This is a genomic window from Marinobacter gudaonensis (genome assembly GCF_900115175.1).
GTDB lineage: Bacteria > Pseudomonadota > Gammaproteobacteria > Pseudomonadales > Oleiphilaceae > Marinobacter > Marinobacter gudaonensis.
Genome location: NZ_FOYV01000001.1, coordinates 2,174,498 through 2,232,168, shown reverse-complemented (window position 1 = coordinate 2,232,168; position 57,671 = coordinate 2,174,498). Strand labels below are relative to the sequence as shown.

Genomic DNA, 57,671 nt, shown 5'->3' with positions numbered 1-57,671 from the left:
ATCAGATTCCGAAACGGTGGCGGCGGCCCCGATCCTGCGGGTGGCGTACCTTGAGTTTCCCCCGATTACCTATCAGGACAGCAACGGCCAGCCGGCAGGCAGCTTTATCGAGCTGACCCGCAAAGTAGCTGTTGAGGCAGGCTATCAGCCCGAGTTCATCTATCTGCCGGTGAGCCGGGTGTACCTGTACCTGATCAACGGCCTGATTGACGTGTGGCCCGGGGTCACGGAAGTCCCGGTGTTGCAGGGCAATGTTCTGGAGAGCTGGATCAGTCCGGCACCCGTGCACTTGAGCGCCTGGTACCTGGAGAGCTCGCCCCCGCTCATTCATCTGGAAGAGTTGCGGGGCAAGCGGGTTATCGTCATTGGCGGCTATACCTATGCGGGACTGCTGGACTGGCTGGCCGCCCATCCAGACATTCGCATCACTGAAGCCCCCAACCACCGCTCGGCCGTGGATATGCTCAAGCGCAGGCGGGGGGATTACCTTCTGGATTATCGCCAGCCCGTGCGACAGGTGCTGGTTCCGGGATCCGATGACATGCTCCGGGAATCGGAAGTCCGCACCCGGGATCTCGCCTGGATTTTCTCGCTGGCCCATCCCCGAGCGGCACTGATGCGGGATGAGTTCGATGATGCCTATCTGCGCCTGGTGGAAAGGGGTGAAGTGCCCCCGGTTCGAGACCTCACCGGCGCCTACGTGATTCCTGGCTACCCCGGCGAACTCCAGTGACTGTGATCAGGGTTCCAGCTGTAAATCGCCATACCAGGCGGTGGCCTGCTCACTCGTGTTGTCTGAGTCCGACATGATGGCCACGCCAACAATGGGCGGCGGCGCTTCGCCAAACGCCTGCCGATAGTCAGCCACAATGTCCCTTTGAACCGTTACCCAGTCACCAATCTGCTCCCTGCCGGAATTGACCGCCACCATCATGGTCTTGTCGGTGTAGGCGTTGGCGATGACGGTGCCCTCCGGCAGGCTGTTAGCCCAGATGTAGTTCAGGGCATTGCCGGGCAGGGACTCGCCGAACAGCACTTCCACGGTCTTGCGCTTTGCCCGCTCGAAAAAGCCGGCCTTCTCCGGCTGGAACTTGAATGCCACGTAAATCCTGGCCGGGTAATCGTCCCCGGATTTGCTGCGGGCGTTGCCCTTGTCGAACACGTTCGAAACCTTCCAGCGCCATTTCAGAATCAGCGAATCGCCGGGCTTAACGCTTACCCGCGCAATCAGGCCGGAAGCGCCGCCGTCGGTGGTGGCCTTGACCACTTGCTGGCCGTCTTCGGTGACCAGCTCATAACGGGTGTGCTGCTCGATATTGGGGAAATTCAGGGGCTCCCAGCCGTCGGTAATCGAGCTCATGGCCGAGAAGGGCTTCAAAGTAGTGCTCTGAGCATGGGCGAGGCTGGAGCTGAAGAGGCCGACGAGCAGCAGCGCCGCCCATACCGGGTAGAGGTTTCGGGCCATGGTGTTCTCTCGAGTCTGAAGGTTACCGGTGCAGACAGGGGTTTTACAGAAAAGTGCCTTGTTGTTGAAGAGTGACCTGTATATAGTGTTCTTATCCTTGGTCAAATACCAGATGTAGTGATTACTTCGTAATCAACGCATCCGGTATCGGGAATCCGGTGAGACTCCGGAACTGACGCGCAGCGGTATTGGGGAACAAGCACGGCATTACGACACTGGTTGAAACCGGGAAGTCGCCGAGCGAGGCCGAATCCAACGATTCACGCCCCTGAGTCCGAAGACCTGCCAGGGAGATGACTGCACCTTCGCGTTTCAAGGTGAGCAGACCGGTGTTGCCCAGCCATGCCCATGGCGAGGTGCGCCCCTGCGTACGCGAAGGTGAAAGGAACTCAACGCGTATTCAGGAGAACAACCATGTCCGCCTCCGCTCTGGCCGAATCCCAGTCCGAACCCCAGTCCAAACCGAACACCGATTCCGAGGCCTCCACCCAGGCCCTGCAGGTGATAAAACGCAACGGCACCCTGGTGGGCTTTGATGCCTCCAAAATCAGCGTGGCCGTCACCAAGGCCTTCCTGGCCGTGGAAGGCGACCAGGCCGCCGGTTCCGCCCGCATCAACCACGCCGTCAAACTGGTCACCGACCAGGTGGTGCAGGCCATCAGCCGGCGCCTGAAGGCCGGCGGCAAGGTCCACATCGAAGACATCCAGGATCAGGTGGAACTGGCCCTGATGCGGGCCGAGGAACAAAAAGTCGCTCGCGCCTACGTGCTGTACCGGGAAGAACACGCGCGCCAGCGGGCCATCGATGAGCCGGTGGAAGCCCACCCGCACCTGACCGTGAGAAAGGCCGACGGCACCATCGCGCCCCTGGACCTGGGTCTGATGAAACTGCAGGTGGAGCAGGCCGCCGCCGGGCTGGACGGCATCGACGGTGGATCTCTGGTGGACGACGCACTGCGCAATCTCTACGACGGCATTGAAGAAACCGAAGTGCTCTCGGCCCTGATCATGACCGCCCGGGGCCGCATCGAGCGGGAGCCGGACTACAGCGCCGTGACCGCCCGCCTGCTGCTGGAGCAGCTGCGCCTGGAAACCGGCGAAGCCCTGGAACTGCCGCGTAACCAGTCCCTGGCGGAGGTGTATCCCCAGGCGCTGATCGCCTTTATACACGCCGGCATTCGCCACGAACTGCTGGACGAAGCCCTGGTCGGCTTTGATCTCGAGCGCCTCGGTGAGGCGCTCAAGCCCGAGCGCGACCTGCAATTCGGCTTCCTCGGCCTGCAGACCCTGTACGACCGCTACTTCCTGCACTGGAACAAGGCCCGTCTGGAACTGCCCCAGGTGTTTTTCATGCGCGTGGCCATGGGCCTGGCCCTGCGCGAGGACGACCCGAACGAGCGGGCCATCGAGTTCTACAACCTGCTGTCCTCTTTCGACTACATGGCCAGCACGCCCACCCTGTTCAACAGCGGCACCCGCCATTCCCAGCTTTCCTCCTGCTACCTGACCACCGTGCAGGACGACCTGGAAGGCATCTACGGCGCCATCAAGGACAACGCCCTGCTGAGCAAATGGGCCGGCGGCCTGGGCAACGACTGGACGCCGGTTCGGGCGCTCGGATCTCACATCAAGGGCACCAACGGCCAGAGCCAGGGCGTGGTGCCGTTTTTGAAAGTGGTCAACGACACCGCCGTGGCGGTGAACCAGGGTGGCAAGCGCAAGGGCGCCGTGTGTGCTTACCTGGAAAGCTGGCACCTCGACATCGAGGAATTCCTGGAGCTGCGCAAGAACACCGGCGACGAGCGCCGCCGAACCCACGACATGAACACCGCCAACTGGGTGCCGGACCTGCTGATCGAACGCATGCGCGAAGACCGGGACTGGACCCTGTTCTCCCCGAGCGACGTGCCCGACCTGCACGACCTCTACGGCAATGCGTTCCGCGAGCGCTACGAGCACTACGAAGCGCTGGCCAAACAGGGCCAGATCAGACTGTTCCGGAAAGTCTCAGCCAAACAGCTCTGGCGCAAGATGCTCACCGTGCTGTTTGAAACCGGCCACCCCTGGGTCACCTTCAAGGACCCCTGCAACCTGCGCTCGCCGCAGCAGCACCGGGGTGTGGTACACAGCTCCAACCTGTGCACCGAGATCACCCTCAACACCAGCGCCGACGAAATTGCCGTGTGCAACCTGGGTTCGGTAAACCTGGCCGCTCATATCAAGGACGGCGAGCTGGACGTACAGCGCCTGGAGCGCACCGTGAACACTGCCGTACGCATGCTCGATAACGTCATCGACATCAACTACTACGCCGTGCCCCAGGCCCGCAATTCTAACCATAAACACCGTCCGGTCGGCCTCGGCCTGATGGGCTTCCAGGACGCCCTCTACCAACTGGGCCTGCCGTACTCCAGCCCGGAAGCGGTGGAGTTCGCCGATGTGGCCATGGAGCAGCTCAGTTACTTCGCCCTGCGCGCCTCCGCCACCCTGGCCGGAGAGCGCGGCGCCTACGAAAGCTACGAAGGCTCGCTCTGGCAGCAGGGTATCCTGCCCATCGACTCCATCAGCCTGCTGAAAGAAGCGCGCCGCGACGGCGACCTCTCGGTGAACACCAATGCCCGCCTGGACTGGACTCCCGTACGCGAACTGATCGCCAAAAACGGCATGCGCAACAGCAACGTCATGGCCATCGCGCCCACGGCCACCATCTCCAACATCGTGGGCGTGTCCCAGTCTATTGAACCGGCGTACCAGAACCTGTTCGTCAAATCGAACCTCTCCGGCGAGTTCACCGTGGTCAACCCGTCCCTGGTCCGGGACCTCAAGGCCGAGGGCCTGTGGGACAACGTGATGGTCAACGACCTCAAATACTTCGACGGCAGCGTGCAGCAAATCGACCGCATCCCGGCCGAACTCAAGGCGAGATACGCCACCGCCTTCGAGATCGACGCCCGTTGGCTGGTAGAAGCCGCCGCCCGCCGTCAGAAATGGCTCGACCAGGCCCAGAGCCTCAACCTCTACATGGCCGAACCCAGCGGTAAAAAACTCGACGCCCTGTACCAGCTGGCCTGGGAACGTGGCCTGAAAACCACCTACTACCTGCGCTCCCTGGGCGCCACCGGCGCAGAGAAAACCACCCCGGTGGCGGCACCGCAGCCGCAGGTATGCAGCATCGACAACCCGGACTGCGAGGCCTGTCAGTAGGGCGTTAATCCGACCTACAACGGGCACATACGACTACAACTGCCAAGCCTGAGAACCTGGCTGGTACACCCTCCCGAAAATGTCTGTGGCCATGGATGGCCACAGCCAAGCCCTACAGGGACGTATTCACGGGCGTTTTTCGGGAGGGTGTACCAGACAGGTTCCGCCCCCAAGCCGAGTAGGCTGGGAGACAAAGAACTCGGAGGTTAAAAAAACATGCTCGATTGGGACGACGAACCAAAAACCGAAGCCAATACCGCCAGCCACCAGGGCCCGGCCCCGGTGAACGTCGACGACAAGCGCGTCATCAACGGCGAGACTGACATCAACCAGCTGGCACCGTTCAAGTACCCCTGGGCCTGGGAGTACTTCATGAACGCCAACAAGAACCACTGGACCCCCCTGGACGTGAACATGGCCCAGGACGTCTCGGACTACCACCACCGCCTGACCGCGCCGGAAAAACACGTCTACGAGAACGTGCTGGCCTACCTCACCACCTCCGACATCCTGGCCATGCGCAACATCGGCCTGGCGGTGATGGAGAAAATGAGTGCCCCGGAACTTCAGATCTACCAGGCCCGCCAGGTGTACGAGGAAGCCATGCACACCTGGGCCTACCAGCACTGCATCGAAACCCTCAACCTGGACCAGAGCGAAATCTACAACCGCTACCGCGTGGTGCCCGCCATCAACGGCAAGATCCAGATCGCCAACCGACGCCTGGATGCCGCCATGCGCCCGGACATGAACCTGCGCAACCGCGATGACCTGCAGGAATTCATCATGTCCTATCTGTTTTTTGCTGCCGTGTTCGAGGGCACCTGGTTCTACAACGGCTTCAGCCCCATCTTCGCCCTGCAGCGCCGGGGCCTGATGCGTGGCACCGGTGAACAGCTGCAGTACATCCTGCGGGACGAAGCCATGCACTTCTCTTTCGGCCTGAAAGTGGTGAACCAGATCGTCGAGGAAGAGAACATTACCTTCGACCCAAAAGCCGTGCGCCAGATGTGGGAAGAATCCGAAGCCGCCGAAACCGCCTACGCCAATTACATCCTGCGCGACCCCATCCTGGGTTACTCCGCGGAGTACCACAGCGAGCAGTTCCGCTTTGTGGCCAATCGCAGGGCGCGCACCGTGGGCCTGGAAGAGCCCTTTCCGGGGGCGAAGAACGTCTCGCCCTGGCTGGACGAGCAGGCCACCATGCGCAAGGAGAAGAATTTCTTTGAAACCCGGGTGATCGAGTACCAAACCGGTGCGCAGCTGGAATGGTAGATTATCGATAACGGCTGGCGTCCTGCGCCCTCTGCCGGCATGAACCATCAGGGGTCAGAGGGCGTATGGATTTGGTAGAAGTGGCTTTAGGATTGCTCGGCTTTTCGATATTGTGCGTTCAGCGGGCCATCATGCGCGCGACAGGCCGACAGCTCTCCAGAGGGAAACCAGGTGAACAAACGACTCTCAAGTGCACTTGCCGCAACCCTGCGTCTTGCGTTCCTGGTTGTGCTCGTTGCTTCGCCGGGCGTTTCGGCGGGCGACGACAGGCTCAAGTTTGCGTTTGCCGAAAATGCACCACCCTACAGTTACTCACTGGACGACCGGGCAGCGGGGCTTTTCCCCGAGCTGGTGCAGTTGGTGTTCAGTTTTACGCAAGGCTACACCGTGGACAGTGCGGTGATGCCCTGGTCCAGGGCCCAGCATAACGTCAGTCGGGGCCTTGCCGATGGTTTTCTCACCTATCCATCCATGGAAAGACAGGATTACGCCATCTTTGCGGAACAACCCCTCCACACACAGGACTTCGGCCATCTGGTGTACTCGGTCGACAATCCCAATTCCGAACGGATTGAATCGGCAACAAGTTTTGCCGACCTCGCCGACCTCAAGATAATTGTTGAAAAGGGGTCGAAATGGGAAGAAGAGAATCTTCCAGCCTATCTGGAGCGGGTGCCGGGCCGGGACGTTGAAACCATGATGCATCTTCTCATGTTGCGGAAAGCCGGTGATTTTTTTGTGCAGCCCGCCGAAGACGCACGATTCATCGCTCGGAAACTTGGCTACGCGGACCGCCTGAGAGTCCGCAAGGTGGATTTTATTCCCAATGCCCTGATCCCGTTTCATATCGGCGTGTCCCGGAACGTTCGCTCCGCTGCGCAGGTGGTCAATCAGGTGGATGAGGTGATGCAGGACCCGGAATTCATGTCGCAACGGAACCAGCTGATCGAACGTTATCGATAAAGTCCGTCGGGTTCGTCACCTCCGGTTCACCACGCTACACTTATGAATCTGCTGACCCGCTGTAGGAGGAGCCCGGCGGATGCCTGTATTTCGATGTACCGCGGCCCTGTTGATAACCATCATGACAATACCTGCGCTGGCCATTGCCAAATCCGGACGTGAACCACTCGATGTTGTGCTGATGGTGTCCGGTGGTGAGCAGCGGCAGGTGTACATGGAGCTGCTTCGGTCATTCGAGGCGCAACATCCTCACCTGGACGTGCGTCACCGTGAATACGAACAGGAGAACTACAAGGCCAACATCGAAAGCTGGCTCACCGGCGACAGTCAGGCCCCGGATGTGATGTTCTGGTTTGCCGGGCACCTGATGGACGATTTCTACCGCAAGGGGCTGATCCGGCCCGTCGATGACCTGTGGCAAGCACAGAACTGGGATACGGTGTTCCCGGAGAGTATTCGCAGGGTAGTCAGCTTTGCCGGACAACCCATGGGCGTACCTATTGCCTACTATCACTGGGGGCTTTACTACAACAAGGCCCTGTTCCAGCGCCTTGGCCTGAACCCCCCAGAGACCTGGGACGCGCTGCTGGAAGCGGGCGAGCGCCTGAAAGCCGAGGGTATTACGCCGGTGGCGGTCGGTACCAAAGCCGGCTGGACGGCCGCCGCCTGGTTTGACTACCTGAATCTGCGGCTCAATGGTCTGGCCTTCCATGAGCGCCTGATGCGCGGCGAAGTGCCCTTTGACGACGACCGGGTTCGGGCCGTGTTCGAACACTGGCAGCAGCTGGTGAAGGGCGATTTTTTTCTGCAGGGCCATGCCGGAATGTCATGGCGCAACGCCCTGCCGTTCCTGTACCGGGGCCACGCCGGCATGATGCTGATGGGTGGTTTTGTGAAACCCCAGTTTCCGGATTCGGTGCTCGACAATATCGGTGTGGTGCGATTTCCCCTGCTCCAGAGCACCCGCGGCGTTTATGAGAACGCGCCCACCGATATTTTCTTCATACCTGCGGGTGCCGATAACCCGGAGGGCGCGAAAACCTTACTGGCCTACATGGGCGAGCCGGAGACCCAGGCCTGGTTCAATCATCGCCTTGGTACGACGGCACCCAACATCAACGTCACCGGCTATGGGGATTCAATCGACGAGCAGGGCGGTGAGGTGCTGGCGGGCGCTGATGGCTATTCGCAGTTTTTTGATCGCAACACCCCGCGCGCACTGTCCAATCCGGCCATGGAGGTCTTCGTCGACTTCATGTCCGGAAAACTGAGCCTGGACAAGGCTCTGGCGCAACTTGAAGGCCTGCGTGTGGCGGTATTCGGCCCCATTTCGAATCAGGCCCGGCTTATCGAGTGACTGGCTCCAGTAGCGAGACCAAGCGGGTCGCCCGCAACGTATAGGTACTTCTGGCTGCTTGACGGCTTTACGTCTTGTTCGGAGACTGGGGTCTGCTCACCCGAGTGCGTCCAATGACACACAGTTTGCGCTTCCCCCCAGTCTCCAGACAAGGCCAGAAATTCAGGCTGCTGGTACTTTTTCTTCTGAGTGTTCTGCTTGCCGGCCCGGGTATCCAGGCTCAGGCCGATGGCGTGGAATCCTATACCGGCCCGACGGTTGAGCCGTGGCCGGTGGCATCGGATATCGTATGCCCCAATACCCGAAAACTCTCAGGAAGCCTCCTTACTGACGCTGATGACGTGGTACCGGGAGCCCCGCCCGATTCGTTCCTGTTTGCGGAACTGTCCGACGCCTGCCTACACCCCGAGCTGCTGGCGCTCACGCTTTGGTCCGCCGAGCGCTATCTACGACCGCCCTTCCGCGCTCCTCCTGTGCGTTAACCCTCTGTTTTGACGTTGTTCACAATTTCTTCATTGATGTTATCGAGGGTTCCCCATGAAACCGCTCCGCACGCGCGTTGTGGTCTACGGTCTGATTATCCTGCTGGGCCTGTTGAGCGCTCTGCCCAGTTTTCTACCTCAATCGACCGCCCAGAAACTGCCGAACTGGTACACCAATAATTCGCTCGCCCTGGGCCTGGACTTGCAGGGTGGCTCGCACTTGCTGTTTTCGCTGGACAGCGAGGTATTGATCGAGGACGAATACACCACCCTGGCCGACGAGCTGCGCCGGGAACTTCGACGTTCTGGCATTGCACCGCCGGAGGTTGTGATCAGTCCGCAGGGGCTGACGATTGAGCCGACCAACCCCGATCGCCTCGCCGAAATCCGCCAGGTTGTCCAGACTCTGGACCAACCGGTGCGGGATGGGCTCCCGAGCCTGGATACTGAAACCTCGGCAAAGAACCTCACGGTTCAGTTCACCGCCCCCCATCGTGATCAACTGATTGATGGCGCCATCGAGCAGAGCCTGGAGATCGTGCGCCTGCGGCTGAATGAGACCGGCCTGGTGGAGCCCAGCGTCACCCGTCAGGGCAGCGACGGCATTCTGGTGCAGATGCCGGGTCTGGCCGACCCGAGCGAGATCCGGTCGCTTTTGGGCACCACCGCCAAACTGACCTTCCACTGGATCGCTGACCACCGCACGCCGGAGGGCAGCCAGACCCTGCGTGTAGCCTCAGAGCAAGGCACGCAACCGTACCGGGTGGAAAAGCGCGAGCTGCTGGGCGGCAAGCACGTGGTTGATGCCGAAATGGCGTTCAGCCCGGATACCGGGCAGCCGGTGGTCCATTTCCGGCTCGACGGCGTCGGCGCCGATATTTTTGCAGCGGCGACCCGCGACAACATCGGTCGTGCGCTGGCGATTGTCCTCGATGAGAAAGTCATCACCGCGCCGGTCATCCGCGGGTTGATTGGCGGCGGCAGCGGCGAGATCAGCGGTGACTTTACCCCGAGTGAAGCGGCAAGACTGGCTCTTTTACTGCGCGCCGGTGCCCTTCCGGCACCTCTGGATGTGATCGAGGAGCGTTCGGTAGGCCCCGAGCTCGGCAGTGATTCCCTCGCCGCCGGACTGGTGACCGGGCTGCTGGGCGCGGCCCTGGTGGTTGCCTTCATGGTGGGCATCTACGGTCGCTGGGGCCTGATTGCCTGCGTGGGCCTGGGAGTCAACGTGGTGCTGGTGTTTGCAATTCTCAGCGTGCTCGGCGCCACCCTGACGCTGCCGGGTATCGCCGGCATAATCCTGAGCATCGGCATGGCCGTGGACGCCAACATCCTGATCAACGAGCGCATCCGGGAGGAGACCCGCAAAGGCCGGCCGGCCTTCCTGGCACTGACCGAAGGCTTCCGCCGGGCCTACGGCACCATCCTGGATTCGAACCTGACCACGCTCATTGCCGTGAGTCTGCTGTTCCTGTTTGGCAGTGGCCCGGTCCGCGGGTTTGCGGTCACCATCGGCATTGGCCTGGTCACCTCCCTGTTCACGGCGATCTCGGTCACGCGGTTGCTGATGGAGTGGCAGGTCCGCCGCCACCGGAACCAACCGCTGGTCATCGGCGGGCTCGGGTTCCTGGACCGGCTCAGTGATCGCGGCGTCAACGTGATGCGGGGGCGGGTGCTGGGCGTGGTGTTGTCAGCCGTTCTGTCACTGGCGTCGATTGGCCTGTTTATCCATCCGGGTCTGCGCTACGGAATCGACTTCACCGGCGGTGTCGCCGCGGAAGTCACCACCGAGACCAGAACCGTGTCGGATTTGCGCCAGGGCCTGGCCGAGCAGGGTCTGGGCCAGGCGTCCATTCAGAGTTTCGGCGAGGACGGGCGGGTGCTGGTGCGCCTGGCCCAGGGCGATGCCCTCCAGCTGTCGGTGGATCAACCGGTGGAGGCCCTGAAATCCGCCATCGCGGAAGTAGCGCCGGACGCTGAATTTTCACGGGTGGAGCTGGTGGGTCCCAAGGTCAGTGGCCACTTCAGTGATGCCACCATCCTGGCCATCCTGCTGGCAGGTGCCGGCATGCTCTGCTATCTATGGGTAAGATTCGAGTACCATTTTGCCCTGGCGGCAACGCTGACCATTGGTCTGGACCTGACCAAAACCCTGGGCTTCTTCGCGCTCACGGGCGTGGAGTTCAATCTGACAGCCGTTGCCGCCCTGCTGGCGCTCATTGGCTATTCGATCAACGACAAGGTGGTGGTGTTCGACCGGGTGCGGGAAACGCTTCGCCAGACGCCGGACAAACCCTTGCTGCAGGTGTTGAACGAAAGCATCTCATCCACGCTGACCCGAACCACGTTCACCTCGGTGACCACCTTCCTGGCCCTCTTGCCCATGGCCGTGGCTGGTGGTCATGCGGTGGCCAGCTTCGCGTTGCCCATGCTGTTCGGCATCGTGATTGGCACCAGTTCGTCCATCCTGATCGCCGCGCCAATTCTTTATGGCCTGGGCCAGCGTCGATTCCGGAACGGTTTGGCCCAGCTGCGGCCCACCCGGGAGGAACTTCAGAAGCAACTGGATTTGATTCCCTGAGGGCGCCGCAGGCGCCGCCCGCGGACATTCACTCATTGGACAAGGAATGATTTGATGATTGCCAACGTTGCGTTTATTGCGGTCGCACTGACGTTGCTGTTTTTCGGGGCCGAGGCGCTGGTTCGTGGCAGCTCCTCGCTGGCCATTCGGGCGGGGCTGAGCCCTCTCGTGGTGGGCCTGACCATTGTCGCCTTCGGTACCAGTGCTCCGGAGCTGGTGGTCAGTATCGAGGCGGCGCTGTCCGGGCAGGGTGATATTTCTGTGGGCAATGTGGTCGGTTCCAACTCCTTCAACATTGCGGTGATTCTGGGCTTAACGGCTCTCGTGTGTCCGATTCCGGTGCACCGCCAGATCATCCGGATGGATGCCCCTATTGCCCTCGGCGTGGCGCTGTTGCTGGTGCTGTTGCTGATGGATAATGCCCTGGGTCGCCTCGAAGGCACTCTCCTGTTCGCGGGCATTGTGGCCTACACCGCCATCAACGTGATCATGGCCCGTCGACAGCCCGCGGTCGCAGGCGCAGGCCCAGTGGAAGACATTCCGATACCTGCGGTTCGCCACTGGTCCCTGGATCTGGCGTTTATTGTTGGCGGTCTGGCCCTGCTGGTGCTGGGTTCCCGGCTGCTGGTCACCAACGCCGTGGATCTGGCCCAGCTGTTTGGCATCAGCGAAGCGGTGATCGGACTGACCATTGTTGCGGCGGGCACCAGCATGCCGGAACTTGCCACTTCCCTCGTGGCGGCTTTCCGACGTCAACCGGACATCGCCATAGGTAACGTGATCGGCTCAAACGTCTTCAACATCCTGGGCATCCTGGGTATCGCTTCCTTGGTGTCGCCCATCTCCGCGCCGGGCATCTCCGTAGTGGATTACATCACCATGCTCGTATTCACGGTGCTGATCATTCCACTACTGTACACGGGCCGCCGGTTGCACAGGCTGGAAGGTGGTTTTTTGCTTGGGCTTTACGGCGTCTACCTTTTCATCCTCTGGCCCAAATAGAGCTGGCGATACGCAGAATGAGCCGATACAGCGTCAGTGGCAGTGCGCATGCGCGGCCGCGTCTTCATCCCGCGGATCGCCCATGCCACCCTTGAGGCCGTATTTGATCAGCAGCAGGTTGGCGGGCCAGGCCGCGAACAGACCCAGTGAAAGGGATACATACAGCGAGGACCAGAACAGGGCGTCGCCCATAGTTGCTTCGCCGCCCAGGTAGAGGTCGGTGGTGATCGCCACAGACTCCATCACCACAATGCTGATGGTCTCGGCCACGAAAGCCCCCTTGAAGGCCTCCTTGAAGGGCATGCCATTCTGCATCATCGGCCCGATGTTGAGGGCAAAGCCAAAGATGTAGGCCAGACTGAAGGTGATAATCGCGGCCCAAAAGTTACCCATGGCAAACAGGCCGACGGAAATGATCACACCCAGAATCTCACCGATACCGCAGCCCGAATAACAGTGCGCAACGGAACGAAAACCCTTGCGCGCGAGACTGTCGGTGGGAATCTGCTTGCGCCCGGAAAACCGGTAGATGGCGAGACCGATGGGCCCGGAATAGAGTACAGTCAGGCCCCACACCCATTGCATCATGGAGGCAATGTGGCTATTGCGGGTTCGAAGATCGTAGAGAACCCAGGCAACGCTGGCGACCACCAGGGCCAGCCAGATGCCAAGACCGGTCCAGGTGTCGATCAGATTCTGGATGTACTCGAGGCTCACGATAGGGACCCTCCTGTCTCTGGAAAATGAGCTTATAACCATAGTCGTTAAGGAGGTAATTCGGTTTTTCAACCCCGCGCCGGTTGCCGACCCGGCGTGAGACTGCCTCCGACCTGTCTGTAAGTCCGAGCCTCTGCTACGTTTAAGGGAGTATTTTCCCGCTTTCGGAGGTCCCTATGTTTGTCGCTGAGAAAGCAACCGGACACCTGATCGAGGTGCTGGACACCCAGGCGTTGTTTGACCCCCACATGCCCGAAGTTCGCGGCAGCCTGCACTATGGTGAGGAGGCCCAGGACCCTGAGCCCTTTGCCAAATCGGAACTGGCCTTTCCCTCCGGCGAGTCTCTGCCCCGGTGCTGGACCGATCCTGACTATCGCCGTCACGGTTGACCGCTTCGGCGTCGGTTGAATCGCTGTGGCCCGTTCCCGACGGGCCCGTCCCTGTTCATTTTCCGAGCAGATTTGAATTTCCTATCCCGCTTCTGTAAGCTTTTTATTAATTGAACGTTCAATTAAAAACGTCCGACCGGAAGGTGAGCGGTAAATTGCGCCCTTTGAAGCGGTAATCAGGAAACGACAACGCCATGCCGAAAGTAGGAATGAAAGACACCCGCCGACAGCAACTGATTGACGCCACCATGGCCTCCATCGCCGAGCTGGGCATGCAGAACACCACCATCGTGAGCATCAGCAAGCGGGCGGGGCTGTCCTCCGGCATCATCAGCCATTACTTCGGAGGCAAGCAGGGGCTGATCGAGGCGGCGTTGCGGTACCTGCTGGACCAGCTGGGCAAGGAGCTTCGGGAGCGCATGGCGAAAACCGACGGCTCGCCCGAGCAGCGGCTGAACTGCATCATCGAGTCGAATTTCTCCGAGTTCCAGCGCTCGGCGCTGGCGGCGAAAACCTGGCTCAGTTTCTGGGCCCGTTCCATGCATGAGCCCGGGCTCAAGCGACTGCAGCAGATCAACAACGCCCGGCTGTACAGCAACCTGCGCTATTCCTTCGCCCAGGTACTGGCGCCTGAAGCCGCCACCGAGGCCGCCCGCCAGACCGCCGCCATGATTGACGGCTTCTGGCTGCGCAGCGCCCTGAGCCTGGACCCGGCGGAAAGCTTCGAAGCCGGCGAACGGCTGTGCAAACAGTTTGTCCACGAGACCATCGCCGGCACACACGCTCGGGTCACCGCCTGAGCACACACGAATTCAGCGGCCCACAAGGCCCGAAGACACCGAATCGAGGTAAGCACTGACTATGTCTGCATCCGTTCCCGTTGTTCAGAACTTTGTCCACGGCCGGTTCCTGGCCAACAGCACCGGTGAAACCTTCCCGGTAGTGAATCCGGCCACCGGCCAGGTGATCTACGAGGTGGAAGTGGCGGATGAGGCCGTGCAGCAGGCGGCCATTGAAAGCGCCCGGGCCGGTTTTGCCGAATGGTCCGGGATGGCCGCCATCGAGCGCAGCCGGATCCTGCTCAAGGCCGTGGCACTGTTGAGGGAGCGGAACGACGAACTGGCCGCCGTGGAAGTGCGCGACACCGGCAAGCCCTGGCAGGAGGCGGAAGCGGTGGACGTGGTTACCGGCGCCGACGCCATCGAATTCTTCGCCGGCCTGGCACCGTCCATTGAGGGCAACCAGCAGGACCTGGGCGGGGATTTCTACTACACCCGCCGGGAGCCGCTGGGCATCTGCGCCGGCATCGGCGCCTGGAACTACCCGATCCAGATCGCCTGCTGGAAATCCGCGCCAGCACTGGCCTGTGGCAACGCCATGATCTTCAAGCCGTCGGAAGAAACCCCCATGGGCGCGGTGAAAGTGGCGGAAATCTTTATCGAAGCGGGTGTGCCGGCTGGCGTGTTCAACGTGGTTCAGGGCGCGGCCGAGGTGGGCCAGTGGCTGACCCACCATCCGGACATTGCCAAAGTGTCGTTCACCGGTGAGGTGGCCACCGGCAAGAAGGTGATGGCGGCGGCAGCTTCGTCGCTGAAAGACGTGACCATGGAGCTGGGCGGCAAGTCCCCGCTGATCATCTTTGACGATGCCGATCTGGAGAATGCTATCTCTGCGGCCATGGTGGGCAACTTCTACACCCAGGGTGAGATCTGCACCAACGGCACCCGGGTGTTCGTCCATGAAGACATATACCCGCGCTTTATCGAGCGCCTGCTGGAGCGCACTCGCAACAACATCAAGCCGGGCGATCCGATGGCTCCCGCCACCAATTTCGGCGCCCTGATCTCGAAAAAGCATCAGGACCTGGTGCTCGATTACATCGCCAAAGGCCTGGCCGAAGGCGCCACCCTGAGCCACGGCGGCCGGGCGTTCGAGCCAGAAGGCTCGAAAGGTGGCTATTTTGTTGAGCCGACCATTTTCACCGACTGCACCGACGACATGACCATCGTGCGGGAAGAGATCTTCGGGCCGGTGATGTCCGTGCTCACCTTCGCCGATGAGGACGAGGTGATTGCCCGGGCCAACAACACCGACACCGGCCTGGCCGCCGGCGTATTCACCAACGACATCCGCCGGGCGCACCGGGTGATTCACCAGATCCAGGCCGGCATCTGCTGGATCAACAGCTACGGCGCCTCGCCGGCGGAAATGCCGGTGGGCGGCTACAAACTCTCCGGCATTGGCCGGGAAAACGGGCGCGAGACCCTGGCGCACTACACCCAGATCAAATCGGTGTACGTGGGCATGAACGATATTGACGCGCCGTTTTAACCCGTGGGCCACAAAGGAGATTGCGTATGACAGAAAACCGATACGACTACATCATTGTGGGCGCGGGCTCGGCCGGCTGTGTCCTGGCCAACCGCCTTACCGAGGATGGCGACAAGCGGGTATTGCTGCTGGAAACCGGCGGCAGCGACAAGAGCATCTTCATCCAGATGCCCACCGCTCTGTCCATTCCCATGAACACCAAAAAGTACGCCTGGCAGTTCGAGACCGAGCTGGAGCCGTACCTGGACAACCGCCGCATGCACTGCCCCCGGGGCAAGGTGCTGGGGGGCTCTTCGTCCATCAACGGCATGGTGTATGTGCGCGGTCACGCCCGGGATTTTGACGAATGGGAAAGCGAAGGCGCGTCCGGCTGGGATTACCAGAACGTGCTGCCCTATTTCAAAAAAGCCGAGCAATGGGCCTTTGGCGGAGACGACTACCGGGGCGATAGCGGGCCCCTGGGCGTCAACAACGGCAACAACATGCGCAACCCGCTCTACAAGGCGTTCATCAGGGCGGGCGTGGATGCCGGTTACCTGGAAACCGACGACTACAACGGCGCCCGGCAGGAAGGCTTCGGTGCCATGCACATGACGGTGAAAAATGGCCGGCGTTGGTCCACCGCCAACGCCTATCTGCGCCCGGCCATGGACCGTCCGAACCTGACCGTGGTCACCCACGCTCTGGTGCACAAGGTCGTGCTGGAGGGTAAAACCGCCACCGGCGTGCGTTACGAGCAGGGCGGCAGGCTCCATGAAGCGACCGCTGCCGAGGAAGTCATACTGTCGGCCGGCTCCATCGGCTCACCCCACCTGTTGCAGCTGTCCGGTATCGGCAAGCGCGAGGTACTGGAGCAGGCCGGTATTGAGGTGCAGCACGAGCTGCCCGGCGTCGGCGAGAACCTGCAGGACCACCTGGAGTTCTATTTCCAGTTCCGCTGCAAGCAACCAGTGTCGCTCAACGGCAAGCTGGACTGGTGGAACAAGCTCAAGATCGGCCTGCGCTGGATCCTGCGCAAGGATGGCCTGGGCGCCACCAACCACTTCGAGTCCTGCGGCTTCATCCGTTCCAAGGCGGGCGTGGAGTGGCCCGACTTGCAATACCATTTCCTGCCCGCGGCCATGCGCTACGACGGCAAGGAAGCCTTCAATGGCGACGGCTTCCAGCTGCACATCGGCCACAACAAGCCGAGAAGCCGTGGCTTTGTGCATGTGCAATCCGCCGATCCCAGGCAGGCACCGCGCATCCGCTTCAACTACCTGGAACACGAAGCCGATCGCGAGGGCTTCCGGGATTGCGTGCGGCTGACTCGGGAGATCATCAGCCAGCCGGCCATGGACGACTACCGGGGCGCGGAAATCCAGCCCGGGGCGAATGTGCAGACCGACGACGAAATCGACGCCTTTGTCCGCCAGGCGGTGGAGAGCGCCTATCACCCGTCCTGCTCCTGCAAGATGGGCACTGACGAGCGGGCGGTGGTAGACCCGGAAACGCGGGTTCGCGGCATCCAGAATCTGCGGGTGGTGGATTCGTCCATCTTCCCGACCATACCCAACGGCAACCTGAACGCGCCCACCATCATGGTGGCCGAGCGGGCAGCCGATCTGATACGGGGCAGGGAGCCCCTGCAATCTGCGGAGGTGCCTGTGGTAATGGACGACCAGTGGCAGGCACGCCAGCGACCGGGACAGGCAAAACGCGCGCTCGCCTAGCGCATGGCCATCCCGCCCGGGCGTGCAAGGCGCCCGGGGTTTTGCAAGCCCTCAGGATTTCCCTATCAGCGCGACGGCATCCCGCCGTTTTCGGGCGCCGGATAGGCAAGTCCTGGGTTTGTGTCCGATTCGAACCAAGTAGAGGAGGAACACCCATGCTGTGCACTACACTGACAAGGAATAACCGGAGGGCCATCCAATGACACTCTGGTTATCCTCAGGACTCATTTTTACCTTCGCCGCCATTGCCCTGATTCTGTACAAATGGTGGGACATGCAGTGCATCGGCGTAACGCCGGTGCGTACGCTGACGTTTATTGCCATCCTGTTCACTTCCGGGCTCGATGTGGGGCTGATCATGTTCCCGCTCACCGAGTTTGGTGGCTACGGCGACCTTTCAGCCAGCCCGGAATACGGCTTTGCCAACCCCCTGGCCATCGAATTCGGCTTCTGGGCCTTCCTGATCTGGGGGTTCTATTTCCTGACCTGTTTCTACTTCGCGATCATCGAACCGCGGGTGAAATTCTTCGAGATTCCACTGGTCAAGCTGGTGAACAACGTGGTGATCATTGGCACCTGCGCCTTTACGGCCTACCTGTTGCTGGTGAACCTGCCCTGGTACCTGCCTCAGCTGGGTGACGGTGAATCGGTGGTGCCGGCGTTCTACGTGATCGTATTCCTGTCCATCGCCCTGGCGGTGTACTCGAGCTCGAAGATCAAGTACGTGCGTATTCTGTCCATTGGCTCGAGCATTCTGTTCATTGCCCTGATTGTGGGCATGTGGTTCCGGGCGTTTGTCCTGGGCAAGGGCTCTCCGACAGATTTCTTCGGCACCGCGGGTATGCTGGGGGAGTACTTTGCCAACATTCATCATTTCGTGCTGCCGATCAATGACTACCACGCCTTCTACCTGTTCTGGTGGTTTGCCTGGAGCATCATGATTGGCCAGTTCACCGCCCGGTTTGTCAGTGGCATCCGCACCTGGCAGCTGCTGATTGCCATGCTGGTGGTTCCGTCCATCGCGATCGGGGTGTGGTTCAGCGTGCTCTACTATTACCACGCCGAGGGCCTGAAGATTGCCGCCTTTACCAACATCGCGATGATCTCGGTGGGCGTGTTGATGGTGGTCAATTCGCTGGATTCCCTGATCCGACTTTACACCGATAACCTGAACCTGACCGCGCAGCGGCTTGGCCGGGTGAACTACGTGATCTTCAACCTGGTGGCCATGATCGGGTTGACCATGCTGTTCCAGCTGGATTTTCTGCGCATCCAGTGGGTGGGCGCCCTGGTCATCGCCCTCTACTTTGCCTGCTTTGTGTATATCCTCGCTCGCAAACGGGAGGCCGTGGCTGCCATCAAAGCGTCACCGAAGGAAAATATTCTGGATTTCCGAAAGATTGAACTTGCCGGTTAAGGCCCCATGAATAAGGCGCGGGCAGGAATTTCCCGACCCCGGATCGGAGGAAGGGGTTGCCATAGGCTTTCCCTATCTGTGGTTTGGGAATTATCAATTTTATCCGCGCCATCATTATCCGTACTTTATGCGCCGTAAATTCATCGACTTAGAAATCCACTAAAAAGGAGATATCTTTAGATGGGCATTATCAACAGCGAGATCAAGCCGTTTAACGCCACTGCTTTCAAGAACGGCGAGTTCGTTGAAATCAGCGAAGCCGACGTAAAAGGTAAGTGGGCTGTCTTTTTCTTCTATCCGGCCGACTTCACCTTCGTCTGCCCCACCGAGCTGGGCGACGTGGCTGACAAGTACGAAGAGCTGCAGAAGCTGGGCGTGGAAGTGTTCTCTGTGTCCACCGACACTCACTTCACCCACAAAGCGTGGCACGATACTTCCGAGACCATCGGCAAGATCCAGTACTACATGGTGGGCGACCAGACCGGCACCATCACCAACAACTTCGGTGTGATGCGTGAAGGCCAGGGCCTGGCAGATCGCGCCACCTTCGTGATCGATCCGGACGGCATCATCCAGGCCGTTGAGATCACTGCCGAAGGCATCGGCCGCGACGCCGACGACCTGCTGCGCAAGATCAAGGCTGCCCAGTACGTGCGCAAGCACCCGGGTGAAGTGTGCCCGGCCAAGTGGAAGGAAGGCGAAGAGACCCTGGCTCCCTCCCTGGACCTGGTTGGCAAGATCTAAGCCTCTCCACGGAGAAGCTGACCCACAAAAAACCCCGGAATGTCCGGGGTTTTTTATGCCTGGAGGAACCTGCGCTTACTGGAGTGCCTCAAGGATGGTCTCGGCACTGGTCTTATCCAGGCCCTGGGCATCCACGTGTAGCAGCTCCACCTTGCCGTCGTTCACGATCATCGCGTAGCGCTGGCTGCGAATACCCATGCCGTTGGCCGTGCGATCCTGGGTCAGGTCCAGGGTTTTGGCAAACTCGCCCAGACCATCGGCCAGCATGATGATCTCCTCGGCGTTGTGGGCCTTGCCCCAGGCGTCCATCACGAAGGCATCGTTGACTGAGGTGCAGACGATGGCATCCACACCTTTGGCGCGCAGTTTGTCAGCATTCACCACGAACCCGGGCAGATGGGCCGCAGAGCAGGTGGGGGTGAAGGCGCCGGGGACGGCAAACAGTACGGCTTTTTTGCCGGCAAAAAGGTCTCGGGTGCGGACCTTTTCCGGGCCTTTGGCGCCCATCAACTGAAGTTCGATATCGGGCAGGGTATCACCTGGCTGAATCGGCATTGCGTTAGTCTCCGTTGTTGTCGTTGTTGAAATAGTCAGCGCCGCGGGCCTTGAGACGATAGAACTCCTCGATCACCTCGGCCATGGCATCCGGGCAGTAGGGCCTGAGGCCACTGAGTACCAGACGCTTGGTTACCTCACCCACCGATTGGCCATCGGCCTTCAGCCGGTATTCCAGGAGCACGTTGCCGCGCTTGCCGGCGGCCTCCAGACTGGCGTTATGCAGCTCGAGATCCGGAGACGGCAGGTCCAGGCTGTCCAGGGCCAGGCTCATGCTCTCGTACATCACCATGGGCCGGTCGGGATTGAACATCACCCCGTTCGACTCCATCAATGGTTTCAAGGTGTGCGGGAAGTTCTTGCCGGAAGCCGACACATAGGCCCGGGTGATGTCCTCGATCAGGCTCTCATCCCGGGTGGTGGCGCCGCTGCGGTCTACTTCGATATATACCTTGTCGGCGTCATCCCGGATTTCCAGGCCGCCCTCGGTTTCCACAAAGTGCAGGGGCACGTTCTCCCCGAGCAGACTGCGGAACCGGAAAGTCATGTGTTCCGACAGTCCGTAGCGGGCCAGCACCAGGGCGAACAGCAGGTCGCCCGGCACGCAGAAGCGGCGGGCGTCGGGATCGTGGATGGGGTTGAAATCCCCGGCGATCTCCTTGGCGAACTGGCTGGCCTGGCGCGCTGAAATAACGATGCGTCCGTCCTGGACGGAGTGGAAACGGTCTAGAAACATGCGTTGCCTATTCTGAGTGCCGAAGAATGATGTTGCGTCAGTCTGACACCATGATACTGCGGCAGCCGGCGGGGGCATATGCGCTATTGGTCAAGCGCCTGATACGCTGGATCAAGCTAGATAGAGATGCCCTATTAATCCATTTGTGGCAATTAATTTGAGCCTTTTTTTGACAGGCCGTATTGTTGCGCCAACTTATAGATAACCCCTATTCAATTCAAATACTTGGTATTAACACATAAAGGAGAAGCGCGAACATGTTGGATGCCAACATCAAGGAGCAACTGAAGGCGTACATGGACAAGCTGCAGCAGCCCATCGAGCTGGTGGCAGCCTACGACGACAGCAAGAAGTCTCAGGAATTGCGGGCCTTGCTGGAAGAGCTGGAGCCGATGTCCTCGAAGATCAGCCTGCGCACGGAAGAGGCCGAAGACGTGCGTCGTCCCTCCTTTGCCATCAACCGTGTTGGTAGCGACATTGGTGTGCGCTTCGCCGGCATCCCCATGGGCCACGAGTTTACATCGCTGGTGCTGGCTCTGCTGCAAGTGGGCGGCCACCCGTCCAAGGCATCCCAGGACGTGATTGAGCAGATCCAGTCCCTGGAAGGCAAGTTCGAGTTCGAGACCTACTTTTCGCTGTCCTGCCAGAACTGCCCTGACGTGGTCCAGGCCCTGAACCTGATGAGTGTGCTGAACCCCAACATCAAACACACCTCTATTGACGGCGCCCTGTTCCAGGAAGAAGTGGAGCAGCGGGAAGTCATGGCGGTACCCAGCGTGTACATGAACGGCGAACCCTGGGGCCAGGGCAGGATGACCCTGGAAGAAATCGTGGCCAAGCTGGACACCAGCTCCAGCGAGAAGGATGCCGAGAAGATCAACCAGAAAGACACCTTCGAGGTGCTGGTGATCGGTGGTGGTCCGGCGGGCGCCTCGGCCGCCATCTATGCGGCCCGGAAAGGCATTTCCACCGGTATCGCCGCCGAGCGTTTCGGTGGCCAGGTGGCAGACACCATGGGCATCGAGAACCTGATTTCCGTGCCTTACACCGAGGGCCCGAAACTGGTGGCGGCCATGGAGCAGCACGTCAAGGAATACGACGTGGATATCATGAACATGCAGCGCGCTGAGAAGCTGATTCCGGCAAACCGTAAGGGTCAGCCGCACCAGATTCGCCTGGAGAACGGCGCGACCCTCAAGGCCCGCACCCTGGTGCTGTCCACCGGTGCCCGCTGGCGTCAGCTGGGCGTGCCCGGCGAGGCGGAATACCGGAACAAGGGCGTGGCCTACTGCCCGCACTGTGACGGCCCGTTGTTCAAGGGCAAGCGTGTGGCGGTGATTGGCGGCGGCAACTCCGGCGTGGAAGCGGCCATCGACCTGGCCGGTATTGTCGGCCACGTGACCCTGATCGAGTTCGGTGCCGAGATGCGTGCCGACGAGGTGCTGCAGAAGAAGCTGCGCAGCCTGAAGAACGTGGAGATCATCACCTCTGGCCAGACCACCGAGATCACCGGTGAGAACGGCAAGGTGAGCGGCCTGAACTACACCGATCGCAACAGCGGTGAGTCCCATCACGTTGCCCTGGAAGGGGTCTTTGTCCAGATCGGCCTGGTGCCCAACACCGAATGGCTGAAGGGCGACATTGAGCTGAGCCAGCACGGCGAGATCATCGTCAACGACCGCAACGAGACCTCCATTCCCGGAGTGTTCGCGGCCGGTGATGCCACCACCGTTCCCTACAAGCAGATCGTGATTTCAATGGGTGAGGGCTCGAAGGCGGCGCTGAGCGCCTTCGATTTCCTGATCCGCAACTCTGTGGAAGAAAGTGAAGACGAAGCGGCGTAAACCGACGTAGCAGCCGCCTGATGAGAGAGCAGGGCACCGGAGCAATCCGGTGCCTTTTTCGTGTAAAAACCACACATTTAACAAGGTTTTTCTGGCCCGGTGAAAGCAAGAGCGTCATACTGTGAAACCTGTATAGCGAATGGTCACTAGCAGGTTCTTGTGAACCGATGAGCGAGTCATGAAAGGTCTCCTTTACCCACTCCAGATCCTCCTGTTCAGTGCCAGCCTTCTGAGCGCGACTGTGATGGCGGAACCGGTCGTCCGTATCGCGGTCCCGGACATCACCAGCCTGCTGACTGACGATCGGGACGGTGTCTATCAGAAGATCATGCACCGGGCTCTCGAAGGGCTCGATGTGGAGGTGACTGAAAGCTTCTATCCCTACAAGCGGGCCATGCTGGTGTTCGAGGAGGGCGGCGCCGACTGTATTTATTCCTTCACGGACGTCCTGAAGCGGCGGCTTGGCGAAGACGCCGTGATTGCGAGTTTCCCGCTTGGCAAGTTCATCTACTTCCTGTTTACACCCGGGGATCAGGCTCCAGTGAGCGACCTGTCGCAGCTTGAGGATAAAACCGTGGGCGCGGTGATTGGCCACGAGGTCTATCTGGACAGGGTTCTGGAGGACCAGGATCTGAATGTGATCTGGTCCAAGAGTGATGCCCAGAACCTGGCCATGCTTGAGCATCAGAGATTTGACGCCATGATTGCTGCGGTGCCGGATGTGCGACCATTACTGGACAACCTCAGCTACGATCCGCAAGCGCCCCTGCTGGAAAGTTACGATCGCCTCACCTGCCACAACACCGACGCCAACCGGCAGTTCCTGAACAGCCTGTCGGCCCGGTTGAAGGCGTTGAAAGAGGCCGGCGTATACCGGCAACTGGCTGGAAGCCTGTATCTGGATTTCTAGCGCCGAAAAGAGCCCTCGATCCCCCAAAAAGCCCTCAAGACCCCGGAATTTCCTGCTCCAGGGTGCGGTGGCCGCTGTTCCGGACTTCTTGGTCGTTGAACAGGTGGCCATAGGCCGCTCGCACCCCCGAGACGATGAAATCGTGGGGCACATCGTCGAACAGACCGTGGTCGTTGACGTATTCCATGTGGGCCTGACCTTCCTCGGTGTATTCCTGGAACATGGAGTCGTGCACGCCATCAAATTCCAGCGGTTCCACTTTCATCAACTCGCATAGCTGGCGGTTGAAGGCCGGCGTGGCTTTCACCCACTGGCCGTTGAGGAACAGTTCGATGTAGCCGTGCATCCGGAAGATGTCCGAGCGCAGCCACTCGATCAGCTTGGGACTGGACAGATGGTTGCGGACATCGGCCAGGCCCAGCCGGCTGGGAATGCCCAGGGAGCGGGCGGCGGCGCCCAGCAGTACCGCCTTGGGAATGCAGTAGGTTTCGCCGCTTTTCAGCGCGTAGCTGGCGCTGAAGGTGTGGGCGTCGGTCTGGAACACGTAGGGGTTGTAACTGATGCCGTCGCGCACCGCCAGGTAGAGCGCTTTGATCTGTTCTACCGGGTCTTCGGACACGCCTTCCAGCCGGGATTCCATCCAGGCTTGCACCTCGGGGTGCTCGAAGTCGAAAAAGTCGGTGGGCTGGAGGTAGCGTTCCATAATCGTGGTCCGGTCTTTTGATCAGTTCCTGATCCTGGGCAATCCGCACCCGGGAGGCAATGGCGGGATCCGCCAGAACCATTGCCTAATCTGCTCAGATTGTGAGCTTTGCAGCTTAACGATCCCGCATTAATTCGTAAGCGCACATATTCACCGCCGACGCCAGATTCAGCGATTCAATCTGGCCCTGGCCGTGAATGCTGTAGGGCACGGCCTGCAGTTGGTCCAGCACCTCCCGTGGTACGCCCCGGGCTTCGTTGCCGAACAGGTAGCAGTCGTGACGGTGGAAGCCGCCGGCCGTGGTGGAGGCGCCGTTGAGATCCAGGCAGGCAAGGCTCTGGTAGCGGGTGCCCAGGTCTGACAGGCCCACCTCGGTTTCCAGGGGCACGTGGAACAGCGCGCCCATGCTCGCGCGCACTACCTTGGGATTGAAGGGGTCCACACTGCCGGGGCTCAGCAGGCACCGGAAACCGCCGAACCAGGCCAGGGTGCGCAGAATGGTGCCCAGATTGCCCGGATCCTGAACTTCGTGCAGGTAAATGGCCTTCTCGCCGGGCACCGGCGCGGCCGGGCGCTCGGGCATGGGCACCACTGCCAGAATGCCCTGGGGAGTCCGGGTGTCGGCCAGCTGGGCCATCTGGCGATCGTTAATCACGTGTGTCCTGAACGGGCTTTGCCAGTTCTCGTGGGCGCCCGTGACGTACAGCTGCGAAGCCTCCAGCGCCGGTTCCCGGGCCGCCGCTTTCTGCAGCTCCAGGATCAGGTGCTCGCCCTCCACCAGGTAATGACCGAACGACTGCCGGTACTTTTTCTGGTGCAGCTTTTTGATGTCTGCGAGGTTCACAGGGCCGGTCTCCCGTCGGGTGGGCGTGGTCGGTGGCAGAAATCACCGGACGCTGGCGGAATTGTACGTGTGGCCGGCCCGGTTGTCAGGATTTTGCCGCTTCCCGGCGCGCCACGTACAATTGGGCTCTGGCATTCCCGAGTTGAAGAGACCCCATGGCCCGATCCAAAAGCAGTAACCGCTGGCTGGAAGAGCACGTCAACGACCCCTTCGTGAAACAGGCGCAGGTGGACGGCTACCGCTCCCGCGCCAGCTACAAGCTCCTGGAAATCAACAAGAAAGACCGGTTGATCCAGCCTGGTATGGTGGTGGTGGACCTGGGCTCGGCGCCCGGCGGCTGGTCCCAGGTGGCGGCCAACCTGGTGGGGCACAAGGGCCGGGTGGTTGCCTCGGACATCCTGCCCATGGATGCGATTGCCGGCGTCGAATTCATCCAGGGCGACTTTACCGAGAACGACGTGTTCGACGCCCTGATGGCCACCCTCGGCGACGACCCGGTAGACGTGGTGATCTCCGATATGGCGCCGAACATCAGCGGCGTGACCGTGGCCGACCAGGCGGCCTCCATGTACCTGGTGGAGCTCGCCCTGGATATGGCCAGCCAGGTGCTCAAGCCCAGGGGCAGCTTTCTCGCCAAGGTGTTCCAGGGCGAGGGCTACGACGAGTACCTGAAATCAGTGCGTGCCGTGTTCGACAAGGTGGTGGTGCGCAAGCCCGATTCCTCCCGGGCACGGTCCCGGGAAGTCTATATTCTGGGTAAGGGCTTCAAGGGCTGAGTCAGCCGGCGGCCCGGTCAAACCCCTGCATCACATTCACCGCATTCACACCGATGGCGTCGACATCGTACCCGCCCTCCATGGTGAACACTGTGGGTAGCCCTAGCCGGGCCAGGCGCTCGCCCAGGGTCAGGTAGTCGCTGGAGGTCAGCTTGAAGAAGGAAATCGGGTCGTCTTCGAAGGTGTCGACGCCCAGGGCCAACACCAGAGCGTCCGGCTGGAACGCGGCGATTCGCTCACAGGCGGTTTCCAGGCCCTGGCTCCAGACGCTGTAGGGCGTGTTGGGCGGGTACACGATGTTCAGATTGTAGCCCTCGCCGTCGCCCTCGCCGGTCTCGTCCTCAAAGCCCAGAAAATGCGGAAACACAAGGTCCGGGTCGCCGTGCAGGCTGAGGGTCAGCACATCGCTGCACTGGTAGAAGATCGCCTGAGTGCCGTTGCCGTGGTGAAAATCCACATCCAGTACGGCCACCCGGCCATACCCCTGGTCGCGAAACGCCTGAGCAACGATGGCCGCGTTGTTGAAGAAACAGTAGCCACCGAACAGGTCGGCATGGGCGTGATGGCCCGGGGGCCGGCACAGGGCAAAGGCGGCGCGCTCGCCGCCGGCCACCAGCTTCTGGGCGGTGAGGGCAACGTTGGCAGAGGCCCGGGCGGCTTCCCAGGTGCCGTCGGAGATGGAGGTTTCTGCGGCGAAGCTGTAATAGCCGAGGCGGCCATCGATGTCTTTGGGTAGCCGGTGGCGCATGCCACGCCCGGCCCACACGGCGGGAATGGCCTCGCCCGGCTTGCCGGCCGCCTGCCAGTCCTGCCAGCAGGTCTCGAGAAAAGCCACATAGTCGGCGGTGTGCACGCGCCTGACCGGCTCAAGGCCGAACTCCTCCGGCTCCAGGACCTCCCCGAGTGCCTGGTCCTTGACCCGCGCCAGGATGGTTTCTGCCCGGGAGGGCTTCTCGTGGGGCTCGATCAGCAGGCCGCCGTCCAGTTCGGTTTTCACATGGCGGCGGCTGTGCAGGGGCGAGAAAACGGTTTTCATGGTCGGGTCCTTGCTGTGAGTTCTGGGGGCCTCGTGGCTCAATATCGGCAAGTGTGGCAGGCTGGGAGCGTAAACAGGGACAAGGGATTACCGCAATGGCGCGCGACACCGGTGAACGATGACTGAGCTGCTCACGGAACTGACCCTGGCGGAAACACTGGGCCAGATCTGCGGCCTGGTGGCGCTGGCGTTCTGTATCGCCGGCTTTGCCAACAAGAACGACGACCGGCTGATGGTGCTGTTGATCTCCGCCAACGTGGCCTTTGCCCTGATGTTCGCGTTCTTCGAGAGCTGGACGGCCTCGGCCCTGACCGTGCTGGTGATTGTGCGCATTACCCTGGCCCGGAAATTCCAGGGTCACTGGCCCATCATGCTGGCGATGCTGGCGGTGAACCTGGTGGTGGCCTGGGCCACCTGGAAATCGCCCACCGACCTGTTTCCCCTGGCCGCCGCCGTCTTTGGCACGGTGGCCATGTTCATGCTCCGCGGCATTCCCCTGCGCATCGTGCTCGGGCTGGCGGCCCTGTGCTGGATGCTGAACAACCTGGTGATCGGCTCCGTGGGCGGAACCCTGGCGGAGGGTATGGTGTTGGTCACGAACATCATCACCATCATCCGCCTGTACCGGCTGCAGAGAAAGTACCCGGAGTTTTCACCGGGGGACTGAAACGGCCCTACCCGAGTCGATCCGGGCTCAGCGACTCGGAGGCCAGGGCCCGGCTGGTCACACACAGCGCCCCGCAGATGGCCGCCGCCCGCAGGCACTCCGGCCAGTCGGCGCCTGCCAGGTACCGGTACAGGAAACCGCTGAAAAACGCATCGCCCGCGCCGTTGGTGTCGATCACCTCGGCCACGGGCACCACGGGCTGCTCGAGCCATTGCCCGCCTGCGGTGAGCAAGGTGGCGCCCTTCGATCCGTGGGTACAGACCACAAATGCCTTACCCCGTTCGATCAGCTGTTCCATGGTGCTGCGATAGTCCGGCAGGTTGTCGCTGGACAGGAACACCGCATTCGCGGCCTCGATGAACGGTTCGTGATAGGGATTGCGGCCGTCGTAATCGTGCAGGTCGGTCCAGATTGGCACGCCCGCCTCAACCAGCCAGGGCAGGGCGGAGCGAACGTAACCCAGGATATTGACCACGGCCAGGGTACATCGGGCCAGTGCTTCCTGTGCTGGTGCCCAGTTGATCAGGGCCGGTTCTGGCGGCGGTTGGATAAACAGGGAAATGCGTTTGCCGTCTGCTGCCATCAGGTTCACGTGCTGCTCGGTTGGCGCCCGGGTTTCCTCGGCCAGCAGGTGGATTTTCCGGTGGCGGAGGGCATCACGAATCTGCCCAGCCTCCGGATCCTGGCCGAGCAGGGTATGGAACACCACGGGCTGGCCGAGCGCCGCCAGGTTCAGGCTCTTGCCGGCACCGGTACTGCCGACGGACTGGTAGCTTTCCCGGGGCCAAAGGGTCTGGGGGCGTGGCTCGGGCAGCTGCGCCAGGTGAATGATGGTATCGAGGGAGGCGCCCCCCAGAATCAGGACCGGTTGTGTCATCTGGCTTTTTTCCCTATGGATGGTATTCCGTCATTCTGGGCCCGGTGGCTGGCGCCGTGATCCTCCTCCTCCCTACGCCCCTGCCCGGTAACGACTGGCTGAAACAACCGGTGCCGGTGTCCGTTCTGGCCAATTTCCGTGCCGCCACGACTGGGCTATCTTGATTCCACACCACCAACGATAAAAAGCGGACAGCTATTCCAGAGGACAGGTATGAGTAACCAGCACTTCGATGTTCTGATCATCGGCGCCGGCGTTTCCGGCATCGGCATGGCGTGTCACCTCAAGCGTGAGTGTCCCGGCAAATCCTTTGCCATTCTGGAGCGTCGTCAGTCCCTGGGCGGCACCTGGGATCTGTTCCGTTACCCGGGTATTCGCTCGGATTCTGACATGTTCACTTTTGGCTACAACTTCCGCCCCTGGACCGGCGGCAAGGTGCTGGCCGACGGCGCCTCGATCAAAAACTACGTGGCCGAAACCGCCCGGGAACACGATGTCGAGCGCCATATCCGCTATGGCCTGGCCGTAAAGAGTGCAGACTGGTCGAGCGCCGACAAGTGCTGGAAGCTCACAGCCCTGAACGAGGCCACCGGAGAGACTGAGCACTACACCGCCAGCTTCATGGTCGGCTGTACCGGCTATTACAACTACGACCAGGGCTATAAGCCTGATTTTCCGGGTGAAAGCGATTTCCGCGGCCAGATTGTGCATCCCCAGCACTGGCCGGAGGATCTGGATTACACCAGCAAGAAGGTGGTGGTCATCGGCAGTGGCGCCACCGCCATCACCCTGGTGCCGACCATGGCCGAGAAAGCAGCCCACGTGACCATGCTGCAGCGCTCGCCAACCTATCTGATGCCACTGCCCTCGACGGACAAGGTCACCCTGGCGTTGCAGAAGGTGCTGCCTGAAAAAGCCGCCTACCGGCTGACCCGGGCTCGTAACATTTCCATCTCACGGTTTCTGTACCAGCGCTCGCGCAAGAGCCCCCAGTTCATGCGGAAACTGTTCCTGGGCATTATCAAGCGGCAGGTCCAGGGCAAGGCCGACATGCGGCACTTCACCCCAGACTACAACCCGTGGGACCAGCGCCTGTGCGTGGTCAAGGACGGCGACCTTTTCCAGGCGATCAAGTCGGGCAAGGCCGCCATCGCCACCGACCATATCGAACGCTTTACCGAAACCGGCATCCGCCTGAAATCGGGCGAGGAGCTTGCGGCCGACATCATCATTCCCGCCACCGGTCTGGAGATCCAGATGCTGGGAGGCATCAAGCCGACCGTGGACGGCCAGGAGGTGGTGATGAAAGACAAGGTCATCTACAAAAACGTGATGGTGGAAGGCGTGCCCAACGCCGGCATGATCTTCGGCTACACCAATATTTCCTGGACCCTGAAGGTGGACATTGCCGCCGAGTACCTGTGCCGGCTGATGAACCTGATGGACAAGCGGGGCTACCGTAAGGTGGTGGCCCGGGACCTGGAGAACAGCCGGGGCGAGGAAACGGTGCTGGGTTCACTCAACTCTGGCTACATTCGCCGCGCGGCGGACCGGCTGCCCCGCCAGGGCACCCATGGCCCCTGGAAATCCTCCCAGAATTATCTGGAGGATGTGAAGATCCTGCGCTTTGAGCCGATCGAGGACGGTTATCTGGAGTTCGACGGCAAGCGCACCCACGCCAGTAGCCGTGACACAGGCGGGTTTCTGAAACCCCTGCGCTCGGCCCTGTTCGGAGCCTGATCCCGGGCGCCGATGGCCGGCGCCCGGGGCTGGCGTCAGTCTGCGCCCAGATAGGCCGCCTTGATGGCCGACCACTCGTCGGATTCGGTCACCCGGAGGATCTGTTGGGACACCGGTGCTCGCAGCGGGCTGCCTTCTGGCAGCGCCAGGGCGTATAGCTGCTCGGCAAATACGCCGGGCAGGAGGCTCAGGCGCTGGGGCCCTAGCTGCTGATTCCGGTATTGCATCAGCGGTCGGTCGTAGACGATGGCGTCGGTTTCACCCTCGGCCACTGACGTCATCGCTGTGGTCAGGTTCGGGTAGGTCTGATAGCGAATGCGCTGCTCTTCCAGATAACGCTGGCTGGCGGTCTGGCCGATGGTGGCCACCACTTTGCCCGGCAGGTCACTCACGCCCTCGATACCGCTGCGCAGGTTGCTCACCGTCAGGGATGAGGTGATCGCGGCGGTAAAGCTGGCCACCATGATCAGTCCGGCAAACATCCACACCAGGGCAATGACCCGCCCGGCGAAGGTGGTGGGCGCCTTGTCGCCGTAGCCCACGGTGGTCATGGTCACTGCCGCCCACCAGAAACTGGCACCAATGCCCTCGGCGGCGGAGCCGCCAAACTGCTCCGGGTTGCGTCGGCGTTCAACCAGCCAGAGCAAGAACCCGACCGCCAGCAGCAGGGCGCCCAATGCCAGAATCACGCTCACGAACTTCCAGCTGATCAGAGCCTTCAGGCTGGCCAGAAGCCCCTGCTCGGGCACCGGCGGTATGGCAATGGACAGTCCGGTTTGATAGAAGGGGTGACTGAAGTCGAACCGGCTTTCGCGTTCGGCGGTCATGGTGAGTGCACCAACCGCGACGTCAATCTCGCCGGCTTCGGCGGCATCCAGGAGCTCCCTGAAACTCAGGGGCACCCACTTGTACTCGCGGCCCATTCCGGCCGCCACCTCTTTCCAGAGGTCGATGCTGATGCCTTCCCAGCGACCGTCCTCGGTCTGCATCACAAAGGGCGGTACTTCGGTAATGCCTACCTTCAGGGGCGCGTTCTGGGCGTGCAGAGGAGTAATGGCGCTAAAGGCCAGCAGGGTGATGAAAAGCAGAATCCGTTGGTGCATGGCTGCGTGCGGCCCCTCAGGGCCGCGCTCCTTGTGATTGGTCTGTAAGTTATTCGAAGGCGGAACGTATCACGTCCCGGTAGTTACGGATGCGCTGCACATAGTGCACGGGCTCATAGCCGCGGGCGTAGCCGTATCGGGTACTGGGGTAGTATCGCTTGTCCGCCTTCAGGGGTAAAACCTCGCTCATGTCTTTCCAGGAATCCGGGTTCTTGTCGAGACTGCGGGCCAGTTCCCGTGCATCCAGCAGGTGCCCACGGCCAATGTTATAGCTGGCCAGGGCCAGGAAGGTCCGATCCGGCTCCGGAATGGTCTCCGGCAGGCGGCGATGCCGGTCGGCCAGGTACCTGGCGCCACCGTCAATGGCAGCCTCCGGGTCCAGCCGGTCGTCGACCCCGAGGGACTCTGCGGTCCGTTGAGTCAGCATCATGATGCCACGAACGCCCGTGGGTGATTTTGCCTCCGGGTCCCAGTGGGATTCCTGGTAAGAAAGAGCAGCCAGGAGATCGGCGGGCATGCCGGTTTTCGCCTCGGCTTCACGGAACTCATCGATAAAATCTGGCAAGCGGTCCTCGATGCGACGGTTCAGGGCCCGGAGGTCAACAAAATCGAAGTCGCCAATGTAGGCGTAGTAACGGTCCTCCATCGCGGCGAGGGCCTCGTCGCCGTCGCGACTGTTCATCCATTCCCGGGCGTCGTCAGCCAGATCCGTGGATCCTGCGGGCAGATACCAGCCCAGGTTGCGGCCATCGGTGAGGGTCATGGCCACCTCAAGGTGCGGGAAGTGGCGCCGCATCACCTGCACGATGTTGGAGTCGGCCACGGTGCAGCCGACATCCTGCTCCGCCACCGCCGAAAGGATGACCTCAGTGGTGCGGTCGGTGTCTTCCTGGAAGCCGATGCCCGGGTACTGTTCATTCAGGGCGTTCAGGGTTTCCACGTAGCTGGAGCCAGCCGTCACCACAATGTCTGTGCCCGGCAGATCTTCCGGCTTTCGCGGCATGGGCCGGGTGTCCCGGTGGCATACCAGCTGTTCGGTGATCTCGGTGTGGGCCGGGCCCCGGGCAAACCGTTCATCCCGGGAGGGCAGGTGCGTCAGCCCGGCAGCTGCCAGGTGAGTATTGCCGGACGTCAGCGCATCGAGCACGTTGCTGGTGGAATCCAGCATGGTCCACTCGACCTCCCAGCCCCTTGCCTCGGCGTAGGCACTGATCAGGGCGTGTTCCGGGCCGATCGGGTTTTCATGTCGATCAAGATAGTAGGTGGTGGAGCCATTACGGGTGGCAACTTTCAGAACGCCAGTCTCCGAGGGCGGCTGAAGCGTGGTCTGTGCTGACTGCTGGCTGTTATTGTCGCTGCAGCCCGCAAGGATCAGGGGCGCCAGGGTGAGAGCAGCAAGGAATCTGAAATGGAACATAACAATCGGGTCTTCCGGTTGCGTGAATTCTACGTATTTTTACGTACCTCCCTAGTCGTTACTGACCGTTGGTCAGTTTGGATTAGTCTGATCGGGCCCATCGGCTGTTGTTGCCGAGGCACAATCACCTATGGCTTATTGGCCAAGCCTCTGTTAACGTGCTCGCATCCTGCCTCTAGGGATTCCGCAATTAAGGGCCTTGGCCCCTGCGACCTTTCCATACGACCTGTCAGAGGACGTCACCCCGCTAACGGCGCGTGACTGTAGTCGTCTCTTATTCCATGACTGTTCATGGTATCTGCCCGCATTCACTTATCACGGTGTTCGTGGAGGCAGCACAATCAAGGTTTGATATCTATGAGTTTTTCTTCACTCGGTTTGTCCGAGCAGCTGGTTCGTGCCACAGCCGACCAGGGTTACGAAACCCCGTCTCCTATCCAGGCCCAGGCCATTCCGGCGGTATTGTCCGGAAAGGACGTGATGGCGGCTGCCCAGACCGGCACCGGCAAGACTGCCGGCTTTACCCTGCCCCTGTTGCAGCGCCTGGGTGAAAACCCGCGCACCGGCAAGGGACCGCGCGCGCTGATCCTGACCCCGACCCGTGAACTGGCGGCCCAGGTGCACGACAGCGTCACGCTCTATAGCAAGTACATTCCCACCCGCTCTGCGGTGGTTTTCGGGGGCGTGAAAATCAATCCCCAGATGATGAAACTGCGCAAAGGGCTGGATGTGCTGGTGGCGACACCTGGGCGTTTGCTCGACCTGCACCAGCAAAACGCCGTGCGTTTCAACGAAGTGGAAATCCTGGTGCTGGATGAAGCCGACCGTATGCTCGACATGGGCTTTATCCGCGACATTCGCAAGATCCTGGCGCTGCTGCCCACCAAGCGGCAGAACCTGCTGTTCTCGGCGACTTTCTCCAACGAGATCCGTACCCTGGCCGAAGGCCTGCTGGACAATCCGGTGCAGGTGGAAGTCGCCGCGCGCAACACCACCGCCGAGAAGGTGAAGCAGTCAGTGTACCCGGTGGATCAGAACCAGAAGACCGCGCTGCTAAGCAAGCTGGTGCGGGACAACAGCTGGGATCAGGTGCTGGTGTTTACCCGCACCAAACACGGCGCCAACCGCCTGACCCAGAAGCTGGAGAAGGACGGCATCACCGCCGCGGCGATTCACGGCAACAAGTCCCAGGGCGCCCGAACCCGGGCACTGGCGGACTTCAAGGCCGGTGAGATCCGGGTGCTGGTGGCTACCGATATCGCCGCCCGCGGCCTGGATATCAAGCAGCTGCCGCAGGTAGTGAACTTCGAACTGCCCAATGTTGCGGAAGATTACGTGCACCGCATTGGTCGTACCGGCCGGGCTGGCGAGAGCGGCCACGCACTTTCACTGGTGAGCGCCGATGAGGGCAAGCTTCTGGCCGGAATCGAGCGGCTAATCAAGAAGCAGCTGCCGCGCACCCAGGTGGAGGGCTTCGAGCCCACCAACAACCTGCCCCTGAAACCCAAGGCCAAGGCCGACCCGAGCCGTGCCCGCAATCGCAGTGGTAACGGCGGCGGTAATGGCCGGCCCGGTGGCAAACCGAAGAGCTTTGGTCCCCGGCCCGGTGGACGCAGCGGTGGTCGAAGCCAGAACGGCGGTGGCCAGCGCGGCCGGTCAACCCAGCGCATCAGCGCGTGACGGCCAGCCTGGCTGACTGATAAGCGGAGCTTCGGCTCCGCTTTTTTTACGGGGATAAAAAAGCGGGGCCGGAGGGCCCCGCACAGGAGAACGCACCTCTGGCAGTCCACAGACCATGAAAGACTGCCGCGGGCACGGGGATCAGAAGCGGTAGGACACACCCACCATGTAAACCCAGGGGTCGATATCCACGTCGATGGTGCTGGTGTCGGCCCGGGTGTTACCGGCGTAGGCGTTGATGGTGGCTTCGGTGTCGATGTCGACCCACCAGACGGCGGCGTTGATGCCCACGTTCTCGGTGATCATGTAGTCGAGGCCGAGCTCGGCGGCGACACCGAAACTGTCGTCCAGTTCAATATCGGTGCGATCCACACCGGCTGCCAGCGAGGCGTAGGTGTTGGTCAGCGTCTGCGTGGTCTTCTCTTCAAAGAAGTTGGTGTAGTTCACGCCAATGCCCGCATAAGGCTGCAGCTTGCTGGCACTGGGCATCGGGAAGTACTGGAGCGTGATGGTGGGGGGCAGGTGTCTGGTCTCCGCCAGCTTTCCAGTACCACCCAGCACCGAACCGTCGCCCTTGATGTCGTGCTTGAACGGCGTGGCGCCCAGCACACCCACTGCCAGCTGGTCTGTCAGCATGTAGCTGAGAGTCAGTCCCAGCTGGGTGTCGGAGCCCACGCTGACTCTCGCGCCATCAATCTCGCCCAGGGCATTGGAATTCAGATTGCCGCTGGAAGAATCCGGATCGACCACTGCAATACCGGCACGACCAATGAGTTCTCCGGCCTCGTAGGCCTGAACGGCGGGTGCAGCGCCCATGATCGCGGCGGCAATAACGCCAAGTCTGACTGTGCGGGACATCATTATCTCCTTAACCTGAATCGTTGATGAGTACAGGTTAAGGCGGCCGGGAAAGGAAAACTTGATATGGCTCAAGACCGCCCGGCTGCTGGGCGGGCTTCAGACACGGGATTGATGCAACTCAAAAAAACAGCGGATCCGGGACCGATACCTATGGTCAGGCTGAGGTTTTTTTGCTGGCAGGCAGGCTTTCGTCCGGCACGAACACGTCGCGGATGGTCAGGGGCTGCCCATCGGCATTCCGGACTTCAACGGGATGAATGGGCCGGCCGGTCGCGCGATCGCGCAGGTCCAGCGGTGGCTGATCGGGCGCGGGGTTCCATTTGTCACCCCACTGGCGCAGGGCGATGACCACCGGGAACAGATCCCGACCTTTCTCCGTCAGGCGGTATTCAAAGCGGGAGCCGTGTTCGCCCACATCCACCTTACGCAGCACGTCGTTGTCCACCAGGCGGCCCAGGCGATCACAAAGGATGTTCTTGGCGATACCCAGCTCCTGCTGGAAATCGACAAAGCGGCGGGTTCCGTACATGGCCTGCAGCACAATCAGCAGGGACCACCAGTCCCCCACTTCATTGAGGGCGCGGGCGACGGAGCAGTTGGAATCGTCAAAACGTTTTCTGGCCATGCCGGCAGTGTACCGAATAGGGTTGCATTTTAAAACCAGATTTAATAGGGTTGCTTAACGAAACCAAATTAGTGAGGTTGCACATTACCATGAGCATCAATCTTGGCCCGCTTTTCGAACCTTTTGAACTTCACAACCTCAAGCTGCGGAACCGCGTGGCCATGGCCCCGATGACCCGGAATTTCTCACCCAACGGTGTGCCCGGAGAGGACGTAGTGGCCTACTACCGGCGCCGCGCCGAGGCCGGCGTTGGCCTGATCATCACCGAGGGCACCACGGTGAACCATCCGGCAGCCAATGGCTACCCGAACGTTCCGGCTTTCCACGGCGCCGAATCCCTGGAAGGCTGGAAGAAAGTGGTAGACGCGGTGCACGAGGCCGGCGGCACCATTTTCCCTCAGCTCTGGCACGTTGGTGCGGTGCGCAAGGAGGGTACGCCGCCGGATCCAGCCGTGCCCGGCTACAGCCCGTCCGGCCTGTTTGCACCGGATAAGCCAAACGGCAAGGCCATGAGTAAGGACGATATCGAGGATGTGGTGACGGCCTTTGCCGATGCCGCCCAGGACGCCAAGGCGCTGGGTTTTGACGGTGTCGAGATTCACGGTGCCCACGGCTACCTGCTGGACCAGTTCCTGTGGGAAGGTACCAACCAGCGGGACGACGAGTACGGTGGTTCCCTGGAGAATCGCCTGCGCTTTGTTGTTGAGATCGTTGAGGCCGTGCGTCATCGCGTGGGCCCGGACTTCCCGATCATGTTGCGGTTCTCCCAGTGGAAGCAGCAGGATTACGAGGCGAGACTGGTGCACAGTCCGGACGAGCTGGAGCGCTTCCTCAAGCCCCTGGTGGAAGCCGGAGTCGATATCTTCCACGCCTCTACCCGTCGTTTCTGGGAGCCCGAATTTGACGGCTCGGACCTGAACCTCGCCGGCTGGACCCAGAAGCTCTCCGGCAAGCCGACGATGTCGGTGGGCAGCGTCGGGCTGACCGAAGACTTTATCAGCGGCACCTTTGCGAGCAAGAAGGACGCCGTGGAAAAGGCCGGTATTGATGAACTGGTAGAGCGCATGAACAACCATGAGTTCGAGCTGATCGCCGTGGGCCGTGCACTGCTGCAGGACCCCGAGTGGCTGGTCAAGGTCAGGGAAGGGCGCCTGGACGAAGTGGGCTCCTTCGCCAAAAAGTCCCTCGCCAAGCTTTACTGATCGTCCCTTCGATCAAGGCCTGCCGCAGTTCCCTCGGGGCTGCGGCTTTTTTGTGCCTGAAGATCCTGTCGTGTTTGTAATCGCGTTCGCCAGAGGACGCGTTAAGATGGACGAAATTCACCCATTGAGAGGGATCGATATGACAATCAAGGGTTTGTTCAGAACGTTGGCCGTTGCCATGGTCATGGCGGCCATGGTGGGCTGTGCCACGGTGGGACAGGATTTTGCGACCCACAATGTGGACCAGATCCGGATCGGGGAAACCACCCGGGCGGATATCCAGGAGATGTTCGGTGAGCCCTGGCGTACCGGGATTGAGGACGGCAAGCGCACCTGGACCTACGGCAAGTACAAATGGTCTGCCTTCGGTGACGCCGAAACCACCGATCTGGTTGTGCGCTTCAACCAGGATGGCACGGTGTCGTCCTACGTTTACAACACTACAGAGTAACCTCCGGAAACAAAGAAGCCATGCTCTGGGGCAGAGCATGGCTTCCGTTGGCAGGCATCTGATGAATCAGATCAGCCCCGCAGGCCTCCGACCAGCTTGTCGATGCTGTCCTTGGCATCGCCGAACAACATGCGCGTGTTGTCCTTGAAGAACAGCGGGTTCTCGACGCCGGAGTAACCGGTGGCCATGCCGCGCTTGAGCACCACCACCTGGTGGGCTTTCCACACTTCCAGTACCGGCATGCCGGCAATGGGGCTGCCCGGGTCTTCGGCGGCGGCCGGGTTCACCGTGTCGTTGGCACCTATGACCAGCACCACGTCGGTGTCGGGGAAGTCATCGTTGATCTCGTCCATTTCCAGAACGATGTCATAGGGCACATGGGCTTCCGCCAGCAGAACGTTCATGTGACCGGGCAGACGGCCCGCGACCGGGTGGATGCCGAAGCGCACGTTCACGCCCTTGTCCCGGAGGATCTTGGTCATCTCACTGACGCCGTTCTGAGCCTGTGCCACTGCCATGCCATAGCCCGGCACAATGATCACGGATGAGGCGTTGCGCAGTTCCTCGCACACCTCATCGGCGCTGGATTCGTGCACGGTCTGGTCGCCGTCAGCGGCAGCCGAGCTGCTGCTGGTCTGGCCGAAACCGCCGAGGATCACGCTGATGAACGACCGGTTCATGGCCTTGCACATGATGTAGCTGAGGATGGCACCGCTTGAGCCCACCAGGGCGCCGGTGACGATCAGCAGGTCGTTGCCGAGCATGAAGCCGATGGCCGCTGCAGCCCAGCCGGAGTAGCTGTTGAGCATGGACACCACCACCGGCATGTCGGCACCGCCGATGGCCATGATCAGATGAATACCCAGCACAGCCGCAATGGCCGTCATGATGATCAGGGCGATGATGCCCACCGCTGTGCTGTCAGTGCTCAGGAACCAGCCGCCCAGTGCCACGCACACCACCAGCGCCGCCAGGTTCATGAGGTGGCGTCCTGGCAGGGTCAGGGCTTTGCTGTCGATACGGCCGTCCAGCTTGCCGCAGGCCACCAGTGAACCGGTGAAGGTGATGGCACCGATAAAGATGCCTACGAACACTTCCACCAGTTTGATGGTGTGCTCGGCACCGGAGGTGGCAACGAGCGGCTCCAGATAGCCGGCAAAGCCGACAAATACCGCGGCCAGGCCCACGAAGCTGTGCAGCAGGGCGACCAGCTGCGGCATCTGGGTCATTTCCACCTTGTTGGCGATCATGGTGCCAAGGCCGGCACCGAGCAGGACCGCAATCAGAATGGCAATAATGCCACCATCCACGCTGGCCAGGGTTGCGCCAACGGCAATGATGATGCCGGCAACCCCGTAGATATTACCGCGTCGAGCGGATTCCTGGTGGCTGAGGCCGCCCAGGCTGAGAATAAAGAGAATACTCGCGACCACGTAGGCCACGCTCACCAATCCTGTACTCATGTCGGGCGTCTCCTACTTGCGGAACATTTTGAGCATGCGATGGGTAACCCGGAAGCCACCCCCCACGTTGATGCTGGCGATAAGCACCGCGAGGAACGCCATGACGCCCACGGCAATACTGCCGGCCTGGGCCAGGTGCAGGATGGCGCCAATCACGATGATGCCGCTGATCGCGTTGGTCACGCTCATCAGGGGCGTGTGCAGGGACGGAGTTACGTTCCAGATCACTTGCCAGCCGATAAAGCAGGACAGCACGAACACGGTGAAGTGCTGAAGGAAGCTTTCCGGCGCGTAGGCGCCAACGCCGTAGAGCGCGAGCGCGGTAACCACCAGCAGTGCGCTCTTGCCGATCACGCTGCGCTGGTCCGCCTTTTTCTTGGCGGCGGCCTTGGCTTCAGCCGACGGCTCCTCGGTACCCGGAGCCGGCTTGGGACTGACCGGAGCTTCCGGCTTGGGTGGCGGCCAGGTGATGTCCTTCTCATGGACCACCGTCAGGCCACGGATCACGTCGTCTTCCATGTTGACCACCGGCTTGCCGTCTTTCTCCGGCGTCAGTTCGGTGAGCAGGTGCACCAGGTTGGTGGCGTACAGATCACTGGCCACCTTGGCCATGCGGCTGGGCAGGTCGGTGTAGCCGATCAGGGTGACGCCGTGCTGATGCGCCACCTTGCCCGGTTCGGTCAGTTCGCAGTTGCCGCCACGCTCGGAAGCCAGGTCGACAATCACGCTGCCCGGTTTCATGGATTTGACCATGTCGGCGGTGATCAGCTTAGGCGCCGGCTTGCCAGGAATCAGGGCGGTGGTGATGATGATGTCCACCTCTTTCGCCTGTTCGGCAAACAACTCCATCTCGGCCTTGATGAACTCGTCGCTCATCTGCTTGGCGTAACCGCCGGTGCCGCTGCCGTCTTCGCCCTCGAAGTCCAGCACCAGGAACTGGGCGCCCATGCTCTCGACCTGTTCCCGTACTTCCAGACGGGTATCGAACGCGCGCACCACCGCACCCATGCTGTTGGCAGCGCCGATGGCGGCCAGGCCCGCGACGCCAGCGCCGATCACCATGATCTTCGCCGGTGGCACCTTGCCTGCGGCCGTCACCTGACCGGTAAAGAAGCGGCCAAAATGGTTCGCCGCCTCAATCACCGCCCGATAGCCGGCGATGTTGGCCATGGCGCTGAGGGCGTCCATCTTCTGCGCCCGGCTGATTCGCGGCAGGCTGTCGATGGCAAACGACGTGATGTTCCGGCCCGCCAGTTTTTCCAGCAGCTCCGGGTTCTGGGCCGGCCAGATATAACTGACCAGAAACGCGCCTTCCTTCATCAGGTCGGCTTCGTGTTTACCCAGCGCCGGGTTTTCCATGGGCGCGCGGACTTTCAGGATGAAGTCCGCTTCCTGCCACAACGAGGTGGTGTCGGCCGCAATGGACGCACCGACTTTCTCGTAGGCGGCATCGGAATAGTTCGCAGGCTCGCCGGCCCCGCCCTCGACGACAACGTCGTAACCAAGGCCAATCAGTTTATGGACCGAGGGCGGGGTGGCTGCTACCCGACGCTCTCCCTCGAAGATTTCCCTGGGGATACCGATTTTCATGTTAAGTTCGTCCTCCCGAACGATCGACTTAAAGGATATCTCGGTTTTTACTGAGGTGCGTACGGTACCAGATTTGCAGGCGTTTTCCTAAACGAAAATGATTTCGATCAAGGCAGGGGTCCGCCTATCCGTGGTTCTGGGTCCTGAGGGCAAGAATGTCGGACTCCGTCAGGTCATCGAGCAGGGCGCCCCGGAACTGCCGGTTGATGAAATGTTCGGTTTCAACCTGTATGGCGGCCCTCTGACCAGGCTTCTCGATGTAATCCAGGGCGCGGAACAGTATGTACCGGATGGTCATGCGGGAAATCTCGTGGATGGTTTCCGGCGGCACCGCGTTCACCAGGTTTCGATCAATAATGTCTTCCGCCATTTCCCGGGCACTGGCGTCCAACTGCGCCTCCAGTGCGCGGCGCAGTACCGGCGATGGGCCATGTAACTCACGCACCGCTACGGTGGTGGCCGCCGGGTTGGCCAGGAAGTACCGGTAGACAAACGCCACGGTATCCCGGGAGGCCTGTTCAGAAGTGTCGGCCATCTGGCGCAATTCCCGTACCCCGGTTTTCATCTCCTCGGCGATGTAGCCCAGCACCTGCAGACCGAATTCGTCCAGGCTTTTGAAATGCCGGTAAAACGTATTCGGGTTCAAACCCGCCTCGCGGGCAAGCTCCCGCAATCCCAGAGACGTCAGGCTACGGGTCTCGGTAATCAGCCGCAGCGCCGCCTGAATCAGTTTGAGTTTTCCGCCTGTTATTGAATGCACGGTTACCTCTAGCTTCGGGAGCGGCTCGGTCTGGTATCCCTCCCGAAAACCGCTGCGAGTACGTCCATGTACGCTTGCTCTCCGCCATCCATGGCTCCGAGCATTTTCGGGAGGGATACCAGACCGCTCCGATCCTCTTCTCTGATTGCCGTCCGCGAATACCGCAACAAAGAGACGGCATGGCACTTGGACTGACGGTTGGTTTGGGTAGTGCTTTCCAAAACTGTCTCTCGCCATGGATGGCGAGAGTCAAGCGTCACAGGGACGTGCCGCAAGGAGCGTGTTTTGGAAAGCACTACCCAAACCAGCCTGCCCCCGCTGCAGAGGTACCTGGCGTCCATGACTCAGGTCTGATTGGGCCATCGTGATGGTATTAGAGGCCAACTTCCAGGACTGCAGTATACGTCTGTCTACTTCCCTGTGTATACATGTGTCTACCGGTCATCATGACCAACCGCACAACAACAGACAAGGCCACACGGGCCAACACAGGAGTGCAGCAATGACACAGACTAAGCGAATCGCGATTATCGGCACCGGCTTCTCCGGCCTCGGTATGGCCATCAAACTCAAGGAGGCCGGCTATCACGATTTTGTGATTCTGGAGCAGAGCGACGACATCGGCGGCACCTGGCACCAGAACCACTACCCCGGGTGCGCCTGTGACGTGCAGTCGGCGCTGTACTCCTTCTCCTTTGAACAGAACCCGAACTGGAGCCGGATGTTTGCCCAGCAGCCGGAGATCAAGGCTTACCTGAAACATTGCGCCGAGAAATACGGGCTGCTGCCGCACATCCGCCTGAACACCCACGTGGCGGGGGCCCGTTACGATGAGACCTCTAGCACCTGGACGGTGGAAACCTGTGACAGCCCGGCGCTTTGGCGCTATATGCAGGCGCGCGGGTTGAAGCCCGGAGACCGGCTGGACCGGGAGGATCCGGAGCTGCCCGAATTCGGCAGCCTCCGCGCTGATGTTGTGGTGTCCGGCATGGGCGGTCTGAGCACGCCCGCCTATCCCGAGATCAAGGGCATCGAGAGCTTTACCGGCAAGCGCTTTCACTCCCAGGACTGGGACCACGACTACGATCTGCGCGGCAAGCGGGTGGCGGTGATCGGCACCGGTGCCTCGGCGATCCAGTTTGTACCGGAGGTGGCCAGGGAGGCGGCGCGGCTGGATCTGTACCAGCGCACACCGCCATGGATCATGCCCAAGCCGGACCGGGCCATCCGCCCCTTGGAGAAGCGTCTGTTCCGGATGGTTCCGCAATCACTGAACGCCCTGCGCCAGAGCATCTACTGGACCCTGGAGGCCCGGGTGCTGGGCTTCGTGGGCAACCCGCGGATCCTCAAAATCGGTGAGCTGCAGGCCCGTCGCCACATCCGCAGCCAGATCAAGGACAAGGAGCTGCGCCGGAAAGTCACCCCCGATTTTCACTTTGGCTGCAAGCGGGTGCTGATTTCCAACAATTACTATCCAGCCCTGGCCCAGAACCACGTGGATGTGGTGACCGACGGCATCCGGGAAGTGCAAGGCAACGTGATTGTCGACGGCAAGGGCAACAAGCGTCAGGTGGATTGCATCATCTATGGCACCGGCTTCAAGGCCCAGGATCCGATCCCGGCCGGTATGATTTTCGGGCGCAATGGTCAGGACCTGCTGGACGCCTGGAAGGACGGCGCCGAGGCCTACAAAGGCACCGCCATTCACGGGTTTCCGAACTTCTTCATGCTGATGGGGCCAAACACGGGCCTGGGCCACAGCTCCATGGTGTATATGATCGAAAGCCAGATCCAGTACGTGCTGGATGCCCTGAAACAGATGGACGGCAAACAGTGGACCAGCGTGGAAGTAAAGCAGGGCGCGCAGAGCCAGTACAACGCGTCGATTCACGCCAAGCTGGGCGATTCGGTGTGGCAGACCGGCTGCAAGAGCTGGTATGTGAATGAAAACGGCAAGAACACCACGCTCTGGCCAGGCTTTACCTGGCAGTTTCGTCAGCAGACCCGGCGGTTCGACGCCGCGCAGTACCGGATAGCCGGAGCTGAAGGCTCGACCACGAGGGCAGCGCCCGACGCCAAGCCCGCGCTGGCGGCCGGCGGCTGAGCGGGGCAGTCCCGCGCCGGAGCGGCAGACCGGGTTGCGTTTTGGCCCTTTTGGCCAATACTTGAAGTCAGGTCTTGCCGCTTTCGGCCAAGGATTGTCCCCTGATGAAGCTGTTTCACTGTGGCCGATGCGCCAATCTGCTGTATTTTGAAAATAGCCGCTGTACCCAGTGTGGCGCCGATCTGGGGTTCGCCCCGGACGTCATGGACCTGCTGGCCATGGAGCCCAGAGCCGGTGATCAATGGGTTGCGATTGTCAGCGGCAATATCTACCGACCCTGCGGCAACTACCTGAACCATGGGGTCTGCAACTGGCTGATTCCGCAAAACGACACCCACACCTACTGCGTTGCCTGCCGCCTGAACCGAACCATTCCCGATCTCGGCGTTGCCAACCATCGGGCGCTCTGGTCGGCGCTTGAGAAAGAGAAGCGTCGACTGGTTTACTCGTTGCTCCGATTGGGTCTGCCCTTCGGTCCACTCAGTGAACAGCAGGGAGGCCTGGCGTTTGATTTCCTGTCAGACCAGCCCGCGATGTTCGATGAGCGCGCAAAGGTCGTGACCGGCCACGCCCACGGAGTGATTACTCTCAACATCGCCGAGGCCGATCCGGTGGAACGGGAGCGCATGCGCAGCCAGATGGCCGAACCCTACCGCACCGTTCTGGGGCACTTCCGCCACGAGTCTGGCCACTATTTCTGGGATCGTCTGGTTCGGGGAAGCCCCTGGCTGGAGGCCGTGCGTCAACGGTTCGGAGACGATACCCGGGACTACCGGCAGGCCCTGGACTGGCATTACCAGTCCGGGCCACCGGCGAACTGGCAGAACGCCTACATCAGTGCCTACGCCAGCAGCCACCCTTGGGAGGATTGGGCCGAAACCTGGGCACATTACCTGCATATGGTGGATACCCTGGAAACCGCCTGGCAGTTCGGGCTGCGTGTGGATGCCCGCGACGACGTGCATCCGGATACGGCGTCGGACCCCGCGTTTGATTCCTACCGGATCGACGACTTTGATGGCCTCGTTCGCCACTGGCTGCCCCTGACCCTCGCCCTCAACAGCCTGAACCGGAGCATGGGGCACGAACACGCCTACCCCTTCGTGCTGGCAGAGCCGGTGGTGGAGAAACTCCGGCTGGTTCACCAAATCGTACACGCCTGTTAAGGACAGACCATGAAGAAAAACAAACTCATTGACTGGAAGAATTACGACCCGAACGACTTCTACGACGAACTGATCGCCGCCAAGGGTCAGCCCCGGCCGGCGGCCACCGAGATCACCGAGTACCTGGGCAACCTGGATTCGGAGGAGATCCAGGCCCGGCAGCAGGCCGCCGAGCTGGCGATTCTGGAAATGGGCATCAGTTTCACCATCTACAGCGAAGGCGAGAACATCGACCGGGCCTGGCCGTTCGACATCATTCCCCGGGTCATTTCCCTGAGTGAGTGGGAAACCATCGAACAGGGACTGGCCCAGCGCCTGACCGCCCTGAACATGTTCATCAACGACATCTACAACGACCAGCAGATCGTCAAGGACAAGGTCATCCCCAAGTACGTGTTCGCCAACTCCAAAAACTTCCGGGAACAGTGCCGGGGCTTCACCCCGCCGCTGGGGGTCTGGGCCCATATCTGCGGCTCCGACCTGGTGCGCGACAAGGACGGCAAGGTCTATGTGCTGGAGGACAATCTGCGGGTGCCCTCCGGTGTGTCCTACATGCTGGAGAATCGCCAGCTGACCAAACGGGTGTTCCCGGAGCTGTTCGAGAACACCGCCATCCTGCCGGTGGACGACTACACCAACCAGCTGTTCGACATGCTCGCCTCTATTTCGCCGCGGCCTCAGGACCACCCGAAAATCGCGGTGCTGACACCGGGCATCTTCAACTCCGCCTATTTCGAGCATTCGTTCCTGGCCCAGCGCATGGGCGCCGAGCTGGTGGAAGGCGCCGACCTGGTGGTGGGCGAGGACGACTGCGTCTACATGCGCACCGTCGAGGGTCTGGAACGGGTGGATGTGATCTACCGCCGGATTGACGACGATTTCCTCGACCCCGAAGTGTTCCGGGCCGACTCCACCCTGGGCGTACCTGGGCTCATGCGGGCCTGGCGCAACGGCAAGGTGGGCCTGGCCAACGCGCCTGGCGCCGGGGTGGCCGACGACAAGGTCATCTACGCCTTCGTGCCGGATATGATCCGTTATTACCTCGACGAGGAGCCGATCATTCCCAACGTGCCCACCTACATGTGCGTGAACAAGCAGGACCGGGAATACGTGCTGGAGCACCTGGACGAGCTGGTGGTGAAGCCGGCCAACGAGTCCGGCGGCTACGGCATGCTGGTGGGGCCCCACTCCACCAAGAAGCAGCGCGCCGAGTTTGCCAAATTGATCAACAAGAACCCGCGCAACTACATTGCCCAGCCCACCCTGAGTCTGTCGGTGGCGCCGACCCTCACCGAGGAGGGCCTGGCGCCCCGGCATCTGGACCTGCGCCCGTTCGTGCTGCAGGGGGTGCGGACCTACGTGACTGCTGGCGGCCTGACCCGCGTTGCCATGCGTAAGGGCTCCCTGGTGGTGAATTCCTCCCAGGGCGGGGGAAGCAAGGATACCTGGATTGTGGACGAGGAGAACTGATGTGCTGTCACGTGTAGCGGAACGACTGTACTGGATGGCCCGATACCTGGAACGGGCCGAGAACAACGCCCGGATGATCATGGCCTTCAATTCCATGGCCCTGGACATGCCCCGGGAAACCCAGCTGTCCTGGAAGGGGCTGGTGGCCGTGACCGGCATGGGGGCGGTGTTCGACGAGCACTATCAAAGGGCCGATGAGCGCAACTGCGTGAAGTTCCTGGTGGCTGATAACTACAACCCCAGTTCCATCGCCTCCTGCATCAAGGCCGCCCGGGAGAACGTTCGCACCACCCGCGACCAGGTGCCCACCGACGCCTGGGAGGTCATCAACGAGCTGTATCGCTATATCCAGGACAACCTGGACCAGGGCGTTGGCAAGCGCGCCCGTTATGACTTTCTGACCGAAATCGTCGGTCGGTGTCAGATGCTCAACGGACTGCTGGCCGGCTGTATGAGCCACGACATCGGTTACGACTTTATCCGGGTAGGGCGCAATCTGGAGCGGGCCGACATGGCCACACGGCAGATCGAGGTGGGCGCGCTGCAGTTCCTGGATGGCTGGGATGGCACCGACACCTACGGCGGGATCATGTGGACCAGCGTGCTGCGCTATCAGAGTGCCTTCCAGATGTACCGCCACAATGTCCGGCGCAAGGTCAGCGGCCCTCTGGTGGTCCGGTTCCTGCTGCAGAACGAGCCCTTTCCCCGGTCGGTGTTGCACAGCCTTGGTGAAGTAGCCAGTGCCCTGGGCCGGCTGCCTCGGAACGAGATTCCCCTGCGCACCGCGCTGCAGGCGGTTCGGCACACAAGAGAGGCGGATGTGGATGCGCTTATCCGCAAGGAGGGTGGCATCCTGTTCCTGGAGAACCTGCAGCTGGAGATTGGCGAACTCCACGAAGACATTGTCGAGACCTGGTTTCCCGTTTACGAAGCGGCCTGAGACCTGTTTGATTTTCCGTACTGAAGCGATTGCGAGAGAGCCACCATGTCGATTCACGTAGCCCTGAGTCATACCACCCATTACCGCTACGAGCGGCCGGTAACCCTGGGGCCACAGGTGGTTCGCCTGCGGCCCTGTCCCCATGCCCGGACGCGTATCCTGAGCTATTCCCTCCGGGTTGAGCCCGAGGGCCACTTTGTTAACTGGCAGCAGGACCCCCAGGCCAACTACCTGGCGCGCCTGGTGTTTCCAGAGAAGACCCCGGAACTGAAGATCGTGGTGGACCTGGTGGCGGAAATGGCGGTGATCAACCCGTTCGATTTCTTCCTGGAACCCAGGGCGGAAACCATCCCGTTCAGCTACGAGGACTGGCAGTCAGTAGAGCTGGCGCCCTATCTGCACAAGCTGCCGGAAACGCCGGAATTCCGGAAATGGATGGCGATGATTGACCGCTCGGAAACCCCCAGCGTGGATTTTCTGGTGGGCCTGAACCAGCGCCTGGCCGATCGGGTGGATTACCTCATCCGCATGGAGCCGGGCGTGCAGACCCCGGAGGAAACCCTGAAGAAAGGCTCCGGTTCCTGCCGGGATTCCGCCTGGTTGCTGGTGCAGACGCTTCGCTATCTCGGCCTGGCCGCCCGGTTTGTCTCGGGTTATCTGATCCAGCTCAAGGCGGACCAGAAAGCGCTGGACGGGCCCTCCGGGGCCGAAGCCGACTTTACCGACCTGCACGCCTGGGCAGAGGTATTCCTGCCCGGCGCTGGCTGGGTGGGCCTGGATCCCACTTCCGGCCTGTTCGCCGGGGAAGGGCACATTCCCCTGGCCTGCAGCCCCGAGCCGTCCTCCGCCGCGCCCATCACCGGCATGGTGGAAGACTGTGACGTTGAGTTCGAACACCAGATGAGCGTGGAGCGCATCTGGGAAGCGCCCCGGGTGACCAAGCCCTATACCGAAGAGCAGTGGCAGCAGGTGGTGGCGCTCGGTCATCAGGTCGATAGCCGCCTTCGGGAACTGGACGTGCGCCTGACCCAGGGCGGCGAGCCCACCTTTGTCGCCAATCACGACCGCGACGAGCCCGAGTGGAACACCGAGGCCATGGGCCCGACCAAACGTCTCAAAGCCATCGACCTGTACCACCGCATGCGTAACCGCTACGGTGCTGGCGGGCTGGTGCACTTCGGGCAGGGCAAATGGTACCCCGGCGAGCCCCTCCCGCGTTGGTCGTTGAACTGCTTCTGGCGTCGCGACGGTGAGACCATCTGGCAGGACGAGCTCTGGCTGGCGGATGAACGCAAGGCGGGCGAGGCCACGGCGGAATCGGCCCGGCAGTTTGTTGAAGCGCTGACCCGTCAGCTGGGTGTGGAAGACGACCAGGTGTTCCCGGCCTTCGAGGACGCCTTCTATTACCTGTGGCGGGAGCGGCGGCTGCCGGTGAACGTGGACCCCTTTGATTCGAAGCTGGACAACCCGCTGGAGCGAAAGCAGCTGCAGCAGATTTTCAGTCGCGGGTTGGACCAGCCGGTGGGTTATGTACTGCCGCTCAAGCGCGGGGAAGACAACGACAACTGGCAGACCGGCCCCTGGTTCCTGCGCAGCGAGCGCTGTTACCTGATTCCCGGCGGCTCACCCATGGGCTACCGGCTGCCCCTGGACAGTCAGCCCTGGGTGGCGGAGGCCGACTATCCATGGATCCACGAGCCGGATCCCTTTGCGCCCCGTGAGGCTCTGCCGCGCAACGAAGACATCCTGCAATGGAACCTGCGCGGACGCGCGGGCGATGCCGAGATGGCGGCAGCTGAGCCGAAAAAAGGCGAGTCGGCCACCGACATTGTCCGTACCGCCCTGTGCGTGGAGCCCAGGGAGGGCATTCTGCGGATTTTCATGCCACCACTGGCGGAGCTTGAGCCGTACCTGGCGTTGGTGGCCGCCATCGAGAAAACCGCCGCCGAACTGGCGCAGCCGGTACTGCTGGAAGGCTACGAGCCGCCCTCTGATCGTCGCCTGAACCACTTCCGGGTAACACCGGACCCGGGGGTGATTGAGGTGAACGTGCAGCCGGTGGATACCTGGGATGAGCTGGTGGAGCAGACCGAGTCGCTCTATGCCGATGCCTACGAATGCCGCCTGACCAGCGAGAAGTTCATGCTCGATGGCCGCCACACGGGCACCGGCGGTGGCAACCACTTCGTACTCGGTTCACGATCTGCCGAGGATTCACCCTTCCTGCGACGGCCCGACCTGTTGCGTAGCCTGGTCAGTTACTGGCACAACCACCCGAGCCTGTCCTATCTGTTCTCCGGACTGTTTATCGGGCCCAGCTCACAGGCGCCCCGCATCGACGAAGCGCGCAACGACCACGTGTTCGAGCTGGAACTGGCGTTCCAGGAAATGGACCGGGTGTGTCCCATCGGCAAGAAGGTGGCGCCCTGGATGGTGGATCGCCTGCTGCGGGACCTGCTCACTGATGTGACCGGCAACACCCACCGTGCCGAGTTCTGCATCGACAAGCTGTATTCGCCTGACGGCCCGGGCGGGCGCCACGGGCTGCTGGAACTGCGAGCCTTCGAGATGCCGCCCCACGCCCGCATGAGTCTGACCCAGCAACTGCTGCTGCGGGCCCTGGTGGCCCGCTTCTGGGAAGAGCCCTACCGGCCCTCGCGGCTGGTGCGCTGGGGCACCGAGCTGCACGACCGCTTCCTGCTGCCGCATTACGTCTGGCAGGATTTCGAGGATGTGATTGCCGACATGCAGGGCCGGGGCTACCCGCTGGAGCGCGAGTGGTTTGCGCCGCACTTTGAATTCCGGTTCCCGCGGATCGGGGACTACGCGGTGCAGGGCATTGCCCTGGAGCTGCGCACCGCCCTGGAGCCCTGGCATGTGACCGGCGAGCACGGCGCCATTGGCGGTACTGCGCGCTACGTGGATTCGTCGCTGGAGCGCCTGCAGGTGAAGGTTCGCGGCGCCGCGCCCGACCGCTATCAGGTGACCTGCAACCAGGTCCCGCTGCCGCTGCAGGCCACCGGCAAGGTGGGTGAATTCGTGGCGGGCGTCCGTTACCGGGCCTGGCAGCCGCCCCAGTGCATGCACCCCACCATCGGTGTGGATGGCCCGCTGGTCTTCGACCTGGTGGATACCTGGAACGAGCGCAGCCTGGGGGGCTGTCAGTACCACGTTACTCATCCGGGCGGCCGGAACTTCGAGACCCTGCCAGTGAACTCCTTCGAGGCCGAGGGCCGTCGCATGGCGCGTTTCTTCCGGATGGGACACAGTGACGGCAGGCAACCCCGGCGCCCGGTCCCCGAGCACCGGGAGTTTCCGTTTACTCTGGACCTGCGCTATCACAACGGGGAGTGAATCGGGGGGAGGATTGTGCGGATCCTGCGGTGCTGGCTCCACGGGTGGCAAAGCGGCTATGCTTCAAGCTCACTGAACCAACGGAGCCCGACCTCAAGGTGGCCAAGCAACGCGCAGTAACGGACATCCTCAGCCAGTATCACCCGGTGTCCGACCGGTTTGATGAGCTGGGCTCCCGGGGCGGCCCCGGCAGCCACTGGCGTCCGCTGTTGCAGCAACTGAACGGTGAGTCGCTCGAGGGCCTCAACCAGAGAGCCCAGACGGTGTCCACGGCCATTGCCGAAGATGGCGTTACCTACAACGTCTACGAGGACCCCCGAGGCGTTACCCGCCCCTGGGAAGTCGATCTCCTACCCCTGGTGCTGGGTGCCGACGAGTGGCAGGGGTTGTCCCGGGCTGTCGCCCAGCGCGCAGAATTGCTGGATCGGGTTCTGGCCGACCTTTACGGCCGGCAGTCGCTGCTCAAAGAGGGCTTGCTGCCTCCGGCGCTGGTGTACGGCCAGGGGGGATTTCAGTGGCCGTGCCAGGGCATTCGCCCGGCCGGCGGTCGTTTCCTGCATCTGTATGCCCTGGACCTTGGCCGGGCGCCGGATGGCAGCTGGTGGGTCATGGCCGATCGCACCCAGGCACCTTCCGGGGCGGGCTACGCTCTGCAGAACCGCCTGGTGATTTCCCGGGCGTTTCCCGCGCCATTTCATAATCTGCCGGCCACTAACCTGTCGTCGTTCTTCCAGGCCTTCCAGAACGGCCTGGCCACCATGGCGCCGACCGGCAACGAACGGCCCTTGTGTGTCCTGTTGACCCCGGGCCGGTTCAACGAAACCTATTTCGAACACGTGTTCCTGGCCCGCTACCTGGGCCTGCCGCTGGTGGAAGGCCAGGACCTGACGGTGCGCGACGACACCGTGTACCTGAAAACCCTCCAGGGATTGCGCCGGGTGCATGCCATCTACCGCCGGCTCGACGACGGCTTCTGCGACCCGCTGGAACTGCGGGCCGACTCGGTGCTGGGCATTCCCGGCCTGCTCGGGGCGGTTCGCGCCGGCAAGGTGCTGATGGCCAATGCCCTGGGCTCCGGCGTGCTGGAGAGCGCCGCGCTGTTCGGCTTCCTGCCCGAGATTTCCAAGAAGCTGCTGGGCGAATCCCTGGCCATGCCTTCGGTGGCTTCCTGGTGGTGTGGCGAAAAGCCGGCCCTCGACTATGTAATCGAGCACCTCGACGAGCTGGTGGTCAAACCCGCGTTTGGCAGCATGCGCATGGAGCCGGTCTTCGGCCATCGCCTGAAGGGCGCCGAGCGCGATGCCCTGATCCGGAAAATGCACGCGCATCCGCACGCCTTTGTCGGCCAGGAACTGGTGCATCTTTCCCAGGCGCCGGTCTGGCGGGGCCAGCCGGATCGACCCCTGGCCACCCGCTCCATCGGCCTGCGCCTGTTTGCCGCCGCCACACCCGATGGCTGGCAGGTTATGCCGGGCGGGCTTACCCGGGTGGCCGCTGATGAAGGGGTGGAGGTTATTTCCATGCAGCGGGGCGGGTTGTCCAAGGACACCTGGGTACAGGCCCGGGGTACCGCCAGTTCCACCTCGCTGCTCAAGAAGCGGTTGCAGGTGTCGGATCTGCTTGATGGCGAACGGGACACTCCCTCGCGGGTGGGCGAGAACCTGTTCTGGATGGGCCGGCACTCGGAGCGGACCGAGGGCACAGCACGCCTTTTACGGGCGGCGTTCAACCGGCTCTCGGGCCACGATCATGCCGGTGAGGAAGCGCTGCTGGGACTGCAGCAGGCAGCGATACAGTTCGGCACGCTGCCAGAGCCGGACGAGGAGGCCGAGCCGGAACCGCTGCCCAAAGCTCTGCTAAGGGCCGTCAGTGATCTCAAGTTGCCCGGATCCATCGCCTCCATACTGCAGGGCCTGCTGTTCAATGCCAGCCAGGTGCGGGACCGGCTGTCGGCCGACAACTGGCACACCCTGAACCGGGTTGGCCGGCCGCTGACCCCGGCGCCAAGAACGCCGGACCAGGCGGTACGGGCCCTGAACCTGGTGCTGCTGGATTGTATTTCCCTGGCCGGCTTTGCCATGGACGACATCACCCGCGACACCAGCTGGGGGTTCCTGGTGATTGGCCGCCGACTCGAGCGCCTGGCCAATCTGTGTACGCTGATCTGCGTGCCGCTGTTCAGTGACCGCTTCGGCCGCAACGCCATGCTGGAGTGGCTGCTGGAGGTGGCCAACTCCGAGGTGACCTACCGCACCCGATACCGCCGCACGCCTGAACTGCTCGGGGTTCTGCATACCCTGGTGATGGATGCCAGCAACCCTCATTCGGTGATGTTCCAGGTGCTCCAGCTTCAGAAAGACCTGCCGGAAATGGGGCGGAAGACCGGTCAGTTGTTCCCGCCGGACCTCGGCGACTGCCTGCAGCGGTTGCGGGCGGTGGACCTTCACGAATTTGAGCGCAAGCGGCCAGACAAGGCCTGCGAGACCCTCGCCGAAACGCTTTACGCGGTGCGTGACGAGGTCTATCGTGTATCCGATGAAATCCAGCGCCAGTATTTCATCCATACCCGGTATTCGAACCGGTCCGTGACACCGGATTGAGGCCGCAGCCATGACGTTCGTTCGCTACCATGTGCGCCATGAGACCCTGTACCGGTACGACCAGGTGGTTGGGGAATCCCATCACCTGCTGCGGCTGACGCCCCGGCCATTGCCCTGGCAGCGCAATCTGGAACATCACCTGGCCATCGATCCCGACCCCTCGGTGCGGCGCTCCTTCCTCGACAGCTTCGGCAACCGCATCACCGCCATTCATTTCACCGAAGAACACGAGTACCTGGAGATCATCAGTGAGTTCTGGGTAGAGCTGCGGGCCCATCCGAAACCGGCTGGCGAGGCGCTCAACGTGACCTGGGAGGCGGTGCGCGACGCCCTTCGCTACCGGGCCGACCGACCCTTCACCCCCGAGTTCCTGGAGGCTGCGGCGTTCCGTTTTGTCTCGCCCAACGTGCCGATTGATTCCCAGTACGCCGCTTACGCCAGCGCCGCTTTCCGGCCGGACCGGCCGCTGGTGGAGGCCGCCGACGACCTGATGCGGATGATCCACCGGGATTTCAGCTTCGACCCCACCGCTACCGAGACCTCAACGCCGGTGGAGCAGGCGTTCAATGCCCGGCGAGGCGTGTGCCAGGACTTCTCCCAGATCATGATCGCCTGCCTGCGTTCGGTGGGGCTGGCGGCCCGTTACATCAGCGGTTACATCCTCACCCATCCGCCGGCGGGCAAGGAACGGTTGGTGGGGGCTGATGCCACCCACGCCTGGGTGGCCCTGTTCGTGCCGGGATTCGGCTGGCTGGAGCTGGACCCCACCAACGCGGTGCGACCGGACCTGGAGCACATCACCCTTGGCTGGGGCCGGGATTTCTCCGACGTTACCCCCTTGCGAGGGGTGCTGCTGGGCGGCGGCGAACACGAGCCGGAGATCGCCGTCACCGTGGTGCCCGAGGCAGAGTTCGGATCGCTCTACACCGAGGGCGATACCTTTCTCGAAGAGCTGTCCTCCTGACGGCTCTGGCGCTCTGAAGGCTCGCCCAGGTCGGTTAACACCCGGTCGATCACCAGCGGGCTCCAGAGTATGCGGTTATGGCCCAGGCCGCTGGTGCGAAGCAGTCCGGCGTTCTGCCACTGCGCTGCTACCCGCTCGCTGTCCTCCGGTGCGATCGACGCGTCGTCGTGGTCGATAACAATCAAGCCTCGCTGGGTCAGGGTTCCGGCCAGGGCCTGCAGGTCGAACTGCTGCCAAACGCTCGCCCCGAACCGCTCCTCCATCAGTTGCAGGTGAACAGCAAGCACTTCCGGGCTCAGGGCCAGCTGCCGCCCGAGGCTGTGCATGACCCCGCGCAGCCCGGACGGCGGCGCCAGCAGTGCCAGATACTCGGCATCCAGCCCGTCCTGAATGGCTCTCGCAGCCGCCAGTGCACCCATGGAATGGGCCATCACGCCGTGCACGCCCCCAACGCTGGCGGCCACGCTGCGCAGAACATCCGCCATCTCGAACAGATCGGTGCTCTCGCCCTGGGCACGGCCGTGGGCGGGGGCATCATAGAGTACAACCCGGTACCCCGCCGCCAGCAGCGGCTCTACCCAGGCACCGAACTGTATGCCAGCGCCGGACCAGCCGTGCACGCCGAGAATGGTCGGCCCCTGGCCCCAGGCGTACACCGGGATGGTGCGGGTACCGTGCTGCAACTGGGTATAGCTGTCGGCGGTGTCGAACAGGTGTTCATAGCGGCCCGGTGCGGGCAGCCGGGACGGCCGGAACGCCATCCGGTGCACCAGCCGGCCCGCTTTCACCGGCGACAGCCGGCCATACAGTCGCAGTGCCAGCTGTGTGGTGGATAACACCCGATGGCGGCGCACTTTCACCTGTGCGGCGGGAGCAATAACCGGGGATTGCACGTTCAGTTTCGAAGTCATGGCACACCTCCTTGATCTGGTGTGGTGAGTGACAGCTTCAGGTTAGGCCTTGTCTCCGGTCGCAAGGAGTGTCATATTTGACATATAAAGTGCGAAAAGGGCCATTGCCATGATGAACGTCGCCATTGTTGCCTTGCCCAACTGTCACGCCTCGGGGGTGCACGGTGTGATGGATTTCTTCACCGTGGCCAACTTCTGCGCGCAGGTGCCCGGGTCCCGGGATGCGGCGCCGTTCAACGCCCAGGTAGTGACCGTGGATGATCAACCGGTGCGGGGCTACAGCGGCGCCGTAGTGACGCCCACCGCCCGGCGCTCCGACTTCCAGCCGGACCTGATAGTGGTGGGGTCCTCGGTGGAGGCGGCCGTCAGCCTGGCTGCGCTGGACCGCACGCTGGCACCGGCGATTCCGCTTCATGGCTGGCTGCACCAGGCTTTTGACCGGGGCGTGGTACTGGCCAGTGTCTGCACCGGCAGTTTTGTGCTCGCCGAGGCGGGCCTGCTCGACGATCGGGTGGCCACCACGCACTGGCGGGCGGCGCACCTGTTTCGGGCCCGCTACCCGCATATCCGCCTGGAGGCGGACCAGCTGCTGGTGGACAGCGGCCAGATCATCTGCGCGGGCGGTGCAACGGCGTTTGTCGATCTTTGCCTCTATCTGGTCGAGCGGTTTGCCTCGCCGTCGGTGGCGCTAGCCTGCAGCAAGATGCTGGTGCTGGACGGTCGTCGAGTGGAGCAGACACCCTACATGGCCTTCTACAGCCAGAAGGCCCACAGTGATGACGCCATTCGCCGGGCCCAGGCCTGGCTTGAGCAGCACTTCGCGGAACCGGTCAGCATCGACGACGTCGCCGCCGTGGCCGGCCTGGGCACCCGAACCTTCAAGCGGCGGTTCAAGGAGGCCACCGGTGAGACACCCATCGGCTACCTCCAGCACCTGCGGATCGAGGCGGCCAAGCACCGGCTGGAATCGAGCCGGGAGCAGACCGCCCGGATCATCTGGGGCGTGGGGTATGAGGATGCCAGTTCCTTCCGGCGGCTGTTCAAGCGCACTGTAGGCTGTACCATGGAGCAGTATCGTCGGCGCTTCAGTTACGTTACGCCGGCGGCGTAACGGCAACTGCATCGCGAGGGCAGTGCCTGCGCGAGCTGTTCATAGGTTGTCTTCCTTACGGCAAACCGGTCGGCGGCAGGCTATGCTTGCGGGCTTTTGTGAAACCCTGGACCACCCGGAATGATTGACACGTTTTTCTCCACCTACCTCAGCAGCACCATCCGCTTCCTGTTTCTGTTGGCCCCGTTCTTCGTGGTCACCATGTTCCTGGCGCTGACCCGGGGCCTGCCGGCGCCGGAGAAGTCGTCGATCATCCGGCGGGCCTGCGTGTCCGCCTTCGTGCTTGGCCTGGTGCTGTTCTTTGCCGGGCCGCTGCTGTTCAGTGCCATCGGCATTACCCTGAACTCCTTCCGGATCGGTGCCGGCAGCCTGTTGTTCCTCACCGCCATCAGCCTGGTCACCAGCGGAACCCGCAACCACGCCACCGGCCTGCCCGAGGAGGATCGTGACGACATCGCGGTGGTGCCCCTGGCCATTCCGGTGATGATTGGCCCGGCCACCATCGGTGCGATCCTGGTCTACGGCGCCGAGCTCAAGTCCTTTGCCGAGGTAACCGGTGGCCTGCTGGGCCTGGTCTCCGGCCTTTTGATTCTGGCAGTGCTTCTACACCTGTCCGGATACCTGGAGCGGGCGCTGGGCAAGACCGGACTGAATATCCTCTCCAAGATCAGTGGCCTGATCCTGTCCGCCATGGCGGCGGAAATCGTGTTGACCGGCATTGCCGGCTTTATTGCCTCCACCTAAAGTAGGCGGGTCCGGGTTCCGCGCAGAGAGTGTAATGTCCGCAAACACCATTGAACACAACCGCAACCGCTACAATTTCGCCGGCGTGGAGTCGGTGTGGCTGTTCGGCTACGGCTCGCTGATCTACAAGGTGGATTTTCCGTTCCTGGAACAGCGCCCGGCGTCCATTCGTGGCTGGGAGCGGCGCTTCTGGCAGGGTTCCCACGATCATCGGGGCACGCCGGAGCAGCCAGGGCGGGTGGTCACCCTGATCGAAAAACCGGGCGCGGTATGCAAGGGCATGGCCTTCCGGGTGTCGCCCAATGTGTTTGAGCACCTGGATGTGCGAGAGAAAAACGGTTACCTGCGCCTGAGCACCACGCTCACCTTCGACGATGGCAGCCACGCCGAGGGCCTGGTGTACATTGCCACCGAAGACAACGAAGCCTTCCTGGGCCACGCGCCGGAAGCCGACATTGCCCGCCAGATTGCCGCGGCCTCGGGGCCGAGCGGCCCCAACGCCGAGTACCTGCTGCGCCTTGCCGACTCCCTTAGAGCCCTCGGTGCCGACTGCCCCCACACCTTTGCCCTGGAAGCGCACCTGCGATCTGCCGACTCCGGCGACAGCTGAACGTCAAGCTGGCCCCGTCTCACGTAAAAATCCTGCAAAGCCGCCCCCCGGGCGCTGACAACCGCCGCCGGTTCGATAATCTGGCCTCAGAGGCACCCGGCATTGGACCGGGTGCGGACTCTGTCCCTGGAGAAACCGGAGGATAATCATGAAGCGATTACTGATTGGAAGCCTGGTCACCGCGTTGCTGACGCTGTCTGCCCCCACCATGGCCGACG

At 61.8% G+C, this 57,671-nt stretch carries 49 protein-coding genes and 1 riboswitch (2 of these 50 running past the window's edge); of the genes, 33 read left to right on the top strand and 16 right to left on the bottom strand.

Annotated features, from left to right (window positions below; translation table 11 throughout):
• A protein-coding gene (locus BM344_RS10130) for a substrate-binding periplasmic protein (protein WP_228143590.1) crosses the window boundary here: on the top strand, nucleotides 1-733 show its 3' portion. It extends 119 nt beyond the left edge of the window; the window shows 733 of its 852 coding nt (coding positions 120-852); its start codon lies beyond the left edge, outside the window; it ends in the stop codon at nucleotides 731-733.
• Nucleotides 734-739: 6 nt separating this feature from the next.
• On the opposite strand, the gene BM344_RS10125 is transcribed toward BM344_RS10130, so the two are convergent.
• Nucleotides 740-1,465, bottom strand: coding sequence for a DUF3047 domain-containing protein (locus tag BM344_RS10125; protein WP_091989137.1), 726 nt, complete (start codon nucleotides 1,463-1,465; stop codon nucleotides 740-742).
• Nucleotides 1,466-1,546: 81 nt separating this feature from the next.
• Nucleotides 1,547-1,769: riboswitch (cobalamin riboswitch) on the top strand.
• A 110-nt stretch (nucleotides 1,770-1,879) separates the two neighbouring features.
• Between BM344_RS10125 and BM344_RS10120 the strand changes: the two genes are divergently transcribed.
• The 7 genes from BM344_RS10120 (at nucleotide 1,880) to BM344_RS10090 (ending at nucleotide 12,329) form a co-directional block, all read left to right on the top strand.
• Complete coding sequence (locus BM344_RS10120) at nucleotides 1,880-4,669, top strand: ribonucleoside-diphosphate reductase subunit alpha (protein WP_091989134.1); 2,790 nt, start codon at nucleotides 1,880-1,882, stop codon at nucleotides 4,667-4,669.
• 216 nt (nucleotides 4,670-4,885) lie between these two features.
• Nucleotides 4,886-5,944: a ribonucleotide-diphosphate reductase subunit beta gene (locus BM344_RS10115; protein ID WP_091989131.1), complete on the top strand. Its 1,059-nt coding sequence runs from the start codon at nucleotides 4,886-4,888 to the stop codon at nucleotides 5,942-5,944.
• 171 nt (nucleotides 5,945-6,115) lie between these two features.
• Nucleotides 6,116-6,907, top strand: coding sequence for a substrate-binding periplasmic protein (locus tag BM344_RS10110; protein WP_091989128.1), 792 nt, complete (start codon nucleotides 6,116-6,118; stop codon nucleotides 6,905-6,907).
• 79 nt (nucleotides 6,908-6,986) lie between these two features.
• Nucleotides 6,987-8,264 carry an ABC transporter substrate-binding protein gene (locus BM344_RS10105; RefSeq protein ID WP_091989124.1) on the top strand — a complete coding sequence of 426 codons (1,278 nt, stop codon included), beginning with the start codon at nucleotides 6,987-6,989 and terminating at the stop codon, nucleotides 8,262-8,264.
• A 113-nt stretch (nucleotides 8,265-8,377) separates the two neighbouring features.
• On the top strand, nucleotides 8,378-8,746 hold the full coding sequence (locus BM344_RS10100) for a hypothetical protein (RefSeq protein ID WP_091989121.1): 369 nt from the start codon (nucleotides 8,378-8,380) through the stop codon (nucleotides 8,744-8,746).
• A 55-nt stretch (nucleotides 8,747-8,801) separates the two neighbouring features.
• Nucleotides 8,802-11,327, top strand: coding sequence for a protein translocase subunit SecD (gene secD / locus BM344_RS10095; protein WP_091989118.1), 2,526 nt, complete (start codon nucleotides 8,802-8,804; stop codon nucleotides 11,325-11,327).
• A 54-nt stretch (nucleotides 11,328-11,381) separates the two neighbouring features.
• Nucleotides 11,382-12,329: a calcium/sodium antiporter gene (locus BM344_RS10090; protein WP_091989115.1), complete on the top strand. Its 948-nt coding sequence runs from the start codon at nucleotides 11,382-11,384 to the stop codon at nucleotides 12,327-12,329.
• A 33-nt stretch (nucleotides 12,330-12,362) separates the two neighbouring features.
• On the opposite strand, the gene BM344_RS10085 is transcribed toward BM344_RS10090, so the two are convergent.
• Nucleotides 12,363-13,046 carry a DUF4396 domain-containing protein gene (locus BM344_RS10085; protein WP_091989112.1) on the bottom strand — a complete coding sequence of 228 codons (684 nt, stop codon included), beginning with the start codon at nucleotides 13,044-13,046 and terminating at the stop codon, nucleotides 12,363-12,365.
• Between the two features lie 176 nt (nucleotides 13,047-13,222).
• Between BM344_RS10085 and BM344_RS10080 the strand changes: the two genes are divergently transcribed.
• The 6 genes from BM344_RS10080 to ahpC all read left to right on the top strand — a co-directional run bounded on the left by BM344_RS10080 (nucleotide 13,223) and on the right by ahpC (nucleotide 19,639).
• Nucleotides 13,223-13,435, top strand: coding sequence for an acetyltransferase (locus BM344_RS10080; protein ID WP_091989109.1), 213 nt, complete (start codon nucleotides 13,223-13,225; stop codon nucleotides 13,433-13,435).
• A gap of 194 nt (nucleotides 13,436-13,629) precedes the next feature.
• The gene (gene betI / locus BM344_RS10075) at nucleotides 13,630-14,235 is read left to right on the top strand and encodes a transcriptional regulator BetI (RefSeq protein ID WP_091989106.1); all 606 of its coding nucleotides are present in this window, start codon (nucleotides 13,630-13,632) and stop codon (nucleotides 14,233-14,235) included.
• A gap of 61 nt (nucleotides 14,236-14,296) precedes the next feature.
• Nucleotides 14,297-15,766, top strand: a complete 1,470-nt coding sequence (gene betB / locus BM344_RS10070; protein ID WP_091989103.1) for a betaine-aldehyde dehydrogenase — start codon at nucleotides 14,297-14,299, stop codon at nucleotides 15,764-15,766.
• Nucleotides 15,767-15,792: 26 nt separating this feature from the next.
• On the top strand, nucleotides 15,793-17,478 hold the full coding sequence (gene betA / locus BM344_RS10065) for a choline dehydrogenase (RefSeq protein WP_091989100.1): 1,686 nt from the start codon (nucleotides 15,793-15,795) through the stop codon (nucleotides 17,476-17,478).
• 199 nt (nucleotides 17,479-17,677) lie between these two features.
• Nucleotides 17,678-18,895: a BCCT family transporter gene (locus BM344_RS10060; RefSeq protein ID WP_091989097.1), complete on the top strand. Its 1,218-nt coding sequence runs from the start codon at nucleotides 17,678-17,680 to the stop codon at nucleotides 18,893-18,895.
• Nucleotides 18,896-19,075: 180 nt separating this feature from the next.
• The gene (gene ahpC / locus BM344_RS10055) at nucleotides 19,076-19,639 is read left to right on the top strand and encodes an alkyl hydroperoxide reductase subunit C (protein ID WP_091989094.1); all 564 of its coding nucleotides are present in this window, start codon (nucleotides 19,076-19,078) and stop codon (nucleotides 19,637-19,639) included.
• A 75-nt stretch (nucleotides 19,640-19,714) separates the two neighbouring features.
• Here the strand turns inward: ahpC and BM344_RS10050 are convergent, their stop codons facing one another.
• The gene (locus BM344_RS10050; protein WP_091989091.1) at nucleotides 19,715-20,194 is read right to left on the bottom strand and encodes a peroxiredoxin; all 480 of its coding nucleotides are present in this window, start codon (nucleotides 20,192-20,194) and stop codon (nucleotides 19,715-19,717) included.
• A gap of 4 nt (nucleotides 20,195-20,198) precedes the next feature.
• On the bottom strand, nucleotides 20,199-20,930 hold the full coding sequence (locus tag BM344_RS10045; protein ID WP_091989088.1) for a DUF3581 domain-containing protein: 732 nt from the start codon (nucleotides 20,928-20,930) through the stop codon (nucleotides 20,199-20,201).
• 257 nt (nucleotides 20,931-21,187) lie between these two features.
• Between BM344_RS10045 and ahpF the strand changes: the two genes are divergently transcribed.
• Nucleotides 21,188-22,774 carry an alkyl hydroperoxide reductase subunit F gene (ahpF, locus tag BM344_RS10040; RefSeq protein ID WP_091989085.1) on the top strand — a complete coding sequence of 529 codons (1,587 nt, stop codon included), beginning with the start codon at nucleotides 21,188-21,190 and terminating at the stop codon, nucleotides 22,772-22,774.
• Nucleotides 22,775-22,952: 178 nt separating this feature from the next.
• Entirely contained in the window at nucleotides 22,953-23,684 is a 732-nt protein-coding gene (locus BM344_RS10035; RefSeq protein ID WP_091989082.1) for a type 2 periplasmic-binding domain-containing protein, read from the top strand.
• Nucleotides 23,685-23,718: 34 nt separating this feature from the next.
• Here the strand turns inward: BM344_RS10035 and BM344_RS10030 are convergent, their stop codons facing one another.
• Together BM344_RS10030 and BM344_RS10025 are read right to left on the bottom strand one after the other, a co-directional pair.
• Nucleotides 23,719-24,387: a transglutaminase-like domain-containing protein gene (locus BM344_RS10030; RefSeq protein WP_091989079.1), complete on the bottom strand. Its 669-nt coding sequence runs from the start codon at nucleotides 24,385-24,387 to the stop codon at nucleotides 23,719-23,721.
• 115 nt (nucleotides 24,388-24,502) lie between these two features.
• Nucleotides 24,503-25,231 carry a TrmH family RNA methyltransferase gene (locus BM344_RS10025; protein ID WP_091989076.1) on the bottom strand — a complete coding sequence of 243 codons (729 nt, stop codon included), beginning with the start codon at nucleotides 25,229-25,231 and terminating at the stop codon, nucleotides 24,503-24,505.
• Nucleotides 25,232-25,386: 155 nt separating this feature from the next.
• On the opposite strand from BM344_RS10025, the gene rlmE reads away from it, so the two are divergent.
• Nucleotides 25,387-26,007, top strand: coding sequence for a 23S rRNA (uridine(2552)-2'-O)-methyltransferase RlmE (gene rlmE, locus BM344_RS10020; RefSeq protein ID WP_091989073.1), 621 nt, complete (start codon nucleotides 25,387-25,389; stop codon nucleotides 26,005-26,007).
• 1 nt (nucleotide 26,008) lies between these two features.
• On the opposite strand, the gene BM344_RS10015 is transcribed toward rlmE, so the two are convergent.
• Nucleotides 26,009-27,043: a histone deacetylase family protein gene (locus tag BM344_RS10015; RefSeq protein WP_091989070.1), complete on the bottom strand. Its 1,035-nt coding sequence runs from the start codon at nucleotides 27,041-27,043 to the stop codon at nucleotides 26,009-26,011.
• A 118-nt stretch (nucleotides 27,044-27,161) separates the two neighbouring features.
• On the opposite strand from BM344_RS10015, the gene BM344_RS10010 reads away from it, so the two are divergent.
• On the top strand, nucleotides 27,162-27,710 hold the full coding sequence (locus BM344_RS10010) for a YgjV family protein (RefSeq protein ID WP_091989067.1): 549 nt from the start codon (nucleotides 27,162-27,164) through the stop codon (nucleotides 27,708-27,710).
• A gap of 7 nt (nucleotides 27,711-27,717) precedes the next feature.
• On the opposite strand, the gene BM344_RS10005 is transcribed toward BM344_RS10010, so the two are convergent.
• Nucleotides 27,718-28,587, bottom strand: coding sequence for a carbohydrate kinase family protein (locus tag BM344_RS10005; RefSeq protein WP_091989064.1), 870 nt, complete (start codon nucleotides 28,585-28,587; stop codon nucleotides 27,718-27,720).
• 213 nt (nucleotides 28,588-28,800) lie between these two features.
• Here BM344_RS10005 and BM344_RS10000 point away from each other — a divergent pair, with 213 nt between their 5' ends.
• Nucleotides 28,801-30,327: a flavin-containing monooxygenase gene (locus BM344_RS10000; protein WP_091989062.1), complete on the top strand. Its 1,527-nt coding sequence runs from the start codon at nucleotides 28,801-28,803 to the stop codon at nucleotides 30,325-30,327.
• Between the two features lie 35 nt (nucleotides 30,328-30,362).
• Here BM344_RS10000 and BM344_RS09995 read toward each other — a convergent pair whose 3' ends face one another.
• Both BM344_RS09995 and mltF read right to left on the bottom strand, forming a co-directional pair.
• Entirely contained in the window at nucleotides 30,363-31,430 is a 1,068-nt protein-coding gene (locus BM344_RS09995; RefSeq protein WP_091989059.1) for a transporter substrate-binding domain-containing protein, read from the bottom strand.
• 49 nt (nucleotides 31,431-31,479) lie between these two features.
• Complete coding sequence (gene mltF, locus BM344_RS09990) at nucleotides 31,480-32,847, bottom strand: membrane-bound lytic murein transglycosylase MltF (protein ID WP_091989055.1); 1,368 nt, start codon at nucleotides 32,845-32,847, stop codon at nucleotides 31,480-31,482.
• A 357-nt stretch (nucleotides 32,848-33,204) separates the two neighbouring features.
• On the opposite strand from mltF, the gene BM344_RS09985 reads away from it, so the two are divergent.
• Nucleotides 33,205-34,527, top strand: a complete 1,323-nt coding sequence (locus BM344_RS09985; RefSeq protein ID WP_091989052.1) for a DEAD/DEAH box helicase — start codon at nucleotides 33,205-33,207, stop codon at nucleotides 34,525-34,527.
• A gap of 141 nt (nucleotides 34,528-34,668) precedes the next feature.
• Here the strand turns inward: BM344_RS09985 and BM344_RS09980 are convergent, their stop codons facing one another.
• Together BM344_RS09980 and BM344_RS09975 are read right to left on the bottom strand one after the other, a co-directional pair.
• Nucleotides 34,669-35,385 (bottom strand): OmpW/AlkL family protein, encoded by a 717-nt coding sequence (locus tag BM344_RS09980; protein ID WP_091989049.1) that lies wholly within the window; start codon nucleotides 35,383-35,385, stop codon nucleotides 34,669-34,671.
• 157 nt (nucleotides 35,386-35,542) lie between these two features.
• Nucleotides 35,543-36,013 carry a winged helix-turn-helix transcriptional regulator gene (locus BM344_RS09975; protein WP_091989046.1) on the bottom strand — a complete coding sequence of 157 codons (471 nt, stop codon included), beginning with the start codon at nucleotides 36,011-36,013 and terminating at the stop codon, nucleotides 35,543-35,545.
• Between the two features lie 89 nt (nucleotides 36,014-36,102).
• On the opposite strand from BM344_RS09975, the gene BM344_RS09970 reads away from it, so the two are divergent.
• On the top strand, nucleotides 36,103-37,215 hold the full coding sequence (locus tag BM344_RS09970) for an NADH:flavin oxidoreductase (RefSeq protein WP_091989041.1): 1,113 nt from the start codon (nucleotides 36,103-36,105) through the stop codon (nucleotides 37,213-37,215).
• Nucleotides 37,216-37,354: 139 nt separating this feature from the next.
• Nucleotides 37,355-37,666, top strand: coding sequence for an outer membrane protein assembly factor BamE domain-containing protein (gene bamE / locus BM344_RS09965; RefSeq protein ID WP_208603390.1), 312 nt, complete (start codon nucleotides 37,355-37,357; stop codon nucleotides 37,664-37,666).
• A gap of 71 nt (nucleotides 37,667-37,737) precedes the next feature.
• Here bamE and pntB read toward each other — a convergent pair whose 3' ends face one another.
• The 3 genes from pntB to BM344_RS09950 form a co-directional block, all read right to left on the bottom strand.
• Entirely contained in the window at nucleotides 37,738-39,129 is a 1,392-nt protein-coding gene (pntB, locus tag BM344_RS09960; RefSeq protein WP_091989038.1) for a Re/Si-specific NAD(P)(+) transhydrogenase subunit beta, read from the bottom strand.
• Between the two features lie 12 nt (nucleotides 39,130-39,141).
• Complete coding sequence (locus tag BM344_RS09955) at nucleotides 39,142-40,719, bottom strand: Re/Si-specific NAD(P)(+) transhydrogenase subunit alpha (protein ID WP_091989035.1); 1,578 nt, start codon at nucleotides 40,717-40,719, stop codon at nucleotides 39,142-39,144.
• Between the two features lie 124 nt (nucleotides 40,720-40,843).
• A complete protein-coding gene (locus BM344_RS09950) occupies nucleotides 40,844-41,479 on the bottom strand; it encodes a TetR family transcriptional regulator (protein WP_091989031.1) in 636 nt (211 codons plus the stop codon).
• 502 nt (nucleotides 41,480-41,981) lie between these two features.
• On the opposite strand from BM344_RS09950, the gene BM344_RS09945 reads away from it, so the two are divergent.
• From BM344_RS09945 to BM344_RS09915, 7 genes are all read left to right on the top strand, one after another.
• Nucleotides 41,982-43,583, top strand: coding sequence for a flavin-containing monooxygenase (locus BM344_RS09945; protein WP_091989028.1), 1,602 nt, complete (start codon nucleotides 41,982-41,984; stop codon nucleotides 43,581-43,583).
• Nucleotides 43,584-43,687: 104 nt separating this feature from the next.
• A complete protein-coding gene (locus tag BM344_RS09940) occupies nucleotides 43,688-44,749 on the top strand; it encodes a zinc-binding metallopeptidase family protein (protein WP_091989025.1) in 1,062 nt (353 codons plus the stop codon).
• A 9-nt stretch (nucleotides 44,750-44,758) separates the two neighbouring features.
• Nucleotides 44,759-46,219 (top strand): circularly permuted type 2 ATP-grasp protein, encoded by a 1,461-nt coding sequence (locus tag BM344_RS09935; protein WP_091989022.1) that lies wholly within the window; start codon nucleotides 44,759-44,761, stop codon nucleotides 46,217-46,219.
• A gap of 1 nt (nucleotide 46,220) precedes the next feature.
• The gene (locus BM344_RS09930) at nucleotides 46,221-47,159 is read left to right on the top strand and encodes an alpha-E domain-containing protein (protein ID WP_091989019.1); all 939 of its coding nucleotides are present in this window, start codon (nucleotides 46,221-46,223) and stop codon (nucleotides 47,157-47,159) included.
• Between the two features lie 45 nt (nucleotides 47,160-47,204).
• The gene (locus BM344_RS09925) at nucleotides 47,205-50,513 is read left to right on the top strand and encodes a transglutaminase family protein (protein ID WP_091989016.1); all 3,309 of its coding nucleotides are present in this window, start codon (nucleotides 47,205-47,207) and stop codon (nucleotides 50,511-50,513) included.
• A 98-nt stretch (nucleotides 50,514-50,611) separates the two neighbouring features.
• Complete coding sequence (locus BM344_RS09920) at nucleotides 50,612-53,113, top strand: circularly permuted type 2 ATP-grasp protein (protein ID WP_091989013.1); 2,502 nt, start codon at nucleotides 50,612-50,614, stop codon at nucleotides 53,111-53,113.
• Nucleotides 53,114-53,123: 10 nt separating this feature from the next.
• A complete protein-coding gene (locus tag BM344_RS09915; protein ID WP_091989009.1) occupies nucleotides 53,124-54,077 on the top strand; it encodes a transglutaminase family protein in 954 nt (317 codons plus the stop codon).
• Here the strand turns inward: BM344_RS09915 and BM344_RS09910 are convergent.
• The gene (locus BM344_RS09910; protein ID WP_091989006.1) at nucleotides 54,035-54,988 is read right to left on the bottom strand and encodes an alpha/beta hydrolase; all 954 of its coding nucleotides are present in this window, start codon (nucleotides 54,986-54,988) and stop codon (nucleotides 54,035-54,037) included. The two genes, BM344_RS09915 and BM344_RS09910, sit on opposite strands and share 43 nt — an antisense overlap.
• Before the next feature lie 109 nt (nucleotides 54,989-55,097).
• Here BM344_RS09910 and BM344_RS09905 point away from each other — a divergent pair, with 109 nt between their 5' ends.
• From BM344_RS09905 to BM344_RS09890, 4 genes are all read left to right on the top strand, one after another.
• Entirely contained in the window at nucleotides 55,098-56,099 is a 1,002-nt protein-coding gene (locus tag BM344_RS09905; protein WP_091989003.1) for a GlxA family transcriptional regulator, read from the top strand.
• 120 nt (nucleotides 56,100-56,219) lie between these two features.
• On the top strand, nucleotides 56,220-56,843 hold the full coding sequence (locus BM344_RS09900) for a MarC family protein (RefSeq protein ID WP_091989000.1): 624 nt from the start codon (nucleotides 56,220-56,222) through the stop codon (nucleotides 56,841-56,843).
• A gap of 34 nt (nucleotides 56,844-56,877) precedes the next feature.
• Nucleotides 56,878-57,453, top strand: coding sequence for a gamma-glutamylcyclotransferase (locus BM344_RS09895; protein ID WP_091988997.1), 576 nt, complete (start codon nucleotides 56,878-56,880; stop codon nucleotides 57,451-57,453).
• Between the two features lie 148 nt (nucleotides 57,454-57,601).
• Nucleotides 57,602-57,671 carry the 5' end (the start) of a hypothetical protein gene (locus tag BM344_RS09890; protein ID WP_091988992.1) on the top strand. It continues 380 nt past the right edge of the window, so the window shows 70 of its 450 coding nt (coding positions 1-70); the start codon lies at nucleotides 57,602-57,604; the stop codon falls past the right edge of the window.

Excerpts from the sequence above, each read along its gene's own strand:
- secD (WP_091989118.1), top strand. The coding sequence starts at position 8,802 with ATGAAACCGCTCCGCACGCGCGTTGTGGTCTACGGTCTGATTATCCTG.
- BM344_RS10005 (WP_091989064.1), bottom strand. The coding sequence starts at position 28,587 with ATGACACAACCGGTCCTGATTCTGGGGGGCGCCTCCCTCGATACCATC.
- BM344_RS10030 (WP_091989079.1), bottom strand. The coding sequence starts at position 24,387 with ATGGAACGCTACCTCCAGCCCACCGACTTTTTCGACTTCGAGCACCCC.
- BM344_RS09955 (WP_091989035.1), bottom strand. The coding sequence starts at position 40,719 with ATGAAAATCGGTATCCCCAGGGAAATCTTCGAGGGAGAGCGTCGGGTA.
- BM344_RS10000 (WP_091989062.1), top strand. The coding sequence starts at position 28,801 with ATGAGTAACCAGCACTTCGATGTTCTGATCATCGGCGCCGGCGTTTCC.
- BM344_RS09940 (WP_091989025.1), top strand. The coding sequence starts at position 43,688 with ATGAAGCTGTTTCACTGTGGCCGATGCGCCAATCTGCTGTATTTTGAA.
- BM344_RS10050 (WP_091989091.1), bottom strand. The coding sequence starts at position 20,194 with ATGCCGATTCAGCCAGGTGATACCCTGCCCGATATCGAACTTCAGTTG.
- pntB (WP_091989038.1), bottom strand. The coding sequence starts at position 39,129 with ATGAGTACAGGATTGGTGAGCGTGGCCTACGTGGTCGCGAGTATTCTC.
- BM344_RS09935 (WP_091989022.1), top strand. The coding sequence starts at position 44,759 with ATGAAGAAAAACAAACTCATTGACTGGAAGAATTACGACCCGAACGAC.
- betI (WP_091989106.1), top strand. The coding sequence starts at position 13,630 with ATGCCGAAAGTAGGAATGAAAGACACCCGCCGACAGCAACTGATTGAC.
- BM344_RS10060 (WP_091989097.1), top strand. The coding sequence starts at position 17,678 with ATGACACTCTGGTTATCCTCAGGACTCATTTTTACCTTCGCCGCCATT.
- BM344_RS09905 (WP_091989003.1), top strand. The coding sequence starts at position 55,098 with ATGATGAACGTCGCCATTGTTGCCTTGCCCAACTGTCACGCCTCGGGG.
- BM344_RS10035 (WP_091989082.1), top strand. The coding sequence starts at position 22,953 with ATGAAAGGTCTCCTTTACCCACTCCAGATCCTCCTGTTCAGTGCCAGC.
- ahpC (WP_091989094.1), top strand. The coding sequence starts at position 19,076 with ATGGGCATTATCAACAGCGAGATCAAGCCGTTTAACGCCACTGCTTTC.
- betA (WP_091989100.1), top strand. The coding sequence starts at position 15,793 with ATGACAGAAAACCGATACGACTACATCATTGTGGGCGCGGGCTCGGCC.
- BM344_RS09945 (WP_091989028.1), top strand. The coding sequence starts at position 41,982 with ATGACACAGACTAAGCGAATCGCGATTATCGGCACCGGCTTCTCCGGC.
- BM344_RS10015 (WP_091989070.1), bottom strand. The coding sequence starts at position 27,043 with ATGAAAACCGTTTTCTCGCCCCTGCACAGCCGCCGCCATGTGAAAACC.
- BM344_RS10045 (WP_091989088.1), bottom strand. The coding sequence starts at position 20,930 with ATGTTTCTAGACCGTTTCCACTCCGTCCAGGACGGACGCATCGTTATT.
- BM344_RS09970 (WP_091989041.1), top strand. The coding sequence starts at position 36,103 with ATGAGCATCAATCTTGGCCCGCTTTTCGAACCTTTTGAACTTCACAAC.
- BM344_RS10120 (WP_091989134.1), top strand. The coding sequence starts at position 1,880 with ATGTCCGCCTCCGCTCTGGCCGAATCCCAGTCCGAACCCCAGTCCAAA.
- BM344_RS10105 (WP_091989124.1), top strand. The coding sequence starts at position 6,987 with ATGCCTGTATTTCGATGTACCGCGGCCCTGTTGATAACCATCATGACA.
- BM344_RS10100 (WP_091989121.1), top strand. The coding sequence starts at position 8,378 with ATGACACACAGTTTGCGCTTCCCCCCAGTCTCCAGACAAGGCCAGAAA.
- BM344_RS10125 (WP_091989137.1), bottom strand. The coding sequence starts at position 1,465 with ATGGCCCGAAACCTCTACCCGGTATGGGCGGCGCTGCTGCTCGTCGGC.
- BM344_RS10115 (WP_091989131.1), top strand. The coding sequence starts at position 4,886 with ATGCTCGATTGGGACGACGAACCAAAAACCGAAGCCAATACCGCCAGC.
- BM344_RS09925 (WP_091989016.1), top strand. The coding sequence starts at position 47,205 with ATGTCGATTCACGTAGCCCTGAGTCATACCACCCATTACCGCTACGAG.
- BM344_RS09900 (WP_091989000.1), top strand. The coding sequence starts at position 56,220 with ATGATTGACACGTTTTTCTCCACCTACCTCAGCAGCACCATCCGCTTC.
- ahpF (WP_091989085.1), top strand. The coding sequence starts at position 21,188 with ATGTTGGATGCCAACATCAAGGAGCAACTGAAGGCGTACATGGACAAG.
- BM344_RS09985 (WP_091989052.1), top strand. The coding sequence starts at position 33,205 with ATGAGTTTTTCTTCACTCGGTTTGTCCGAGCAGCTGGTTCGTGCCACA.
- BM344_RS09910 (WP_091989006.1), bottom strand. The coding sequence starts at position 54,988 with ATGACTTCGAAACTGAACGTGCAATCCCCGGTTATTGCTCCCGCCGCA.
- BM344_RS09995 (WP_091989059.1), bottom strand. The coding sequence starts at position 31,430 with ATGCACCAACGGATTCTGCTTTTCATCACCCTGCTGGCCTTTAGCGCC.
- mltF (WP_091989055.1), bottom strand. The coding sequence starts at position 32,847 with ATGTTCCATTTCAGATTCCTTGCTGCTCTCACCCTGGCGCCCCTGATC.
- betB (WP_091989103.1), top strand. The coding sequence starts at position 14,297 with ATGTCTGCATCCGTTCCCGTTGTTCAGAACTTTGTCCACGGCCGGTTC.
- BM344_RS10090 (WP_091989115.1), top strand. The coding sequence starts at position 11,382 with ATGATTGCCAACGTTGCGTTTATTGCGGTCGCACTGACGTTGCTGTTT.
- rlmE (WP_091989073.1), top strand. The coding sequence starts at position 25,387 with ATGGCCCGATCCAAAAGCAGTAACCGCTGGCTGGAAGAGCACGTCAAC.
- BM344_RS10010 (WP_091989067.1), top strand. The coding sequence starts at position 27,162 with ATGACTGAGCTGCTCACGGAACTGACCCTGGCGGAAACACTGGGCCAG.
- BM344_RS10080 (WP_091989109.1), top strand. The coding sequence starts at position 13,223 with ATGTTTGTCGCTGAGAAAGCAACCGGACACCTGATCGAGGTGCTGGAC.
- BM344_RS09980 (WP_091989049.1), bottom strand. The coding sequence starts at position 35,385 with ATGTCCCGCACAGTCAGACTTGGCGTTATTGCCGCCGCGATCATGGGC.
- bamE (WP_208603390.1), top strand. The coding sequence starts at position 37,355 with ATGACAATCAAGGGTTTGTTCAGAACGTTGGCCGTTGCCATGGTCATG.
- BM344_RS09975 (WP_091989046.1), bottom strand. The coding sequence starts at position 36,013 with ATGGCCAGAAAACGTTTTGACGATTCCAACTGCTCCGTCGCCCGCGCC.
- BM344_RS09915 (WP_091989009.1), top strand. The coding sequence starts at position 53,124 with ATGACGTTCGTTCGCTACCATGTGCGCCATGAGACCCTGTACCGGTAC.
- BM344_RS09895 (WP_091988997.1), top strand. The coding sequence starts at position 56,878 with ATGTCCGCAAACACCATTGAACACAACCGCAACCGCTACAATTTCGCC.